Genomic DNA, 45,271 nt, shown 5'->3' on the forward strand with positions numbered 1-45,271 from the left:
CTGAGTCAGCTGCCGGTAATGCGTAGTCATCTGCGCTTGAATCCTTCGGTGTGAGAGCCTGGATTCTACCGGTGGCTGACTCTCTGCCTATCGTTTCAAACGTTGCACTTATTCTATGAATTCAGGGGTTCATATTATTTCGTGTTCTTCATATTATGTACTTCCTGCTCAACGTTAGCTTGTGAGCGAGACTTGGGTTGTTCGTTGTACTGTGTATTAGAGGAGTGCTTGAAATGGCAGATATCAAAGGCATGTACGGCCGTATGGGCCAGGAAATGTACTTGGATCTATCGAATCCAATTTTAGGGGAAGTTCATGGTTGGGTGATGACACGCACCAGCCAAGTGGGGTTGCAGTTCAAACCAACGGCAAATCCCATTACGCATGGCTGGGGTATGAAATTTACGACGGTGGAAGGCGATAGAACTTATTCATGGAGCCTCAGTTTAAGTGAGGTGAGGTTGGCAGGGACGCGGAGTTTTACTTACCCTGATGGACTCGTCGAAGTTGAAAATATCGACTTTGTCAGGATTAATAAATTGCCGTGGACTTAAGTGTGGTTTTGCCATGTCATGTTTGACAAAGGGGATGGGTAGGTTTTTTTTAATATATCCATCCCTTTTTTGCATCGACTCGCTTGTTTCATTATCAAGTACCCAGCGTTGCCCCCCCCTCCACACACCCCCAGCGCTTTTGTCGCACGCCAACCCCGCGCCCCATTGACTCAAATCACCCACTCCGGCCCTTGGCTGACCCATGGTTGAAGCAGACCAAAAACAGCAAAGGGAGCAGTACCGTGTTTAGACCGATGATTTTCATGTTGGGCATGGGGTTGGTGGCGAGTGCCTCGGGGATGGTGGCGAGCAACGAGCCCATTGTGCCGGTGCAACCGGTGAAGGTGGCGGATGCGGGCAAGGTGGAGTTGGGCAAGCAATTGTTCTTTGACCCGCGCCTGTCCAAGTCCGGGTTTATTTCCTGCAACTCGTGCCACAACCTGAGCATGGGCGGCAGCGACAACCTGCCGACGTCGATCGGGCATAACTGGCACCAGGGGCCGATCAACTCGCCCACGGTGCTCAACTCGGGGATGAGCATCGCGCAGTTCTGGGACGGGCGCGCCAAGACCCTGGCCGAGCAGGCCGGCGGGCCGATTGCCAACCCGGGGGAGATGGGCTTTACCCACAACCTGGCGGTGGACGTGGTGGCGTCTATCCCGCAATACCGCGAAGCGTTCAAGAAGGTCTACGGTAAGAACGCGGTCGATATCGAGCAGGTGACCGACGCCATTGGCGAGTTCGAGAAAACCCTGGTCACCCCCAACGCACCATTCGACCGCTGGTTGAAGGGTGATAGCAAAGCCATCAGCGCCACGGCGCAAACCGGTTATCAACTGTTCAAATCCATCGGTTGCGTGGCCTGCCACAACGGCGAAGCCGTGGGCGGCGGTTCGTTCCAGAAGATGGGCGTGGTCGAACCCTACGCCACCAAGAACCCCGCCGAAGGCGTAGCCGGCCTGACCGGCAAGGACGCCGACCGCATGCGTTTCAAAGTGCCGACGCTGCGTAACGTCGAGCTGACCTACCCCTACTTCCACGACGGCGCGTACTGGAAACTCGAAGAAGCGGTGGACGTGATGGCCCGCCTGCAACTGGGGCGCAAGCTGAGCACCGATGAAGTGGGCTAGATCGTGGCCTTCCTCAAGACCCTGACCGGCGATCAACCGGACTTCAAACTGCCGATCTTGCCGCCCTCTTCGGCGCAGACGCCGCTGCCGGTGCCGTTCAACTAAAGGCCGCAGCCCAGGCAGTAAGCCAGGTAAAGGCCCGGGTGGCGACGCTCGGGCTTTTTTGTACCTGGCCATTGGCGTAGATCGCACATCTGGAAACGACAATTCCTGTCCTACAAGATGGCCATTTCCTACCGTTAGTCGGCTGCCCACGGGTTTGGGCCCTTGAGGGCCGGGGCTTTCCTATTGCTTTCCCATAACCGGGTCTAGAGTGAAGGCTCAGTATTTGCCCGGTTTTCCGTTCGATCGCCGGCAGGACGCTCCGACAAGAGAAGCAGCATGGAATGCGCGCAGCCCAAGCCTGGTGACAGCAGTTCGGTCCTTTTGATAGTCGATGACTATCCCGAGAATTTGGTCAGTATGCGCGCGCTGTTGCAGCGCCAGGACTGGCAGGTAATGACTGCGGCCTCCGGGGTTGAAGCCTTGGGACTGCTGCTCGAGCACGAAGTCGACTTGGTGCTGCTGGATGTGCAGATGCCCGGCATGGACGGCTTTGAAGTTGCCCGTTTGATGCGCGGCAGCCAGCGCACGCGGTTGACCCCGATCATTTTCCTCACCGCCAACGAGCAGTCCCAGGATGCCGTCATCAAGGGCTATGCCAGCGGCGCGGTGGATTACCTGTTCAAACCCTTCGACCCGCAGATCCTCAAGCCCAAGGTGCAGGCGTTGCTGGAACATCAGCGCAACCGCCGTGCCTTGCAGCGCCTGAGCCATGACCTGGAGGTGGCGCGGGCGTTCAACGCCTCGGTGCTGGACAACGCCGCCGAGGGCATCCTGGTAGTGGACGAGGACGGTGTGATCCGCTTCGCCAACCCGGCGATCTGCCGTTTGCTCAACGCCACTGTTGGCGAGTTGCAGGGCACGGAGTTCATCGCCTTCCTGCAAAACCCCCACGTGCCGAATTGGGCGGATTCCCTGCTCTACGAAACCTACCGCCGAGGCGAAACCTGGCGCCTGCACGATGCCTTACTGCGTACCGCGCCAGGGCAGTTGCTGCCGGTGGCGCTGTCGTGTGCGCCGCTGCCGGCCGAGCAGAAGGCCATGGTGGTGACGGTGCTGGACATGTCGGTGGTGCGCCACCTGCACCAGCAACTGGAGTATCAAGCCGTCACCGACCCGCTGACCGGGTTGTTCAACCGCCGCGGTTTTTATCAGGCCGCAGAAAACCAATTGCTGCGCAACGAGCGCACCAGCACCACCTCGGTGCTGCTCTACCTGGACTTGGACGGTTTCAAGCGGGTCAACGATTGCCTGGGCCACGACGCCGGCGACCGGGTGCTGCGCTGGGTGTCGGAGCAGTTGAAAGGCAGCCTGCGCTCATTCGACATTTTGGCGCGCATGGGCGGCGATGAGTTCACCGCGTTGCTGGATCTGGAGTTCCCGGAGCAAGCGGCGAAAATCGCTGAAAAGCTCATCGAACGCCTGTCCATCTGCCAGCAAATCGAAGGCCTGGACATGACCCTGGGGGCGAGCATCGGCATCGCCACCTACCCCGATTGCGGCGCCAACCTCGATGGCCTTTTGCGCGCGGCGGATATCGCCATGTACGAGGCCAAGCGCGCCGGGCGCCAGCAATACCGCTTCTACGATCACGAAATGAACGGCCGCGCCCGCTCGCGCTTGATGCTCGAAGAAAGCGTGCGCACGGCCATCGAAAGCAAGGATTTCAACCTCGTCTACCAGCCCCAGGTGTCCATCACCGATGGCCGTTTGCGTGGTTTTGAGGCTTTGTTGCGCTGGCAGCACCCCAGCGTTGGCGATGTGCCGCCGGGGCTGTTTTTGCCGTTGCTGGAAGAGGCACGCCTCATCAGCCGCCTGGGCAGTTGGATCTACCAGCAAAGTACTGCCCAGCGCCGCGCGTGGAGCACCGTGTTCAACGATGACCTGGTGCTGGCCGTGAGCCTGAGCAGCACACAGTTCGGCATGCCCAACCTGGTCACTGAGCTGCGCCAGGTGTTGGAGCGCCACGGCCTGCGCCCCGGGCAACTGGAGGTGGAGGTGACCGAGGACACCCTGGTGCGCAACCTGGACGAAACGCGCAAGCAACTGCGCCTGTTGCGCAACCTGGGGGTGCGGGTGGCGCTGGATGATTTCGGCTCGGGAGATTGCTCCCTGGCCCATCTGCGCGACCTGGACCTGGACACCCTCAAACTCGATCGGCACTTGGTGGCGCGGCTACTGGAATCGCCCCGCGACGCAGCCATGGCCCGCGGTGTCATTGAGTTGTGCAAGCAGTTCGGCCTGCTGGTGGTGGCCGAAGGGGTGGAAACCCTGGCGCAGTACGAGTGGCTGCACGCCCACGGCTGCGAGTACGTGCAGGGCTACTTGGTGGCGCGGCCGCTGCTCGCCGGGGACGCCAGCCAATTTCCCCTGGCCTTTGACTGGAGCGCAGTACGCGACTGAATTGGGTACACTGGCGACCTTTTACGCCCCGTTGCCGCCCCATGACTGCCCTTAAATACCTCCAGGCCTACCCTTTTGCGTTGCAGGAACAAGTGCGCCAGATGATCGCGCAGGATCGTCTTGGCGATTACCTGCACCAGCGCTACCCCGACAAGCATGCGGTGCAGAGCGACAAAGCGTTGTACAACTTCGCCCTGGCCCTCAAACAGGAGCATCTGCGCAACGCACCGGCCATCGACAAAGTGCTGTTCGACAATCGCCTGGACCTGACCCACCGCGCGTTGGGCCTGCATACGGCCATTTCCCGGGTGCAAGGCGGCAAGCTCAAGGCCAAGAAAGAGATCCGCATCGCCTCGTTGTTCAAAGACGCGGCGCCGCAGTTTTTGAGCATGATCGTGGTGCATGAGCTGGCGCACTTCAAAGAGTCGGACCATAACAAGGCGTTCTACCAACTCTGCGAGCACATGCTCCCCGGCTACCACCAACTGGAGTTCGACCTGCGGGTGTACTTGACGTACCGGGATCTGCCGCCAAAAACCATTCAGGAATAAGCCGATGGACGTGAGCAAGACCAAAAGCAGCTTTTACCGACGCCTCTACGTGGCGTACCTGATCGACAGCCAACTGGCCAGTAGCGTGCCAGCCCTCACCGAAGCCACCGGCATGCCCCGGCGCACCGCCCAGGACACCATCGCCGCCCTGGCAGACCTGGACATCGTCTGCGAGTTCGAGCAACAGGACGGTGCCCGCAACCACGCCGGGCGCTACCGCATCCGCGACTGGGGCGCCATCGACAAAGGCTGGATCACCCTGCACCTGGGGCGGATCAAGGCTGTGTTGGGCTACCCCTGAGCCCTACCGCTTGCTACAACGACGACACCCTGCGCATGCCGATATGGGGAATGCCGTCTTCGACATACGGCTCGCCTGCTACTTCAAAGCCGTAGTTGGCGTAGTAACCCTGCAAATGGGCCTGGGCCGAGAGGTAGATCGGCACTTCGGGCCAGTATTTTTCGGCCTGTTTGAGGCCCTGTTTCATCAGCTCATGGCCAAGGCCCTTGCCGCGGGTCGATTCGGCGGTCACCACCCGGCCAATCACCACGTCGCCGCCCTGGGACGTGGGGTCGAGCAGGCGCAGGTACGCCACCAACTCATCACCCTCCCAGCCCATCAGGTGGCAGGTGTCGCCGTCCAGGTCCAGGCCATCGAGGTCTTGGTAGGCACACTTCTGTTCCACGACAAATACCTCGTCGCGCAGTTTGAGGAGGGCATAGAGCTGTTCCTTGCCCAAGTCGCTGTGGTGTTTGCACACCCATTCAATGGTCATCGCTTCGTCCTGTAGGAAAACTTCCCTGGATACTAAGCGCCCCGTCGCGCCTTGTCTGCCGCTGCGGGGCGTCTGTTTTTGTGAGAGCAATCAAATTGCCATCATTCATTTTGCGCGGGGCTGACTTCTTTGTGTAATCTGCTGTGCAGCTTGCAAATAGCTGTGATGAGCTAAGGTTAAGGCCGCAGATGGGCCCGGCCACCGACGCATCGGTCTTCGGTTTGAGCTAAAAACACGCAGGGCACCCGCCCGCTAAGGACGTTTTAGCATGTCGCGATTGCATCGAGCCTTTGCTTTGATCGGATTGCTCTTGCTAGGGCAGCACGCGCACGGGGAAAAACTGCGCCTGGTGGCGGATGCCTGGCCCCCCTTTACCGACGCCACGCTGCTCAACGGCGGCTTGGCCACCGACATTGTCAGCACCGCCCTGGCGCGGGCGGGGTATGCCAGCGAGTTCGAGCAAGTGCCCTGGGCCCGGGCGTTGCTGGGCATCGGCGAAGGTCGCTATGACGTGCTGGTCAACGCTTGGTTCAACGAGGCACGCACCCATCTGGGGCAGTTCTCCGGCGAGTACCTGCTCAACCGCGTGCGCTTTCTCAAGCGCAAGGACGCGCCCATCGAATACAAGAACCTGCAGCAACTGCACGAGTACCCGGTGGCGGTGGTGCGCGGCTACGCCTATTCCCAGGCATTCGACGAAGACCCGGGGTTGCAGAAGGTGCCGGTACACAACTTTTCCATGGCGGTGCGCATGCTCGCCGCCGACCGGGTCAAGCTGACCCTGGAAGACGAGTTCGTGGCGCGCTATCACCTGTCCCGCGAATCCCCTCGGGTGCGCAATGCGGTGGAGTTTTTGCCCAAGTCCTTGAGCGAAAACAGCCTGCACATTCTGGTCAGCCTGAAAAACCCCGAGCACCAGCAGATCGTCGCCGGTTTCGACCGCGAGATCGCGGCCATGAAGGCCGATGGCAGTTATCAGCGCCTCTTGCGCCAGCATGGGATGGCGCACTGAACCATCTCCTTGCAGGCGAGCCTGTGGGCGCTAAACCTCGCTCGTATCCTTGATGAGATGCGCCGCCAAGGTGCGCAGCGGCCCCAGTTGCCGGCAGATCAGCGCCAACTGGCTTTGCACCAGGCGCTGGCTTTCGTCGATGTCGTCGCTCATCTGCTCCAGCTCATTGGCCAGGGCTTCTTCGGCGTCGCTCTGGATGGCGATCGGTTGTTTGCTGGCCAGGCCCTGGGCGATTTCGTCGATGCTGGCCGCCAGGCGCACGCCCGCGCCTTCGATCAGGTGTTCGCGCACCTCGCCGGGCAGTTGGGTGTCGCGGTGCGCGCCCAGGCCCGAGAGGTAGCTGAGCAGGGTGTGGGACAGCACCAAAAAGCGAAAACCGACGTCCGCTTCCTTACGAAAATGCCCCGGCTCCATCAGCATGTTGGCCAGGGTGGTGGACAGTGCCGCGTCGGCGTTGTGGGCATTGCGCCGGGCGAGGCGGTAGGCCAGGTCGTCGCTTTTGCCGTTGGCGTACTGCTGCATGATCTGGCGCAGGTAGATGCTGTTGCAGGTCAGGGTGTTGGCCAGCACCTTGTTCAGGCGCCGGCCCTGCCAGTCCGGCAGGAACAGGAACACCGCCAGCCCGGCGATCAGGCTGCCCAACAGGGTGTCGAACAGGCGCGGCAGGAACAGCCCATAACCGTCGCCCACCTGGTTGAAGCAGAACAGCACCATCAGGGTGATCGCGGCCGTGGCCAGGGTGTAGCGCGAGGTGCGGTAGATAAAGAACACCACCCCGGCGGCGATGGCGAAGCACGACTGCACCAGCGGGTTGGGGAACAGGTCGAACAGCGCCCAGGCCACGGTCAGGCCGATGGCGGTGCCGATGATCCGCTGCCCGAGTTTTCGCCGCGTGGCGCCGTAGTTCGGCTGGCAGACGAAGAGCGTGGTGAGGATGATCCAGTAGCCCTGGGACGGGTGGATCAAATGCACCATGCCGTAGCCGATGCTTAGCGCCAGCGGCAGGCGCAGGGCATGGCGGAACAGCAGCGAGGTGGGCGTCAACTGAGTGCGCAGGCGCGTCCACACGTCCTTGAGGTTGCGCGGCGAGCGGTCCAGCAGGCTGCTGTCGGTGGCGTCCGCCAGGCTGTCGGGGTTGCTGGCGTCGCTGAGCAAACGGTCGAGGGTGGCCAGGTTGGCCGCCAGGGCGCGCAGCGAGCGCAGCAGGCCGCGCCAGGCCGGGTTGCTCTGTATGCGCAGGTGTTCCAGGGACGCATCCAGGTCGCCCAGGGCCTGGGCGAAACTGGCGTCGTAGACGAACGGCTGGCGCAACTGGATCGACTCGGCCAGGGCCTGGCAGGCCTTGCCCTGCTGGCGCAACAGGCGCTGGCAGCGGAACAGCACGTCACTGTGGAAGAACGCCTCGGCCAGGGCGTTGTACGGGTAATGGGAAGAGCTGGCGCGTTCGTGGATGTCCTGGGCCAGGAAGTACAGCTTGAGGTAGCGGCTGACCTTCGACCCCGGCCGGCCATTGCCTACACGGTGCAGGATGATTTCCTTGGCGGCATTGAGCGCCGCCACCACTTTGCCGTTTTGCTGCGCCAGCTCCAGGCGCCGCGCCTCCACGTCCATCTGCCGGATCGGCTCGAACAGCGACGACTTGAGCTTGAGGTAGTAACCCAGTTCGCGAAACAAGCGCGCCAGGCTCTGCTGCACCGGTTGGTTGGAAAACAGCGCCTGCCACAGCACCGACAGCAACCCGTACCACGCCGCGCCCGCCACCAGCAGCACCGGCTCGTGCCAGAAATCGGTGACCGCGCCGCCGCGCTGATCGACGCCGATCATGGTGTACACCGACAAAATCAGCGTGGCCGAGGCAATCGCCCCATAGCGCTCGCCCAGGGCGCCGAGCATGGTCAGGGCGAAACTGGCCAGGGCCAGGGCGATCACGAAAACCCACGGGTAGGGGAACAACCACTCGACGGCGAATGCGGCGATGCTAAAGCACACCAGGGTCACGGCCAGGGCATTGAGGCGGCCCTGCCAACTGTCGTCGGTTTCGGCCAGGGCGCTGGCGATAATCCCCAAAAACAGCGGGATCAGCAGGCCCATTTCATCCTGATACCAGCACAGCGCCATGCTGCCGGTCAGGGCAATGAACACCCGCACGCTGTAGCTGAACTTATCCAGGGCCCAGAGGCGCCGCAGGGAGTGACGGAACGAGGTCGATGACATGAAGGGCAAAAGGCCTTGGCGGGCGGTGGGCTAAATTGGGCCAGTATGGACGCTGGCGCAATACTGGCAATCACATCCAACAAGCAAAATGTGTTCCTGGGGTGGTTTTCTAGGGGAGGGTGTGTGGGAGCAACTGTCTTACCCCTACTCTTCGGCCATCGCGAGCAGGCTCGCGCCCATAGAAAAAAATGAAAACCCCACCCACACCACCGTTCAACTGTGGGAGCGGGCCCTGCCCGCGATGAGGCCATTACAGCCAACACCTGTCTACCCAGCAGTCATGCCGTTATCGCGGGCGAGCGCAGCGCCGCCCGGCTCGCGCCCACAGGGTTGGTGCTGCGCTTGCACCGGTGTCAGGCGTACTGCGCCGCCGCATACCCCGAGGCCCACGCCCACTGGAAGTTGAAACCGCCCAGGTGGCCGGTGACGTCCAGCACTTCGCCGATAAAGTACAGGCCGGGGCTTTTCAGCGATTCCATGGTCTTGGACGACACTTCGCGGGTGTCCACGCCGCCCAGGGTCACTTCCGCCGTGCGGTAGCCCTCGGTGCCGGCCGGCACCAGGCGCCAGTTCGCCAGTTTCTCGGCGATGGCCGCCAGTTCGCCGTGGGTGTACTGCTTCATCGGTTTGGAGACGAACCAGTGGTCGGCCAGCAGGTTGGCCATTTTCTTGGTGAAGAGCTCCCCCAGCAGGGTCTTGAGTTCGCTGTTGGGGCGTTCGGCCTGTTGCTCGTTGAGCCACTGCGCCGCGTCGTGGTCGGGCAGCAGGTTGATTTCCACGCTGTCGCCCGGTTGCCAGAACGAGGAAATCTGCAAGATCGCCGGGCCGCTGAGGCCGCGGTGGGTGAACAGGATATTTTCGCGAAAGCTCTGCTCGTTGCAGCTGACCAGGCAATCGACTGAAGTGCCCGACAGCTCGGCGCACAGGTCTTTGAGCTGGTCGGTGATGGTGAACGGCACCAGGCCGGCGCGGGTCGGCAGCAGTTCGTGGCCGAACTGGCGCGCCACTTGGTAGCCGAAACCGGTGGCGCCCAGGGTGGGGATCGACAGCCCGCCCGTGGCGATCACTAGGGATTGGCAGCGCACCTCGCCCAGGGTGGTGGCGAGTTGATAGCCGCCATCGAGTTTTGCGATCTGCTCGATGCTCGTGTCCAGATGCAGCTTGACGCCCGCCTGTTCGCATTCGTCCAGGAGCATGGTGAGGATGTCGCTGGCCTTGTTGTCGCAGAACAGTTGGCCGAGTTTTTTCTCGTGGTACGGCACGCCGTGCTTGGCCACCAGGGCGATGAAATCCCATTGGGTGTAGCGCGCCAGGGCGGATTTGCAGAAGTGCGCGTTGTGGGACAGGAAATTGCCCGGCTCGGTGTACATATTGGTGAAATTGCAACGCCCGCCGCCGGACATGAGGATCTTCTTGCCGGCCTTGTTGGCGTGGTCCAGCAACAGCACCTCGCGCCCGCGCCCGGCGGCGGTCAGCGCGCACATCAGGCCTGCGGCGCCAGCGCCGATGATGACGACTTGGGTAGAGCGCAAAGCGGTGTCCTCTTGGTGTCTGACTACAAACCTGACTGTGGGAGCGGGCGTGCTCCCACAGGGAAGGGGTTTTGCTATTACAAGATGCGCACGCGCAACGAGCGGCCCTTGATCTTGCCGTCGTTGAGGCGTTGCAGGGCCTGTTTGGCGATGCCGCGTTCCACGGCGACGAAGGCCTGGAAGTCGAAGATCGCGATTTTGCCGACCTGGGCGCCGGGGATGCCCGCGTCGCCGGTCAGGGCGCCGAGGATGTCGCCGGGGCGGACTTTGTCCTTGCGCCCGGCGCCAATGCACAGGGTGCTCATCTGCGGCAGCAGCGGTGCGCCGCCCTGGGACGGCAGGTTGTCCAGTTGGTCCCAGCTCAGGGGGGCTTTTTGCAACTGCTCGATGGCCTGGGCGCGGTGCGCTTCGGACGGTGCCACCAGGCTGATGGCGATGCCTTTTTCGCCGGCGCGGCCGGTACGGCCAACGCGGTGGATGTGGATTTCCGAGTCGCGGGCCAGCTCAACGTTGATGACCATGTCCAGGGCATCGATGTCCAGGCCGCGGGCCGCGACGTCGGTGGCCACCAGCACCGAGGTGCTGCGGTTGGCGAACATCGCCAGGACCTGGTCGCGGTCACGCTGCTCCAGGTCGCCGTGCAGCCCGACGGCGCTGATGCCCTTGGCGCTCAGGTGGTCGACGGTTTCCTGCACTTGCTGCTTGGTGAAGCAGAACGCCACGGTGGACGCCGGGCGGAAATGCGCCAGTACCCGCACCACCGCGTCCATGCGCTCCTCGGGGGAGATTTCGTAGAAGCGCTGCTCGATCTGGCTGTCGTCGTGGAAGGCTTCGGCCTTCACCTGCTGCGGGTTGCGCATGAACTTGGAGGCCAACTGCTTGATGCCCACCGGGTAAGTGGCGGAGAACAGCAGGGTCTGCCGGCGTTCCGGGCTCTGGGCGATGATTTCTTCGATGGAGTCGTAGAAACCCATGTCGAGCATGCGGTCGGCTTCATCGAGGATCAGCGTATTGAGGCCGTGGAGCACCAGCGAACCCTTGCGCAGGTGCTGCTGGATGCGCCCCGGCGTGCCGACGATGATGTGCGCGCCGTGCTCCAGCGAAGCGATCTGCGGGCCGAACGACACGCCGCCACACAGGGTCAGAACCTTGATGTTGTCTTCGGCGCGGGCCAAACGGCGAATTTCCTTGGCCACCTGGTCGGCCAACTCGCGGGTCGGGCAGATCACCAGGGCCTGGCAGCCGAAAAAGCGCGGGTTGATCGGGTTTAGCAGGCCGATGCCAAAAGCAGCGGTTTTGCCGCTGCCGGTCTTGGCCTGGGCAATCAGGTCCATCCCTTTGAGGATCACCGGCAAGCTCTGCGCCTGGATCGGCGTCATCTGGGCATAACCGAGGGAGTCGAGGTTAGCCAGCATGGCGGCGGACAGCGGCAAAGTATTAAAAGCGGTGGCGATGGTGGTCACGGGACGGGCCTGCAAAACAAAATGTCGCGCAGTGTAACAGCCCCCCCGCGAACTTCTCGCATATTCCTGACGAGGGGAGAGGGGGCAGCCGCAAGCACTGAGCGACAAGCTCGCAGCTTAAAGCTCACCCCTTGCCGCTGCCGCTAATGCTCTATGTGCTCCTGAGCCGGCCGGGCGCGTTTTCCGTCCGTGGGCGAGAGTTGCAGGAAGATCGCCGCCGCGAGCATGGCCATCACGCCGACGGTGAGGAAGGTCAACTGGAACGCGCCGAGCACGGTGCTGACTTCACCGCTGCCGCTTTGCCCGGTAAAGCCGCCCAGCAGCGCCCCGGCGCAAGCCACGCCCAGGCTCAGGGCCAATTGCGCCACTACCGACAACAGGCTGTTGCCGCTGCTGGCGCTGGCGTCGTCGAGGTCGATCAGGGTCACGGTGTTCATCGCGGTGAATTGCAGCGAGTTGATCGCCCCCAGCACCGCCAGTTGCAGGAGCAACAGCCAATAAGGCGTCTGCTCGCTGACCAGGCCCATGCTCGCCAGCATCAGGCCCAGGGCCAGGGTGTTGCCGGTGAGCACCACGCGGTAACCCAGGCGCTCGATCAACGGCCGTGCCACGGACTTGGCCAGCATCGCGGCGGCGGCCAGGGGCAGCATGCTCATCCCCGCCTGGGACGGCGAGTAGCCCAGGGCTATTTGCAGCAACAGCGGCACCAAAAACGGCAGTGCGCCGCTGCCCAGGCGTGCGAACAGGTTGCCCAGGATGCCCACGGCGAAGGTGCGGGTTTTGAACAGCGCCGGGGCGAACAGCGGCGTGTCCACGTGCCCGGCCCGCAGCCAGTACGCCGCCAGGCACGCCAGGCCGGCGAACAGCAACAGCATCACCCGCAGGTGGGGCAGGTGCAGTTCCCCCAGGCCTTCCATGGCGATGGTGATAAGCACCATGGCAGCACCAAACAGCAAAAAGCCGAAGCCGTCGAAGCGGGTGCGTTCGCTGCCGCGCAGGTCCGGGATAAAGCGCCACACCGCGTAGCAACCGATCAGCCCCACGGGCAGGTTGATAAGGAAAATCCAGTGCCAGGACAGGTACTGCACCATCCAGCCGCCCGTGGTGGGCCCCAGCAACGGCCCGAGCAAACCGGGGATGGTGATGAAGCCCATGATGCGCACCAACTCTGAGCGCGGGTAGGCGCGCAGCACCACCAGCCTGCCGACCGGCAGCATCAGCGCCCCGCCCAGGCCCTGCACCACCCGCGCGCCGATCAGCATGCCGAGGCTATTGGACAGCGCGCACAGCAACGAGCCGAGGCTGAACAGCAAGATGGCGCCGAAGAAAATCTTTTTGGTGCCAAAGCGGTCGGCGATCCAGCCCGAGGCCGGGATCAACAGGGCCACGGTGAGCATGTAGGCGATGATGACGCCCTGCATGCGCAACGGGTCTTCGGCCAAGTCCCGGGCCATGGCCGGCAGCGCGGTGTTGAGGATGGTGCCGTCCAGGGACTGCATGAAAAACGCAATGGCCACCACCCACGGGATCCAGCGGGCGGTGGTGGCATCAAGGGCTGGGCGGTTGGGCATGGGGCCTCGCTGTTATCGGGAGTGTGATGCGCCGCCAATCTCCTGTGGGAGCGAGCCTGCTCGCGATAGTGGAGTGTCAGCCACCTAAGCGATCGACTAGCAGGCTGCTATCGCGAGCTGGCTCGCGCCCACCGTGCGGATCTTTCATGGAAATAGTGGTTTACAGCGTCAACGTCAACCGGCTCACCAGTGCCCCCGGCAGCAGCGCCGAGTCGGTGTGGCGCTGGCTGTAGGTGCTGGCCGACAGCAGCAGTTCGCGCTCGCGGGTCAGCGCCAGCAGGTGCGAGCCGAGCAGGCTGTAGGCGCTGTCGTCAAAACGCATGGTGCTGACCGGCGCCTGGATCTGGCCGTTTTCCACCCAGAACGTGGCGAAGCGGGTCATGCCGGTCATGCGTGCGGCCGGTTGGTCCGAGTAATTCAAATACCACAGGTTGCTGATGTACAGGCCGGTGCCCAATTGCTCCAGGATATCGGCCTGGGCCAGGGTGCCGGGGGCCATGCTCAGGGCACCGGGGCTTTCACCGCCGCCCGCGCCGTTGGCGCTCAAGCCGTACTCGGCGGCGCTGCGCGAGCTGACCAGTTGCGCTTCGGCCAGGCCTGCGCGGATCAGGGTCAGGTCGCTGCGCGGGTAGCCTTCGCCGGAAAATGCCGGGCTGAGGGAACCGCTGACCTTCTCTTCCAGGCTCAGCAGCGGGCTGAACGCCTGCTCACCGCCATACAGGCGCTGCAACGGACTGCTTTTGCTGGCGATGGCCTGGGCGGAAAAACCGCCCCAGGCCAGCAGGCCGATGATTTCTTCCATGGCCGCCGGCGCCAGGTAAGCGCGGTATTGGCCCGGCGCCACGGCGTGCAAGGGCCGGCCCAGGTAATCCAGTTGCTGGCGCGCCAGGGCAAAGCGCTGGGCGAAGGCCTCGTCGCTCCAGGCGTGGCCGGCGTAACTGGCCTTTACCGCTTCGCCATTGGCGTGAAACAGGCTGAAGTCGAGGTTGAAGCTATTGGCCTCGTGCCAGCCAAAGGCCCCCGCCGAACTGGCGAAGCCACGGCTGATGGGGCCTGCGGCATAGATGCCGACCAAATCCAGGCCAGCGGCGGCGCGGCTGATCTGCTCGACCACATGGCCGACGTCCGGCAGCGGCTGCGCCTGCACAGCTTGGCTGTGCCAGCCGTCGTGGTTGAGCAGCAGGTACGGGTCCGGCGCCAGCAGCGGCAAGGTTTCGCGCAGTTGCTGCAAGCCCTCGGCGAGGCGCTGGCGGTCCACGGCGGGGTCACCGGCCAGGGTGATCTCCAGGTCGGCGTGGCGCCCGCCATCAATCAGTTTCAGCCCTACGCTGGCCTGCTGCACCTGCCCGGCCTGGCGCACCTTGGCGTGGTTGAACCGCACGAAGGCCGAGGTTTCGGCGCTGTAGCTCAAGGTGAACTGCTCGGGTTCGCGCAGGGCGCCGCGCAGCCAGGTCACCAGGTGGTTGAATTGTTCGGCCATCAGGCATCTCCTCCAAATACATCCACCTGGCTGAACACGCAGGCCGGCGAAGCATGGCCCACGCGGATCACCTGGTTCGGCTCGCCTTTGCCGCAATTGGGCGTGCCCAACACCTTGAGGGTGCTGGCATCGCCCACGGCGCTGAGGTTGCGCCAGAACTGCGCGGAAACGCCCCGGTAGTTGGGGTTTTTCACCACGCCCTTGAGTTCGCCGTTTTCGATCAATTGGCCCCATTCGCAACCGAACTGGAATTTATTGCGCGCATCGTCGATGGACCAGGAGCGGTTGGTCGACATCAAAATGCCGCGCTCGATGCCCGCCACCAGTTGCGCCATGGAGTGCTCGCCCGGCTCGATATTGAGGTTGGCCATGCGGTCGATGGGTGCGCGGTTCCAGCTACAGGCGCGGCTGTTGGCCACCCCGTCGAGGCCAGCGCGAAACTGCGACAGCGCCCCGCCCATGGGCCGCAGCAGGCGCCCTGCGCGGATCAGGAATTCCTTGCGCGCCGGGGTGCCATCGTCGTCATGGCGGTAGCTTGCCAGTTGCTCGGGGATCAGCGGGTCGAAGGTCACATTGAGCAACGCGGAGCCATATTGCAGGGTGCCGAAGTCATCGGCTTTGACGAAACTGGTGCCGGCGTAGTTGCGCTCGTCGCCCAGGATGCGGTCCAGCTCCAGCGGGTGGCCGATGGACTCGTGGATTTGCAGGATCATCTGGTCGGGGGTCAGCAGCAGGTCGCGCGGGCCGTGTGGGGTGTTGGGCGCGAGCAGCAGTTGCAGGGCCTGGTCGGCGATCCGCGGCGCGGCGCCGATCAGGCCGGCGCGGCCGAGCACTTCGGCGCCGCCCTGCTGGCCGAAGTTCTCGCGGCCCAGGGTGCGGGTCTGGCTGTCGCTGCCGTCATAGGCGGTGACTTCCAGGCCCGGGAAGATAAAACGCTGTGCCTGGCGCAACTCGGCGCCGGCGCTGTTGAGGTAGATCTGCTCGACGTGGCGGATACCCAGGCTCGCCTCCCAACTCACCAGGCGCTCGTCGCGGGGCACGGCGGCGGATTCGTCGGCCAGCACCTGGTAGCAGTCCTTGAGGGATGGAAAGGCCTGGTCGAGGTTGGGCGACAGGTAGTCGGCGCGCTCACTGGATACCGCCTGCTGGCGCAAATCGAGCAAGGCATGGGCGGCGATGGCGCGGGCCTGGTGCTCGGCACGGTCAAGGGCGGCTTGCAGCCCGGCCAGGGATAGGTCGTTGGTGGCGGCATAGGCTTCGACGCCGTTGACCCGGGCGGTGAGCATGGCGCCTTCATCGCGGCTCAGGCTCGGCGGTGCGGCGACGTTCTTGCGCACCGCCAGGTACTGGCCGGCCTCGCACACATGGCGCAGGGAAAAGAACTCGGCACCGGTGCGCAGGGCGGCGAAGTGCTTTTTGAGAGTAGGGTGGGCGGTGAACATGGGGCCTCCTTGGGGCTTTGGCGGCCTTGGGGGCCTTATCGCGGGCCAGCGGCGCTGCGCTGCGCTGGCCCGCGATGCTTTTTAGCATCAGACCGGGCAACCCTTGGCGCGCAGGATGGCGTCGAAGCGGTCCGGGTCCAGGGTGCCAGCCTCGATAGCGGCAAGCGTAGCCTGTTCGCGGGCCAGCAGGTCGTGGCAGCGCACCAGCAGCTCCGGCAACTCGGCGCGGGCGGCGGCGACTACGCCATCGCCGTCACCGATCATCAAGTCGCCCGGTGCTACCAGCATGCCGGCGCAAGAGATCGGTACGTTGATTTCGCCGCCGCCATCGGTGCTCGGGCCACGGTGTACGCCGCCGATGGCGTAGGCCGGTAGTTCGCCGGTCTGCCATTCGTCGAGGTCGCGCAGGGCGCCGTTGATGACCACGCCGACGATCCCTGCCTTGAGGGCCATGGCACGCATGATGCCGCCGAACACGGCGCGGGTCAGGTCGGCGCTGCCGTCGATCACCAGCACGTCACCGGGGCGGGCCATCTGCATGGCCTTGAGGATCATCAGGTTGTCGCCGGGGCGCACGCGCACGGTCAGGGCGCTGCCGAGCATCGGCGCATTGCCGTGGAAGGCTTTGAGGCCCAGGCCACCGACATTGCGGCCAAGGCAGTCACTGACGGCCGCGGCGGGGATCTTGCTGAATTCTTTCAACCACTTCGGGTCCAGGGGCTCGACATTGGGGTTGATGAGATAGCCGGTGGGCCATTTGCTCGAAGAGACGACATCAAACATGAGAAAGCCTCGTGGCGGGGGTATTGGATGGGGCGGGGGTGAAGCGTGTGTGCGGCCTAGAGTAGGCCGGGGGAGGTTGTGGGATCAAGGGTGGTGGGGTGTGGGAATTAGGCGAGTGCTTGAGTGGGCCTTATCGCGAGCGGGCTCGCTCCCACTAGGAAATGGAGATTCCTGTGGGGCGAGCCCGCTCGCGATAGCCGCAACGCAATTACTGCGCGGTACGGCTCACTTCCCGCAACGGCTTGCCGCGCACCGGCGCGTCGCCTGCCACGTAATAGGCGGCGGTGCTGCGTGGCAGGGGCTGGCGGCCGCGGATTTTGTCGGCGATTTTCTCGGCGATCATGATCGTCGGCGCGTTCAGGTTACCAGTGGTAATCAGCGGCATGATCGAGGCATCCACCACGCGCAGGGCCTGCAAACCGTGCACACGGCCTTCGCCATCGACCACGGCCATCTCGTCGGTGCCCATCTTGCACGAGCAGGAAGGGTGGAACGCGGTTTCGGCGTGTTCGCGGATGAAGGTGTCCAGTTGCTCGTCGGTCTGCACGTCGATGCCGGGGCTGATTTCGCGGCCACGGAAGGCGTCCAGCGCGGGCTGTTGCATGATTTCGCGGGTCAGGCGGATGCCATCGCGAAACTCTTGCCAGTCCTGCTCGCTGGCCATGTAGTTGAATAGGATGCTCGGGTAGTCGCGTGGGTTCTTGGACGTGAGCTGGATGCGCCCGCGGCTGGGCGAACGCATGGAGCCCATGTGCGCCTGGAAGCCGTGTTCCTTCACGCCGTTGCTGCCGTTGTAGTTAATCGCCACCGGCAGGAAGTGGTACTGGATGTTCGGCCACTCGAAGTCCGGGCGGGTGCGGATGAACCCGCCGGCCTCGAACTGGTTGCTGGCGCCGATGCCGGTGCCGTTGAACAGCCATTCGGCGCCGATGGCCGGTTGGTTGTACCAGAGCAGCGAAGGGTACAGCGACACCGGTTGGGTGCAGGCGTATTGCAGGTACAGCTCCAGGTGGTCCTGCAGGTTTTCGCCGACGCCTGGCAGGTCGTGGACCAGCGGGATGTCGAGGCTTTGCAGCAGTTGCGCCGGGCCGACACCGGAGCGCTGGAGGATCTGCGGCGAGGCGATGGCGCCGGAGCACAGCAGCACTTCCTTGCGGGCGCGGGCTTCGACGCGCTCCTCGGCCGAACCCACCAGGTAGCGCACGCCGGTGGCGCGCTTGCCGTCAAACAGGATCTTGTCGGTCAGGGCGTGGGTGACGATGGTCAGGGTGTCGCGTTTCTTGGCGGTGTCCAGGTAGCCGCGGGCGGTGCTGGCGCGCCGGCCGTTGGGCGTGACGGTGCGGTCCATCGGGCCGAAGCCTTCCTGCTGGTAGCCGTTGAGGTCTTCGGTGCGCGGGTAACCGGCCTGCACGCCGGCCTCGACCATGGCGTGGAACAGCGGGTTGTTACCCGGTTTAGGCGTGGTCACGCTGACCGGGCCTTCGCCGCCGTGGTAGTCGTTGGGGCCGATGTCGCGGGTTTCCGCTTTGCGGAAATACGGCAGGCAATCCAGGTAGCTCCAGTCTTCCAGGCCCGGGTTTTTCGCCCAGCCGTCGTAGTCCAGGGCGTTGCCGCGGATGTAGCACATACCGTTGATGAGCGACGAGCCGCCCAGGCCCTTGCCACGGCCACATTCCATGCGGCGCCCGTTCATGTGCGGCTCGGGGTCGGTCTCGTAGGCCCAGTTGTAGCGCCGGCCTTGCAGCGGGAACGCCAGGGCCGCCGGCATCTGGGTGCGGAAGTCGAAGCGATAGTCGGGGCCACCGGCCTCCAGCAGCAGGACGGTGACGCCTTCGTCTTCCGTCAGGCGCGTGGCCAGGGTGTTACCGGCCGAGCCGGCACCGATGATGATGTAGTCGAATTCTTGGGACATGGGAACTCCGGGGGAGCTTTAAGCGGCAAGCTCCAAGCTTCAAGCTGCAAGAAAGAGCAGCGCGCTGTGCGTCAGGGATTACGGCAAGCCAAGCTGCGGTTACTGGCAGCTTGAAGCTTGCCGCTCAAGGCTGTTTAAAACACCGACGCGTAATCGCCCAGCTCGACCTGTACCGATTTGATGCGGGTGAAGTTGTTCAGCGAGCTGATCCCGTTTTCACGGCCCACGCCCGACTGCTTGTAGCCGCCGACCGGCATCTTGGCGTCGGATTCGCCCCAGGCGTTGATCCAGCAGATGCCTGCTTCCAACTGGTGAATCACGCGGTGGGCGCGGTTCAGGTCCTTGGTCACCAGGCCCGCGGCCAGGCCGAAGTCGGTGTCGTTGGCGCGGCGGATCACTTCTTCTTCGGTGTCGTAGGTGAGGATGCTCATCACCGGGCCAAAGATTTCCTCGCGCACGATAGTCATCTCATCGGTGCAGTCGGTGAACACGGTCGGGGCGACGAACGCACCCTTGGCCAGTTCGCCTGTGCTCAGGCGTTCGCCGCCGCACAGCACGCGGGCGCCTTCGGCCTTACCCTTGGCAATGTAGCCAAGCACGCTTTCCATGTGGGCGAAGCTGACCAGCGGGCCGAAGTTGGTGTTTTCGTCTTCCGGGTTGCCGATGCGGATGCGCGCCACGCGCTCGACGATCTTGGCCTCGAACGCGGCTTTGAGGTGGGTCGGCACGAACACGCGGGTGCCGTTGGTGCACACCTGGCCCGAGCTGTAGAAGTTGGCCATCATCGCGGTGTCGGCGGCGCGATCCAGGTCGGCGTCGTCGAAGATAATCAGCGGCGACTTGCCGCCCAGTTCCATGGTTACGTCCTTGAGCGAGGAGCTCGAAGCGCTGGCCATGACCTTCTTGCCGGTGTCGGTGCCGCCGGTGAAGGAGATTTTTTCGATGCGCGGGTGCTCGGTCAGCCAGGTGCCGACTTCCCGGCCGCTGCCGGTCAGTACGTTGAACACGCCGTCGGGCAGGCCGGCTTCGGTGTAGATCTCGGCCAGCTTCAGGGTGGTCAGGGAGGTCACTTCGCTGGGCTTGAAGATCATCGCGTTGCCCGCGGCCAGGGCCGGTGCGGATTTCCACAAGGCGATCTGGATCGGGTAGTTCCACGCGCCGATACCGGCCACCACGCCCAGGGGTTCGCGGCGGGTGTAGACGAACGAGGTGGTGCGCAGCGGGATCTGCTCGCCTTCGATGGCGGGCACCAGGCCGGCGTAGTATTCCAGCACGTCGGCGCCGGTGACGATGTCGACGTATTTGGTTTCGGAGAAGGATTTGCCGGTGTCCAGGGTTTCCAGGGCAGCCAGTTCATCGTTGCGCTCGCGCAGGATGTCCACGGCGCGGCGCAGGATGCGCGAGCGCTCCATGGCGGTCATGGCGGCCCAGATTTTCTGGCCTTTCTCGGCCGAAACCACGGCGCGTTCGACGTCGTCGAAGGTTGCGCGTTGCACTTGGGCAAGGACTTCACCGTTGGCCGGGTTGATGGCGTCGAAGGTGGCATCGCTGCCAGCGTCGGTGTAGCCGCCGTCGATGTAGAGTTTTTGCAGTCCGAAACGGGCCATTTTTAAGTCCTCGCAAGTGCATAAAGTGGTTGGCGTTGACCGCACCGCGTGGGGCCACAAGGTTTTGGCAACAACGCGGCGCGGCAGTTCAGGGGTTGAGCGTTTTGTGTGGGCTCTAACTCACCTGCTTGGCCAATTGGAAATCCATGTATTCGTAAGCGATCCGCTGCGCCTGCACGGTGTCGAAAGCGTCTCCCGACAGCGCGCCGCGCAACCACAAACCGTCGATCAAGGCAGCCAGGCCCCGGGCGGCGCTGCGTGCCTCGGGCAACGGCAGGACGCGGCGGAACTGGCAGCACAGGTTGGAATACAAGCGGTGATCGTTGATCCGCTGCAACCGGTGCAATGACGGTTGGTGCATGCTGCTGGCCCAGAAGGCGAGCCAGGTTTTCATGGCCGGGCCATTGACCTGGCTGGCGTCGAAGTTGCCTTCGATAATCACCTGCAGATGGGCCCGCGGGCTGTCATCTGTCAGCGCCTGTCGGCGCTCGGCGACGTTCTCGATCAGGACATTCATCAGGTACCGCATGGTGGCGGCGATCAGGCCATTCTTGTCCTGAAAGTAGTGGCTGATGATGCCATTGGAGACACCGGCCAAACGGGCGATCAGCGCAATGCTGGCGTCCCCCATGCCGACTTGATCGACCGCCGTCAGCGTGGCTTCGATCAACTGCTGGCGGCGAATGGGTTGCATACCGACCTTGGGCATCTTGCACATCTCCTTAGGCCTTCCGGTGGGCGACAAGCGGCAACCGGAGTGAAGGCCAGTCTATTTTGTTTTGATTGAACGTTCAATCAACAAAGAATAAGCTCTGCGACAATTCGTCGCTGCCTACGGGTATTTCCTACTCGTGAGCGATGAAAAAAACGGCACCCTCAAACGCTCGAAACCCCGCCAGGGCAGGCGCGCACCGTTGCAACCCCGCTGCTTAGCGCTGCGCGGCCTCAAAGGCCCGGCAGTGGTGAGGCGGGCTTTCAACGTCGCGGGTCTGTGCCTATCGCATGGGTTCGGGCTTTTTTTCGGGGTGCCTTTATATCACCTGCCCGCCGGCTGCCAACTGACCGGTGGCGCAGGAAAAGCAATGCCTTGCGTCTTTCTCTCGCACTGCCTGGAGCATCTGTGCAATGAGTTCTGCCTCTCTTATAAAGACCCCGCCCCAGAAGGTGACGGTCAACGGTTGGGTGTTCTACACCTCCACCGCGCTGATTCTGCTGCTGACCGCCATTCTCATTGCCGCGCCGCAAGAAGCCGGGAGAGTGCTGGGGCTTGCCCAGGACTGGTTGTCGCGCAGCTTCGGCTGGTACTACATGCTGGTGATCGCCGCCTACTTGGTGTTCGTGGTGGGCCTGGCGTTTTCCTCCTACGGCAAGCTCAAGCTGGGGAGTAAGGACGACACGCCGGACTTCAGCTACGGCGCCTGGGCCGGCATGTTGTTTTCCTCGGGGATCGGCATTTCGCTGCTGTACTTCGGCGCGTCCGAGCCCCTGGACCACTTCTTCAACCCGCCCGAAGGCGTGGCCGGCAGCAACTTGGCGGCACGCCAAGCGGTGCAATTGACGTTCCTGCACTGGGGCCTGCATGGCTGGGCGATCTACGCCCTGGTCGGGCTGGCCGTGGCCTATTTCGCCTATCGCCATAACCAGCCGCTGGCCTTGCGTTCGGCGCTGTACCCGCTGGTGGGCGAGCGCTGGGTCAAGGGCGCGGCCGGGCACGCGGTGGACGGTTTCGGCATGTTCGTGACCCTGCTGGGCCTGGTGACCAACCTGGGCATCGGGGCGATGCAGGTGTCTTCGGGGTTGGAAAACCTGTTCGGCATGGAACACAGCAACACCAACCTGCTGATCGTCATCATTGTCATGAGCACCGTGGCCACCATCGCCGCCGTATCGGGTGTGGAAAACGGCATCCGCCGCCTGTCCAACCTGAACATCGTACTGTTCAGCGGCTTGCTGATCTTCGTCTTGCTGTTTGGCCCCACCCTGCACTTGCTCAATGGTTTCGTGCAGAACGTGGGGGACTACCTCAACGGCGTGGTGCTGAAAACCTTCGACCTCTATGTGTACGAGGGCGACAGCGACAAGTCCGACCGCTGGCTGGGCCTGTGGACCCTGTTCTATTGGGCGTGGTGGATTTCCTGGGCGCCATTTGTCGGCATGTTCATTGCGCGTATCTCCCGTGGCCGCACGGTGCGTGAACTGGTGGCGGGGGTGCTGCTGATTCCCCTGGGCTTCACCCTGGCGTGGCTGTCGATCTTCGGTAACTCGGCCCTGGACCTGGTGATGAACCACGGGGCGGTGGAGTTGGGCAAGACGGCGCTGGAGCAGCCGTCCATGGCCATTTACCAATTGCTTGAGCATTACCCGGCGTCGAAAGTGGTGATCGGCGTATCGATCTTCGTCGGCTTCGTGCTGTTCCTCACCCCGGCCGACTCCGGCGCGGTGATGATGGCCAACCTGTCGTGCAAGGGCGGCAACGTGGACGAGGACGCGCCCCATTGGCTGCGCATCTTCTGGTCGGCGGTGATTACCCTGGTGACCATCGGGCTGTTGTTCGCCGGTAACTTCCAGGCCATGCAGACCATGGTGGTGCTGGCGGGGCTGCCGTTCTCGGTGGTGCTGGTGTGCTTTATGTTCGGCTTGCACAAGGCCATGCGCCAGGACGTGCAGATCGAACAGGAGCAGGCGCAACTGGCTGAACGTGGGCGCCGTGGTTTCAGCGAGCGCCTCAGCGCCCTGGACCTGCACCCCACGCAAGCGGTGGTGCAGCGCTTTATGGACCGCAAAGTGACCCCGGCGCTGGAAGAGGCCGCGACCCTGCTGCGCGCCCAGGGCCTGGATGTGCAGACGTTGTTGGGCAAGTCCAAGCGCTGCATGGGCTTGCGCCTGGAGATGGAAGAGGGCAATCCGTTTGTTTATGAAGTGAGCCTGGACGGCTACCTGGCGGCGCCGAGCGATTCGGCTGATGTCGCAGAAGACCGCGCCCGCTACTACCGCGCCGAGGTGTACCTGCACAACGGCAGCCAGGAGTACGACTTGATGGGCTTCACGGCCGAGCAGATCACCCGCGATGTGCTCGACCAGTTCGAAAGCCATCGCCAGCTCCTTGGGCGGGTTTACAGCTAAGGCCAACGCTGTGGGGCTTGCCCGCGATGGGGGGCGTCAGTCGGTACGCCAGTGACTGATCGACGGCTATCGCGAGCGGGCTCGCTCCCACACAAGCAGCTCCCACACGGCTGCACATGGATTTTTGGGCGGGTTGTCAGCCCAGGTTCTTGCCCAGCAGCGCGTGGTACAGCTCGCTGTCGCCGAGTATCCCGACCACATGGTGGTTGTCGTGCAGCACCAGTTTGTTGCCGGTCTGGTAGCGGATCTGCAGGGCATCGCGCATGCCGATGTTCGAATCCACCAGGGTCGGGCGCCGGTCCAGGGCTTCGACCGCTTGGCCCGGGGCCCAGTTTTGCAGGTCCAGGCTCGCACCGTTCTGGCGCGCGCCCTTGATGGTGTTGCCTTCGGCCAGGTCGAGCCAGGAGTCGCCGCCCGGGTCCAGGCACACTGAACCGTTGATGCGTTTGCAGTTGTCCAGCGTGCGCATCAGGCTGCGCCCGCACAGCACGTTGAGCGGGTTGGTGTGGGCGACGAAGGTGCGTACGTAGTCGTCGGCGGGGTTGAGCACGATCTGCTCGGGCTTGCTGTACTGGATGATCCGCCCGTCCTTCATGATGGCGATGCGGCTGCCCAGTTTCAGGGCTTCGTCCAGGTCATGGCTGACGAACACGATGGTCTTGGCCAGCTTGCGTTGCAGCTCCAGCAACTCGTCCTGCAAACCCTGGCGAATCAACGGGTCGAGGGCTGAGAAGGGTTCGTCCATCAGCAGGATATCGGCGTCCATCGCCAGGGCGCGGGCCAGGCCGACACGCTGTTGCATGCCACCGGACAGTTCATCGGGCTTCTTGTTGCGCCATTGGGTCAGGCCCACCAGTTCGAGTTTTTCATCCACCAGTTTCTTGCGTTCCTTTTCCGGGCGGCCCTGCATTTCCAGGCCGAAGCTGATGTTCTCGCGCACCGTCAGCCAGGGCATCAGGGCGAACTTCTGGAACACCATGGCGATGCGTTGGGTGCGCATCATTTTCAGCTCGGCGGGGGTGCAGGAGGCGATATCGATCTGGCGGCCTTCATGCTCGACGAACAGGTGCCCGCGGCTGACGGTGTTCAAGCCGTTGATGCAGCGCAGCAGGCTCGACTTGCCGGAGCCGGAGAGGCCCATCAGCACGCAGATCTCGCCTTTGTCGATATCCAGGCTGGCTTTTTCGACGCCGACAATCTGCCCGGTCTTTTTCAGGATTTCGTTGCGCGTCATGCCCTGGTCCAGCAGTTTCAGGGCCTCGCGCGGGTCTTTGGAGAAGATAACGTCTACGTTATCGAAGCGGATGATGCTCATGCGTCAGCCCCTACTTTGGCGTCGGGTTGTTTGCAGATACGGTCGAGCATGATGGCCAGCAGCACGATCGCCAGGCCCGCCTCGAAGCCCAGGGCGATATCGGCTGTGTTCAGTGCGTTGACCACGGGTTTGCCCAGGCCATCGGCCCCCACCAGCGCGGCGATCACCACCATCGACAGCGACAGCATGATGCACTGGGTGATGCCGGCGGCGATGCTCGGCATGGCGTGGGGCAGTTCGATGCGCGACAGCAGTTGGCGGCGCGAACAGCCAAAGGCCTTGCCCGCGTCGAGCAGTTCCTGGGGCACGTCGCGGATGCCCAGGTAGGTCAGGCGGATGGGCGCGGCAATCGCGAACACCACCGTGGAAATCAGCCCCGGCACCACGCCCAGGCCGAACAGGGTCAGGGTGGGGATCAGGTAAACGAAGGTCGGTACGGTCTGCATCAGGTCCAGCACCGGGCGCATCGCGGTGTAGAACATCGGTTTGTGGGCGGCGAGGATGCCCAGCGGCACGCCGATCACCACGCACACCAGGGTGGCGAACAGCACCTGGGCCAGGGTTTCCATGGTTTCCTGCCAGTAACCCAGGTTGAGGATCAGCAGGAACGAGGCGATGACGAACACCGTCAGGCCCCACTTGCGTTGGATGAAATGAGCCAGTAGCGCGACCAGACCGATCAGCGCCAGCGGGTTGAACCAGGTCAGCGCAAACGTCACGCCGTGGATCATCGTTTCCAGTGTCACGGCGATTGCGTCGAATACGTTGGCGCCGTGTTGCGTCAACCATTCGACGAATGCCGCGATGTGCTGGCCTAGGGGGATTTTCTGATCGATCAGCATGGTAGTGAACGTCCGCATGCAAGGAAAAAACAGCCCGGGCGGGCAAGCCCACCCGGCATAAGCGTTTTATTGTTTGGCCAGGTCGGCTTTTACCGCGTCCAGGCCTGGTTTTCCGTCAAGGGTGGTGACGCCAGCCAGCCAGGTGTCGAGCACCTGCGGGTTGTTTTTCAGCCACGCGCGGGCGGCGGCCTCGGGTTTCATTTTGTCGTCCAGGACATTGCCCATCAGGGTGCTTTCCATGTTCAGGGTGAACGACAGGTTTTTCAGCAACTGGCCCACGTTGCTGCATTCCTGGGCATAGCCCTTGCGGGTGTTGGTGTAGATGGTGGCCTGGCCGTAGTTGGGGCCGAAGAACGCGTCGCCGCCGCTCAGGTACTGCATCTTGAAACGGGTGTTCATCGGGTGCGGTTCCCAGCCCAGGAACACCACGTCCGTGCTGCGTCGCTGGGCGCGTTCGACCTGGGACAGCATCCCCGCCTCGCTGGATTCGACCACCTTGAAGCCGGCGTCCTTAAGGCCGAAGGCGTTTTTGTCGATCATGCTCTGGATCACGCGGTTGCCGTCGTTGCCCGGCTCGATCCCGTAGATCTTGCCGTCCAGCTCCTTCTTGAACTTGACGATATCGGCGAAGTCCTTGAGGCCCTTGTCGTACAGCGCCTGGGGCACCGCCAGGGTGTACTTGGCGTTCTCCAGGTTGGCGCGCACGGTTTCCACGGTGCCGGCCTCGCGGTAGGGCTTGATGTCGTTCTCCATGGTCGGCATCCAGTTGCCCAGGAACACGTCCATGTTCTTGCCGTCGGCCAAGGACTTGTAGGTCACGGGCACGGAAATCATGGTGGTCTTGGTCTTGTAGCCGAGGGCGTCGAGGATGACGCTGGCGGTGGCCGTGGTGACGGTGATGTCGGTCCAGCCGACATCGGAGAAGTTGACGGTACTGCATTGCTGCGGTTCGGCAGCCTGGGCCAGCGCGGGCAGACTCAGCATGGCGGCCAGCAACAACGACGGGGAACCTTTCATGGGTGGACTCCTGGGTGTTTTGTGGCGGTTGTCCGACGGGATCACCGCGCTTGTTCTGTTGCGGTTGGCGGGCGTTCTGGAACGGCTTTGCCACGGCGCCTTGCAATCGAGTCGAGACCGATCATGTAACAGTGAAAATCAAACGCCTACAGGGTGCGTCGTATCCAGTACAGGCAGGGTCGTATCCAGTGTCGGTGAGGTCGCTTACAGAATTTTTCCCCCCTGCAACAGGGCTTTTACCCGATCTGCGCCGCAAATAACGGCCGCAGATCACTGCTTTGGCCTGGCGGCGCTGGTGAGCATGGGTGCGTCGGTGTCAGACGTCGCGCTGGCGCCTGAAAACCGGATGATGCGGCCATTGCGGCTTGAGCGTAGCAGTTGCGCCGACAGGCGTTTTTGCGCGCGATAGCACGTCCATCAGGAGGTTCGCGGTAATGGCTATCAGCGTGTTTGACCTGTTCAAGATCGGTATCGGCCCGTCCAGCTCCCACACCGTCGGGCCGATGCGCGCCGCCGCGTTGTTCGTCCAGGTGCTGGGGGAGCGGGGCCTGCTGGAGCAGGTGCGGCGCGTCGAGGTGCAGCTCTACGGCTCGCTCTCGGCCACCGGCATCGGCCACGGCAGCGACAACGCGGTCATCATGGGCCTGATGGGCGAATGGCCCGACGCAATCGACCCGGCGCAGATCGGCGTGCGCATCCAGGCCCTGCGCGAAACCCAGACCCTGCTGCTGAATAACCGCTGGCCGCTGCCGTTTGTCTGGGCGCGGGACATGCGCCTGATCGACGAGAACCTGCCGTTCCACCCCAACGCCATGACCCTGGTGGCCGAGGGCGAGCAGGGCGAGTTGCACCGCGACACCTACTATTCCATCGGTGGCGGTTTTGTCGTCGACGAGCAACAGGCCCGCAGCGGCGTCGCGGACTTGGACCGCACCGTGCTGCCCTACGATTTCTCCAGCGCCGAAGAGCTGCTGCAACTGTGCGAAAAGCACAACTTGCGGGTGGCGCAACTGATGCTTGCCAACGAAAAAACCTGGCGTTCGGAAGAACAAATCCGCAGCGGCCTGATGACTCTCTGGCGCGCCATGCAGGACTGCGTGGAGCAGGGCCTCAAGCACGAAGGCATCCTGCCCGGCGGGCTCAATGTGCGCCGCCGCGCCGCCCGCCTGCACCGCAGCCTGCAAGAACTGAACAAGCCCAACGTGATCGGCTCGACCCTGAGCGCCATGGAGTGGGTCAACCTGTTTGCTCTGGCGGTCAACGAAGAAAACGCCGCGGGCGGGCGCATGGTCACGGCACCGACCAACGGCGCGGCGGGGATCATCCCGGCGGTGCTGCACTACTTTATGAAATTCAGCGAAGTGGTCACCGAGGCCAATGTGGTCGACTATTTTCTCGGCGCCGCGGCGGTGGGCATTTTGTGCAAGAAGAACGCCTCTATCTCCGGCGCCGAAGTGGGTTGCCAGGGCGAGGTCGGTTCGGCCTGCGCCATGGCGGCGGCGGGGCTGGCGGAGATCCTCGGTGCCACCCCGGAGCAGGTGTGCAATGCAGCGGAAATCGGCCTGGAACACAACCTCGGCCTGACCTGCGACCCGGTGGGCGGCCTGGTGCAAGTGCCCTGCATCGAGCGCAACGCGATTGCCGCGGTCAAGGCCATCAACGCCGCGCAAATGGCCTTGCGCGGCGACGGCCAGCACTTTATTTCCCTCGACCGGGTGATCCGCACCATGCGCGACACCGGCGCCGACATGCACGACAAATACAAAGAAACCTCCCGCGGCGGGTTGGCGGTGAGTGCGGTGGAGTGTTGAGCCGCATTTGCTGCGGCGCAGGGCTCGCCACCTTTTAGCGCGTCGCAATCAGATAACTCCTCAATAAGGCGCACTCGCCACTGATCCCGTGCCAGGGGTGACACCGTGGTTCAAGGGGCGTGGAGGCGCTTCCCACAAGTGCTACCGAACTGCTCAAACGCAGCGGGGCAGGGCCTTTGCGGGCCATGCTGGCACTTTATTCCGCACGGGCCGTGGGGGCTTGTGTAGACGCATCGCGACGTCGCTTTTAGGAGTTATTGAATACCCATTCAACTTTAGGCATGGCAATTGCTCTGTCCTCACAAAGCCCGTTTGCGCAAGCCAACGCCGGCAATAACAAGAGCCTCCGCCTGAGGCCATCACCTGCTTTGTGTGAGGAGATACCGCGATGACGTCGTTCAACTCCGGGGCCCAACCCCAGAACCGTGCGCCTCAATCCATCGGCTTTTTGCTGCTGGACAATTTCACGCTGATTTCCCTGGCCTCCGCCGTAGAACCCCTGCGCATGGCCAACCAATTGTCCGGTCGCGAGTTGTATCGCTGGACCACCCTCACCGCCGACGGCAACCAGGTCTGGGCCAGCGACGGCCTGCAAATCACCCCCGACGCCTCCATGCACAAGGCCCCCGCCCTGGACACCGTGATCGTCTGCGGCGGCGTCGGCATCCAGCGCACCGTCACCCGCGAACACGTGTCGTGGCTGCAAAGCCAGGCGCGCCAGTCGCGCCGCCTCGGCGCGGTGTGCACCGGCAGTTGGGCGCTGGCGTGCGCGGGCCTGCTGGACGGTTTCGATTGCAGCGTGCACTGGGAATGCCTGGCCTCGATGCAGGAAGCCTTCCCGCGCGTGTCCATGAGCACTCGCCTGTTCACCCTCGACCGCAACCGCTTCACCAGCTCCGGCGGCACCGCGCCCCTGGACATGATGCTGCACCTGATTAGCCGCGATCACGGCCGCGAGTTGTCGGCGGCGATTTCCGAGATGTTCGTTTACGAGCGCATCCGCAACGAACAAGACCACCAGCGCGTGCCGCTCAAGCACATGCTGGGCACCAACCAGCCGAAGCTGCAGGAAATCGTCGCGCTGATGGAAGCCAACCTGGAAGAACCCATCGACCTCGACGAACTGGCGGTGTACGTCGCGGTGTCGCGGCGCCAGCTCGAACGCCTGTTCCAGAAGTACCTGCACTGCTCGCCGTCGCGTTACTACCTCAAGTTGCGCCTGATCCGCGCACGGCAACTGCTCAAGCAAACGCCGATGTCGATCATCGAAGTGGCGTCGGTTTGCGGCTTCGTGTCCACACCGCATTTCTCCAAGTGCTACCGCGAATACTTCGGCATTCCGCCGCGTGACGAGCGCGTAGGCTCCAACACCGCCCAGCAGGTGGCCATGCTGCCGCTGCCCCAGGCCCTGGGTTTGGCGCCGTTGTCCGGGCCGCTGTCGGCGTTGAGCCAGGCGCGCAATGAGTCGACCTTTGCCAGTGTGAGGCTCTAGACCGAGTTGGCTTTGATTGCGGGCAGCGTTGTGCTCGCCCGCGATAGCTATTTATCCAGCGCTACAGCTCTTGAACTCAAGCGCTACGACTCTGCTGATAAGCCGCCAACGCCGGCAGTAACTGCTTATCGATCGCCTGGCGCACTGCCGGCAAAAGCGTTGCGCTGCCGGTGTACAGCTTCTCCACCATGCCCTTGAGGGCCTTGGCCCGTTCGTCGCTCAAGCCGCGTACGGCGCACTCGCAGGCTTGTTCGGCGCTGGCGCCGCTGGCCACTTCAAACCCCAGGGCGCGCAACTGGCCCAGCAGGTCATCCAGATCAATCAAATCGGCGTGCATCATGGGGCTCTTCCTTATTCGAGGGCGCGTGGTGGGCTTGATTCTGGGAGGGGTGTCGAAGCAGGGCAAGGCTGACTTACCGCAATGGCCGCCATACCTATGAACAGGTCGTTTTCGGCTAACTCGCTGGCTCCCGGGCTGGGCACACTGGCTTTACGCTTGAACCGCGAAGGTTTGGTCACCCTCGCTTCGGCTCCTCGCAAAACCCTCTGCGCCCCGATCCTGTCACGGCTTGATCGGGGCTTTTTTGTGTCGGTTTCAGGGCTTGCGCGGCACCAGGGCGATGACCCGGCCCAGGTTGGCGGGCGCGGGCAAGTCGCGTTGCTCGGCCATCAGCTTGTGCAACGCGGCCAACGCTTGCTCGCTGAACGGTGCCGCGTGGGGCCCGGCCAGGTCAACGTGCAGGAGCATTTGCTCATTGCCCGCCAGGGCTTGCTCGGCGCCCGCCAGGTGCAGGCTGTGATACAGGTGCAGGCGTTTGGCATCGTGGCCGATGAGTTGCGTGCGTACCTCGACCTGGGCACCGAGCTTGACCTCATGCAGGTAGTTCAGATGCAGCTCCAGGGTGAACAGTGAATGGCCGCTGGCGCCCCGCTGGGCGCTGTTCATGCCCAGGCGATCCATCAGGGCATCGGTGGCGTAGCTAAAAATCAGCAGGTAAAAGGCATCGCGCAGGTGGCCGTTGTAGTCGACCCAGTCGGGTTGGATGCGGGTTTGGTAAGTGGTGAGGGTGGGCATGGCATCGACTCTCGGAATGTACTCGGTCAAAGGTGGGAGCTGGCCTGCCTGCGATGACGGTGGTGCATCTTGCATCGCTATCGCAGGCAAACCAGTGCCCACAGCGGTTACTCGGCAAAGCCCATCCCATGCCGGGCCTTGGTGGCTGTTACCGCGTCCAGCACCGCCAGCAGGCAGTCATCACGATAGCGCTCCAGGGCCGCAATGCTGCGCTGGCCCAGTTGTTCGGCGGTGCCTTGGACCACGTCGTCGATCAGTTTGTCCGTCAGTGGCGGCGCGGGCAGGTGGGTCCAGGGCAGTTGCAGTGCCGGGCCGAACTGGGCCATGAAGTGGCGCATGCCGGCGTCACCGCCGGCCAGGGTGTAGGTCAGGAACGTGCCCATGAACGACCAGCGCAACCCGGCGCCAAAGCGGATGGCGTCGTCAATCTCGCCGGTGCTCGCCACCCCGTCGTTGACCAGGTGCAACGCCTCGCGCCACAGCGCTTCGAGTAGGCGATCGGCGATGAACCCAGGCACTTCCTTGCGCACATGCAAGGGGCGCATGCCCAGGCGTGTGTAAACCTGGATCGCCGCTTGCACGGCCTCGGGCGCGGTGTGGCGGCCGCCCACCACTTCCACCAGCGGCAGCAGGTAAACCGGGTTGAACGGGTGGCCGACCACGCAGCGCTGCGGGTGGGTGGCGCCCTCGTAGAACTCGCTGGGCAGCAACCCCGAGGTGCTGGAGGCGATCAAGGCCTCGGGCTTGGCTGCTGCGCTGATTTTGCTGTGCAGGTCGAGCTTCAGTTGCAGGCGTTCGGGGGCGCTTTCCTGAATAAAGTCGGCGTCTTTCACGCAATCTTCGATCGTGGCGACAAAGCGCAGGCGCGCCTGCGATGCATCGGGGGCCAGGCCCTGCCTCTGCAGGGCGCCCCAGGCGTTGGCGACCCGTTGGCGCAGGGCCGCTTCGGCGCCGGGCGCCGGGTCCCAGGCGACGACGTCCAGGCCATGGGCGAGGGCGCGCGCCACCCAGCCACTGCCGATGACGCCACTGCCCAGGGCAGCGAAGGTGTTGATATGGGTGATAAAGGGCATGGGCAACTCCTGAAAACAGTGATGAACCCCTATGGGGGTGAGCTTGCTCGCGAGGCGGGTGGTCGAGCCGGCATTTTTTTGTGCCTGGAGCACCGCCATCGCGAGCGGGCTCGCTCCCACAAGGGAGGTAGGTTAGTGGCGCTGGGCCAAGCCCATTTTCTTGCGCCCCTCGGCCGGGCTGAGGACGCGGGCGCCGAGGCGGCTGAGGATTTCGCAGGCCCGTTCCACCAGTTGGCCGTTGGTTGCCAGCACACCCTTGTCCAGCCATAGGTTGTCTTCCAGCCCGACCCGCACATTGCCGCCCAGCAGCACCGCTTGCGCGGCCATGGGCATTTGCATGCGGCCGATGCCGAACCCGGCCCACACGGCGCCTGCGGGCAGGTTATCGACCATGGCTTTCATGGTGGTGGTGTCGGCCGGGGCGCCCCAAGGAATGCCCAGGCACAGTTGGAACAGCGGGTCGTCGAGCAGGCCTTCGCTCATCATCTGCTTGGCGAACCACAGGTGGCCGGTGTCGAAAATTTCCAGCTCGGCCTTCACCCCCAGTTCCTGGATGCGCTTGGCGCCGGCGCGCAACTGGGCCGGGGTGGAAACGTAGACGGTGTCGCCATCGCCGAAATTCAGGGTGCCGCAATCGAGGGTGCAGATCTCCGGCAGCAGTTCCTCAACGTGGGCCAGGCGCGTCAGCGGGCCCACCAGGTCGGTGTTCGGGCCGAACGCCATGGGCCGCTCGCCGGCGCCGATCTCCAGGTCGCCGCCCATGCCGGCAGTGAGGTTGACGATGATGTCAACGTCCGCCTCGCGGATGCGCTCCATCAGCTCGCGGTACAGCGCCACATCGCGGCTGAACCGGCCGGTGGCGGGGTCGCGCACGTGGCAATGCACCACGGTGGCGCCGGCCTTGGCCGCTTCCACGGCGGCGGCGGCGATTTGTTTGGGGGTGACCGGCACGTGGGGGCTGCGGCCGCTCGTGTCGCCAGCACCGGTGAGTGCGCAGGTGATGATGACGTCGTGGTTCATGGTGCGGGTTCCTTCAGGCGTGAGGGTTCGCTGCGCAGCCGTGTGGCGCTGCGCAGGTGGGCTTTGTGGCTCAGTTGCCGGTCAGTTGCAGGTGTTGGGCGGCGGGTTTGCCATCGAAGGTCGTCACCCCCTCGAGCCAGCGCTGGCGGTCTTGCGGATGGTCCTTGAGCCACTGGCGGGCGGACTCGAAAGCGTCCTTGTGGTCGAGCAGCGGTTGCATCATATGGCTCTCGTCCTCGGCGGTGAACGTCAGGTTGCTCAGCAAGCGGCCGACGTTCGGGCACTTTTGCCCGTAGTCGGGGGCGGTGACGGTCCAGACCGTGGCCTGGCCTTCGTTCGGCCCTAGCGCGCCCTCGCTGCCGGACAGGTACGTCATCTTCTGGTTGACGTTCATCGGGTGCGGTGTCCAGCCGAAAAACACGATGGCTTCGTTGCGCTTCACCGCCCGGGACACTGCCGAGAGCATGCCCGCTTCGCTGGATTCCACCAGTTGGAATTTGCCCAGGCCGAACTGGTTCTTGGCGATCATCGCCTTGATTTGGGTGTTGGCGCCCGAACCCGGTTCGATGCCGTAGATCTTGCCGTCCAGTTCTTTCTCGAACCTGGCGATGTCGGCAAAGGTTTTCAGGCCCTTGTCCGCCAGGTACGTGGGCACGGCCAGGGTGGCGCGGGCGTCCTTGAGGCTGGGCGTGTCGAGGACCTGAACCTGCCCGGCATCGATGAACGGGGTGATGGTCTGGGTCATAATCGGGTTCCAGTAGCCCAGGAACAGGTCCAGGCGCTGGTCGCGGATGCCGGCGAAGATGATTTGCTGGGAGGCGCTGGTTTGTTTGGTCTTGTAGCCGAGGCCGTCGAGCAGTACCTGGGTCATGGCGCTGGTGGCGATCACGTCGGTCCAGTTGACCACGCCCATGCGCACGTTCTGGCACGCGGCAGGCTCGCCCGCCTGGGCGGTGGCGAGGAAAACCGTGCCGCTCAGGGCAAGTACGCAACTACCAATCAATCGTTTCATGGAGGGTTCCTCGGCAGGTCGTTATTGTCGGTTCCGGCGTCTCGCGCACCGGTATGGCCACGTTACGCAGCCTGCCCGCGGGCAAAGCGCACAGGGGCGACCGGCTCTTGCACTGGAGCGACCTGGCGGTTGTCACTGCGGCGCAACTGGCGTATCAACCTGCACAGGCTAGCCGCGACCCGAGCAGGTGCCATGACCCAGGATTTCCACTTCTTGCTGATGCCGGGGTTCTCGGCCCTGGGCTTTATCTCGGCCCTCGAACCGTTGCGGGTGGCCAACCGCTTTCGCGGCGAGTTGTACCGCTGGCAGGTGTTGAGCAGCGATGGCGGCCCGGTATTGGCCAGCAACGGCATGTCGGTCAATGCCGACGCGGGGCTTGAGGTTTTGGGCAAAGGCGCAACGCTGCTGGTGGTGGCCGGTTTCGAGCCCCTCGCCCACGCCACGCCAGCCCTGGGCCACTGGCTGCGCCGCCTCGACCTGGAGGGCGTGACCCTGGGCGGCATCGACACCGGCAGCGTGATCCTGGCCGACGCTGGCCTGCTCGACGGCCACCGCGTGACCCTGCACTGGGAAGCCATCGAGGCGTTCAAGGAGACTTATCCACAGCTGCGGGTGACCCAGGAGCTGTTCGAGATCGACCGGCGCCGCATCACCTCGGCCGGCGGCACGGCCTCCATCGATTTGATGCTCGACCTGATCGCCCAGGCCCATGGGGCGGAGCTGGCGGTGCAGGTCAGCGAGCAGTTTGTGCTGGGCCGCATCCGCCCGCGCCAGGACCACCAGCGCATGCAGGTCGCCGCGCGCTACGGGATCAATAACACAAAGCTGGCCCAAGTGATCGGCGAGATGGAGCGCCACAGCGAACCGCCGCTGACCACCCTGCAATTGGCCGACGCCATCAAGGTCACCCGGCGCCAACTCGAACGCCTGTTTCGCCTGCACCTGGGCGACACGCCAAGCCATTTCTATCTGGGCCTGCGCCTGGACAAGGCCCGGCAACTGCTGCGCCAGACCGGCCTGAGCGTGCTGCAAGTGAGCATTGCCTGCGGCTTCGAGTCACCGTCGTACTTCACCCGCAGCTACCGGGCACGCTTCGCCAAATGCCCGCGGGAAGATCGGCGCGGCGTGGAGGAGGGGCGGGAGAAGAGCTGACCTGTAGGCGCCAGCCTGCTTGCGATAGCGGCAGTAGAGCCACTGCCCATGGTGACTGTGGTGCTGCTACCGCGAGCAGGCTCGCTCCCACCGTGAGGGTGGCGGGTGATTATTTTTTCAGCAGCGCCGCACAGGCTGCCTTGTACGCCTCGTGCTGATACTTGTTCAGCGTCGCCGGCAGCTCGACGTTGTGTTTTTTGCTTTGTGCGCTGAGGGTCTGGGGCGAGAGCAGGGTCACCTCGCAGCCGTCGAGCAACTGGAACACGCCCTCGATCTTGAAAGTGGTCGGCCCGCCCGCGAACTCACCCTTCTTACTGCGCTTCTTGATGGCGATGCGTTCGATGGCGTTGTCGCGTACAAACGCGGCCACCTCACGGGCGAAGGCCTTGACGTTGGCCGCGTCGTCATCGTCTTGCAGGGCGATTTTCTTGGTGGCCAAGGCCACGTGCCCCAACGCCTGGCCGTCTTGGCGGGCAATGGCGAAGATCGCTTCGCTGCCTTTGATTTCGATACCGCAGATATTCATGGCGATCCTGGAAAGAAGAGAGGGCGTGCAGCTTACAGCTCCAACTGCACGGCGTTGATGCCGAACGCAGCGGCAATTTTCTCGCGGGTGGCGCGCCGGGGCTTGGCAACCGCTTCCTGCTGGGCAAAGGCCGGTTGGGAAATCCCCAGGCGCTGGGCCACTTCGTCCTGGGTCAGGTTCAAATGCTCGCGCCAGGCACGGATCGGCGTGGCGCCATCGACGATGCGGCTGACCACTTCGTGGGGGATCAGATCTGGCTCTCTGTTTTGGGCAATGTATTGGGCATAAGGAATCACCACGAACGCGGGTTTTCCCTCGGTGTCATTGATGATTTGAATTTCAGTAGGTGCGCTCATCGCGTTTTTTGACCTCTTGAATGCTGACCACTTTGATCGCGCCGTCCCAGTCGAACATGACCCGGTAATTGCCGATACGTAATCGGTAGCTGTAGGCATGGCCCACCAGCGCCTTGACGTTGGCTACGTCAGGCATGTCGGCCAGCGCGGTTACAGCATCACGCACCTGGGCCTGATGAGCAGTGTGCAATTTGAGAAGTTGCTTAACGGCCTTTCGGGTCCAAAGGATGCTGTTCATAGAAGAATATAAGTCTTTTATAAGATTTGTGAATCTTTACTTATGTCTCTTTGCTCCACAATCGATGAAGTTTGTCGGCATATTGCATGCCTTTAGGCCCCTTTGAAGCGGCTACTGCTGCCCAATCGACTCCAAAAACTCTGACCGCTCGTCGCTCATGCGCGCCAGGCAGTCGTTGTGGGCGATGGTGTAGGCCTTGCTGCCGGGTTTGGCGGGGAAGGTTTCGACGGCGCAGTCGGCGTCGCGCTGTTTTTGCCACAGGGTCTGGGCGGCCTGGAGTTTGCCGGTGATGTCCATCAGTTGCGCGCTGTTGTTGCCGTAGAGGGCGCCCAGGCGTTCGGTCAGGCCTTGCAGGTTTTCGCTGAGCAATTGCTCGGCGGTGGTTTTGTTGAAGGTTGCGCATTCGAGGGTCTGCTGGTCGTTTTCGACCGCGTCGCACGGGGTGTCGCCGCCTTCTTCGGCCGCGTGCACGGTGCCGGCAACCAGTGCCAAAGCCAGGAGAATCATTTTCATTGCGCTGCCCCAGATCCAGTGATGGCGCGAATTCTGGCGCAAGCGCCGGGGCTTGGATAGATGGGGGCTCGCAGGCGGTGGTCGAGCATTGCCGGCGATTGACGCTTTCGGCAATTGCGCTGTCGTTTTTGCACCCGGCCATCACGGCCCTCAGGCATATGCTGGCCCCAAAGCGCCGGCAGACGATTCGGCGCATGGATCGCCAAAAGGGGACAGCCTGATGAGCCCAGCCGAACTGCACGCCGACAGCATCGTTATCGACGGGCTGATTATTGCCAAGTGGAACCGTGAGCTGTTTGAAGACATGCGCAAGGGCGGCCTGACCGCCGCCAACTGCACGGTGTCGGTCTGGGAGGGCTTCCAGGCCACGGCCAATAACATTGCCGCCAGCCAGAAGCTGATCCGCGAGAACAGCGACCTGGTGCTCCAGGTCAAAACCACCGCCGACATCCGCCGCGCCAAGGAGCAGGGCAAAACCGGGATCTTCTTCGGCTTCCAGAATGCCCATGCCTACGAGGACCAGATCGGCTACGTCGAGCTGTTCAAGCAGTTGGGCGTGGGCATTGTGCAGATGTGCTACAACACCCAGAACCTGGTGGGCACCGGTTGCTACGAGCGCGATGGCGGGCTGTCGGGCTTTGGCCGCGAGATCGTCGCCGAGATGAACCGCGTGGGGGTGATGTGCGACCTGTCCCACGTCGGCTCCAAGACCAGCGAAGAGGTCATCCTCGAATCGAAGAAACCGGTCTGCTATTCCCACTGCCTGCCCTCGGGGCTCAAGGCGCACCCGCGCAACAAGTCCGATGAAGAACTGAGGTTCATCGCCGACCACGGCGGTTTTGTCGGCGTGACCATGTTCGCGCCCTTCCTGGCCAAGGGCATCGATTCGACCATCGACGACTACGCCGAAGCGATCGAATACACCATGAACATCGTCGGCGAGGATTCCATCGGCATCGGCACCGACTTCACCCAGGGTCACGGCCAGGACTTCTTCGAGTACCTGACCCACGACAAGGGCTACGCCCGGCGCCTGACCAGTTTCGGCAAGATCATCAACCCCCTGGGCATCCGCACCGTGGGCGAGTTCCCCAACCTCACCGAAACCCTGCTCAAGCGCGGCCACCCCGAGCGTGTGGTGCGCAAGATCATGGGCGAGAACTGGGTCAATGTCCTGAAGGACATCTGGGGCGAATAGGCCACCGATCCGCTGAGTCTTTTCCCGCCGCAACCCGCGCGGTGGGTCATCTACAGAATTTTTTGGAGTTAAGTTTCCATGGCCAAGATCGCCCCGCAACTGCCCATCGAAGTCGACAGTGAAACCGGTGTCTGGACCTCCGACGCCCTGCCGATGCTTTACGTACCACGGCACTTTTTCGTCAATAACCACATGGGCATCGAAGAAGTCCTGGGTGCCGAGGCCTACGCCGAAATCCTCTATAAGGCCGGCTACAAATCCGCCTGGCATTGGTGCGAGAAAGAGGCCCAGTGCCATGGCCTGGAAGGGGTGGCGGTGTTCGAGCACTACATGAAGCGCCTGTCGCAGCGCGGCTGGGGCCTGTTCAAGATCCAGGCCATCGACCTCGATAAAGGCACCGCCAGCGTCAAGCTCGAACACTCGGCGTTCGTCTATGTGTACGGCAAGGTCGGGCGCAAGGTGGACTACATGTTCACCGGTTGGTTTGCCGGGGCCATGGACCAGATTCTGGCCGCGCGCGGCAGCCCCCTGCGCACCGTCGCCGAACAAGTTTACGGAGGCTCCGAAGAGGGCCACGAAGACGGCTTGTTCACCGTCAAGCCGTTGTAATCCGAGGACCCTGCCATGGCTTTTGAAGCAATGTTCGCGCCGATCCAGATCGGCAAGTTGACCATCCGCAACCGCGTACTCAGCACTGCCCACGCCGAGGTGTACGCCACCGACGGCGGCATGACCACCGACCGCTACGTCAAGTACTACGAAGAAAAGGCCAAGGGCGGCATCGGCCTGGCGATTTGCGGTGGCTCTTCGGTGGTGGCCATCGACAGCCCGCAGGAATGGTGGAGTTCGGTCAACCTGGCCACCGACCGCATCATCCCGCACTTCCAGAACCTGGCCGACGCCATGCACAAGCATGGCGCCAAGATCATGATCCAGATAACCCACATGGGCCGTCGCTCGCGCTGGGACGGCTTCAACTGGCCGACCCTGATGTCGCCCTCCGGCGTGCGTGAGCCGGTGCACCGCGCCACCTGCAAGACCATCGAACCGGAAGAAATCTGGCGGGTGATCGGCAACTACGCCCAAGCCGCGCGCCGGGCCAAGGCCGGGGGCCTGGACGGCGTCGAACTGTCGGCGGTGCACCAGCACATGATCGACCAGTTCTGGAGCCCACGGGTCAACAAGCGCACCGACGAATGGGGCGGCAGCTTCGAGGGCCGGATGAAGTTCGGCGTGGAAGTGCTCAAGGCCGTGCGCGCCGAAGTCGGCCCGGACTTTTGCGTGGGCATCCGCCTGTGCGGCGACGAGTTCCACCCCGATGGCCTGAGCCACGAGGACATGAAGCAGATCGCCAAGTATTACGACGACACCGGCATGCTCGACTTCATCGGCGTCGTCGGCTCGGGCTGCGACACCCACAACACCCTGGCCAACGTCATCCCCAACATGAGCTACCCGCCGGAGCCGTTCCTGCACCTGGCCGCCGGCATCAAGGAAGTGGTCAAGGTGCCGGTGCTGCACGCGCAGAACATCAAAGACCCGAACCAGGCCACGCGCATCCTCGAAGGTGGCTATGTGGACATGGTCGGCATGACCCGCGCCCACATCGCCGACCCGCACCTGATCGCCAAGATCAAGATGGGCCAGATCGACCAGATCAAGCAGTGCGTGGGCGCCAACTACTGCATCGACCGCCAGTACCAGGGCCTGGACGTGCTGTGCATCCAGAACGCCGCCACCTCGCGCGAATACATGGGCGTGCCCCACATCATCGAAAAAACCACCGGGGTGAAACGCACCGTGGTGGTGGTCGGTGCCGGCCCGGCCGGGATGGAAGCCGCCCGCGTGGCCGCCGAACGGGGCCATCAGGTGACCTTACTGGAGAAGAAGGAATTTATCGGCGGGCAGATCACCACGGCGTCCAAGGCGCCGCAGCGCGACCAGATCGCTGGCATCACCCGTTGGTACCAACTGGAGCTGGCGCGGCTGAAAGTTGACCTGCGCCTGGGCGTGGCCGCCGACACGGCGACCATCCTCGACCTGCGCCCCGACATCATCGTGCTCGCCGTGGGCGGGCACCCCAACCTTGAGCAGAACGAACATTGGGGCGCGGCCGAAGGCCTGGTGGTCAGCAGTTGGGACGTGCTCGACGGCAAGGTCGCGCCAGGCAAGAACGTGCTGGTCTACGACACCATTTGCGAGTTCACCGGTATGTCGGTGGCCGACTTTCTCGCCGACAAGGGCAGCCAGGTGGAAATCGTCACCGACGACATCAAGCCCGGCGTGGCGATTGGCGGCACGTCCTTCCCCACCTACTACCGCAGCATGTACCCCAAGGAGGTGGTCATGACCGGCGACATGATGCTGGAGAAGGTCTACCGCGAAGGCGACAAGTTGATCGCCGTGCTGGAGAACGAATACACCGGCGCCAAGGAGGAGCGGGTGGTGGACCAAGTGGTGGTGGAAAACGGCGTGCGCCCCGACGAGGCCCTGTACTACGGCCTCAAGCAAGGCTCGCGCAACAAGGGCCAGATCGACGTCGAAGCCCTGTTCGCCATCAAGCCGCAGCCGTGCCTGAGCGAGGCGGGTGATGGGTACTTGTTGTTCCGCATTGGCGACTGTGTCGCCCAGCGCAACACCCATGCCGCCATCTACGACGCCTTGCGCCTGTGCAAAGACTTTTAAGAGCGGTTGTTAGCGACAAGCGACAAGCGGCAAGCAAGAGCACCGAATGACCGGCTCTGGCTTGTCGCTTGCAGCTTGAAGCTTGCCACTCAGAGGCTACCCCCATGCTGAACACCCTTCTTCCCCTCCTGCTGTTCACTGCCTTGGGCCTCACGGTCCTCGGCGCTTTGCGGCGGATGAACCTGTGGCGCCGGGGCCGGGCCTCGAAGGTCGACCTGCTTGGCGGCCTGCTGGCCATGCCCAAGCGCTACATGGTCGATTTGCACCATGTGGTGGCCCGCGACAAGTACATCGCCAACACCCACGTCGCCACCGCACTGGGCTTTGTGCTGTCGGCGTTGCTGGCGATTGTGGTGCACGGTTTCGGCCTGCACAGCCGCGTGCTCGGCTACGCCTTGCTGGCGGCCTGCGGGCTGATGTTCGTGGGCGCGATCTTCGTTTACCTGCGCCGGCGCAACCCGCCCGCGCGGCTGTCCAAAGGCCCGTGGATGCGCTTGCCGAAAAGCCTGATGGCGTTTGCCGTGAGTTTCTTTTTACTGACCCTGCCGGTGGCCGGCGTGTTGTCGGCGAACTTCGGCGGCTGGGTGCTGGTGGTGTTGCTGGGCCTGGGCGTGCTGTGGGGCGTAGCGGAGATGTTCTTTGGCATGACCTGGGGCGGGCCGATGAAACACGCCTTCGCCGGCGCCCTGCACCTGGCCTGGCACCGACGCGCCGAGCGTTTCGGCGGCGGGCGCTCCACGGGCCTCAAACCCCTGGACTTGAACGACCTGGCGGCGCCCCTGGGGGTGGAAAAACCCAAGGATTTCACCTGGAACCAACTGCTGGGTTTTGACGCCTGCGTGCAGTGCGGCCGCTGCGAAGCGGCGTGCCCGGCGTTTGCCGCGGGCCAGCCGCTGAACCCGAAAAAACTCATCCAGGACATGGTGGTTGGCCTGGCCGGCGGCACCGATGCCAAGTTCGCCGGCAGCCCCTACCCGGGCAAAGCTATTGGTGAACACGGTGGCAACCCGCACCAGCCTATCGTCAACGGCCTGGTGGACGCCGAAACGCTATGGTCATGCACCACGTGCCGCGCCTGCGTGGAAGAGTGCCCGATGATGATCGAGCACGTAGACGCCATCGTCGATATGCGCCGCCACCTGACCCTGGAAAAGGGCGCTACGCCGAACAAGGGCGCCGAAGTGCTGGAAAACCTGATCGCTACCGACAACCCCGGCGGCTTCGCCCCCGGCGGGCGGATGAACTGGGCGGCGGACCTGAACCTCAACCTGCTCAACGACAAGCAGGCCTGCGACGTGTTGTTCTGGGTTGGCGACGGCGCCTTCGACATGCGCAACCAGCGCACCCTGCGCGCCTTCGTCAAAGTGCTCAAGGCTGCCGGCGTGGACTTCGCCGTGCTCGGCCTGGAGGAGCGCGACAGCGGCGACGTGGCCCGGCGCCTGGGCGATGAGGCGACCTTCCAACGGCTGGCCCGGCGCAATATCCAGACCCTGGCCCAATACCGCTTCAACCGTATCGTCACCTGCGACCCCCACAGCTTCCACGTGCTGAAAAACGAGTACGGCGCCTTCGACGGCAACTACCGGGTGCAGCACCACAGCACCTACATGGCCGAGTTGATCGCGGCGGGCAGCCTCAACCTGGGCCGGCACAAAGGCGCCAGCGTGACCTACCACGACCCGTGCTACCTGGGCCGCTACAACGGCGAATACGAAGCACCGCGCCAAGTGCTGCGCGCCCTGGGCATCGAGGTCCAGGAGATGCAGCGCGCGGGGTTTCGCTCGCGCTGCTGCGGCGGCGGTGGCGGCGCGCCGATCACCGATATCCCAGGCAAGCAGCGCATCCCCGACATGCGCATGGACGACATCCGCGAAACCGGCGCCGAGCTGGTGGCAGTGGGCTGCCCGCAATGCACGGCGATGCTTGAAGGGGTGGTCGAACCGCGCCCAGCCATCAAGGACATCGCCGAGCTGGTGGCCGAGGCCCTGCTCGAAGACGCCGCGCCGAACCCGGCTGCGGCCCGCCGCGAACCCATGGAGGTGCACTGATGAGCGACATCATCCGCCGCGACCCTCACGCCGAGTGGATTGCCCGCAACCGCTTGCACCCGCTGCACGCGGCCCTGCAACCGGCGCAACACAGCTGGATGGGGCCCAACGGCGTGCTGCGCAAGAACCCCCACGGCATCGGTTTTATCGGCCCCAACGGCGTCAAGCGCATCGACCGCAGCGGCGCCCAGCAGGGCGGTACGGCCAAGCGCACGGCGGCGGTGCAGGTGCAATTGCCGCTGCACCGGGTGGCGCAACCGGCGTTTTACATCGCCGTGGTGCCGGACATGGTCGGCGGCCGCTTGAGCAGCCACGACCGCGACCTGCTGGGCCTGGCCCGGCAACTGGCCGGCACGGACGGCGCGGTGCTGGCGCTGGTGTTTGGCGAGCACAAGGAAAACACCTTCGCCACGGCGGGAGTGGATCGCCTGTTGCCGCTCGACGGCGAGCAGTTCAGCGGTTATGCACCGGAGCAACGGGTGCAGGGTCTGCGGGCTGTGGATAACCAATTCGCGCCACGCCATTGGCTGCTGCCCGACAGCCGCAGCGGTGGCGGCGAACTGGGCCGGCGCTTTGCCGCTGCCCTGGGCGAACGCCCGGCCACACGGGTGTGGCAGGTTAAGGACGAGGCCTGTATCGGCCGCGCCGGCGCGGGTTTGCAAGACCTCGCCCGGCCGCTGGCGCGGGTGATTTTGGCCGGCGCCGAATGCGCCGAACCGGTCAGTGAAAGCCGCCACGAAGCGTTGCCCGTGGAGTTATCCACAGCCGTGGCGCGCAGCCTCTCGCGCATCGAAGACCTGGGCGCGGTGGCCGTGGACCCGGCGGCGATTCCCATGGCCGAGGCCGAGTTCATTTTTTCCGGCGGCAACGGGGTCAAGGACTGGGCGCTGTTCCATCAGGCTGCCGCCGCGCTGGGGGCCACCGAAGGCGCTTCGCGGGTGGCGGTGGACGATGGCTTCATGGCCCGCGATCGCCAGGTCGGCGCGTCCGGCACCTGGGTCACTGCACGGGTGTATGTGGCGGTGGGGATCAGCGGCGCGATCCAGCACCTGCAAGGCATCGCTGCCTGCGACAAGGTGGTGGCGATCAACCTCGACCCCGGCTGCGACATGATTAAACGCGCCGACCTGTCGGTGATTGGCGAGAGCGCAGCGCTGCTCACCGCCCTGATTGAAGCGGTCGCCGCTTACCGCAATGAAACCCGGCGCGATGCGGCCTAACCCGAGGACGAAGGCAATGAGTACACACGTGATTAGCCTGGTGTCCATCGGCGCCCACCCGACCTCCGGCCGGCCCCGGCGCGCCGAGCAGGATGCACGGGCCGTGGAGCTGGGCCTGCAACTGGCTGGGGATAACTTGCAGGTGTTGCACGCCGGCGACGCCGCCGAACCGGCCCTGCGCGCCTACCTGGGCATGGGCCTGGCGCAACTGCATGTGCTGGAACAAACCCCGGGCAGCGACGCCTTGCCGGCCCTGGCCGACTACCTGCGCGGCGCCGGCGCCCAAGTGGTGCTCACCGGCAGCCAGGCCGAAACCGGCGAGGGCTCGGGCATGCTGCCCTTTTTGCTCGCCGAAAGCCTGGGCTGGCCGCTGGTGGTGGGGCTGGCCGAGGTCGAATCCATCGAAGGCGGCGCAGCCCTGGTGCTGCAAGCCTTGCCCCGGGGCCAGCGGCGGCGCTTGAAGGTCAAGCTGCCGTTCCTCGCCACCGTTGATAACGCCGCGCCCAAACCCCGGCAAAGCGCCTACGGCCCGGCGCGCCGGGGCCTGCTAGCCACCGAGGCAGTGCCGTTGACGGCCGACGCACTGCTCGCCAGCGCCACCCTGCAACCGGCCAAACCGCGGCCCAAGCGCCTGAAAGTCATCAAAGCCAAAAGCGGCGCCGACCGCATGAAGGCCGCCACCGCCAAAGCCAGCGGCGGCGGTGGCCAACTCCTGAAAAACCTCAGCCCTCAGGAAGGCGCACAGGCCATCCTCAAACTGCTGATCGAAGAGGGCGTAGTGCGCTGAAACCCCCTAGCTTAGCCAGGTGTGAGCGGCCTCTGTGGGAGCGGGCTCTGCCCGCGATGGGTGCCCCCATGCGGCCTCGCCTGCCGCTATCCCCTCAAGGGTCTTTATCGTCGTAGGCCGATTCCCACTTATCGCGTCCGTTTAGTCTGATTTCTAGCCGGAATCGGCGTCGTTACCATCGCGCCTTGCTTGTTTGCGAGGTTGAAATGATGGAGACACTCCTATGGCGTGAGCTG

39 protein-coding genes are annotated in these 45,271 nt (G+C 63.8%); 16 read left to right on the forward strand and 23 right to left on the reverse strand.

All coding sequences use genetic code 11. From position 1 onward, the window contains the following. The first annotated feature begins 233 nt into the window (after nt 1–233). The 5 genes from AC19YR_RS21275 (at nt 234) to AC19YR_RS21295 (ending at nt 5,041) form a co-directional block, all read left to right on the forward strand. Nucleotides 234–554 carry a hypothetical protein gene (locus AC19YR_RS21275; RefSeq protein WP_095109044.1) on the forward strand — a complete coding sequence of 107 codons (321 nt, stop codon included), beginning with the start codon at nt 234–236 and terminating at the stop codon, nt 552–554. 242 nt (nt 555–796) lie between these two features. Beyond that, a complete protein-coding gene (locus tag AC19YR_RS21280) occupies nt 797–1,684 on the forward strand; it encodes a cytochrome-c peroxidase (RefSeq protein WP_500600035.1) in 888 nt (295 codons plus the stop codon). 381 nt (nt 1,685–2,065) lie between these two features. Then, nucleotides 2,066–4,189: a putative bifunctional diguanylate cyclase/phosphodiesterase gene (locus tag AC19YR_RS21285; protein WP_095109042.1), complete on the forward strand. Its 2,124-nt coding sequence runs from the start codon at nt 2,066–2,068 to the stop codon at nt 4,187–4,189. A gap of 41 nt (nt 4,190–4,230) precedes the next feature. Continuing rightward, nucleotides 4,231–4,740: a M48 metallopeptidase family protein gene (locus AC19YR_RS21290; RefSeq protein WP_095109041.1), complete on the forward strand. Its 510-nt coding sequence runs from the start codon at nt 4,231–4,233 to the stop codon at nt 4,738–4,740. Nucleotides 4,741–4,744: 4 nt separating this feature from the next. Next, complete coding sequence (locus AC19YR_RS21295; protein WP_095109040.1) at nt 4,745–5,041, forward strand: winged helix-turn-helix domain-containing protein; 297 nt, start codon at nt 4,745–4,747, stop codon at nt 5,039–5,041. 13 nt (nt 5,042–5,054) lie between these two features. Here the strand turns inward: AC19YR_RS21295 and AC19YR_RS21300 are convergent, their stop codons facing one another. Next, the gene (locus tag AC19YR_RS21300; protein ID WP_095109039.1) at nt 5,055–5,516 is read right to left on the reverse strand and encodes a GNAT family N-acetyltransferase; all 462 of its coding nucleotides are present in this window, start codon (nt 5,514–5,516) and stop codon (nt 5,055–5,057) included. 268 nt (nt 5,517–5,784) lie between these two features. On the opposite strand from AC19YR_RS21300, the gene AC19YR_RS21305 reads away from it, so the two are divergent. Further along, nucleotides 5,785–6,528 (forward strand): substrate-binding periplasmic protein, encoded by a 744-nt coding sequence (locus AC19YR_RS21305; RefSeq protein WP_095109038.1) that lies wholly within the window; start codon nt 5,785–5,787, stop codon nt 6,526–6,528. Nucleotides 6,529–6,558: 30 nt separating this feature from the next. Here AC19YR_RS21305 and yccS read toward each other — a convergent pair whose 3' ends face one another. The 10 genes from yccS to betI all read right to left on the reverse strand — a co-directional run bounded on the left by yccS (nt 6,559) and on the right by betI (nt 21,241). Next, the gene (yccS, locus tag AC19YR_RS21310) at nt 6,559–8,742 is read right to left on the reverse strand and encodes a YccS family putative transporter (protein ID WP_095109037.1); all 2,184 of its coding nucleotides are present in this window, start codon (nt 8,740–8,742) and stop codon (nt 6,559–6,561) included. Nucleotides 8,743–9,095: 353 nt separating this feature from the next. Next, the gene (locus AC19YR_RS21315; protein WP_500600037.1) at nt 9,096–10,274 is read right to left on the reverse strand and encodes a BaiN/RdsA family NAD(P)/FAD-dependent oxidoreductase; all 1,179 of its coding nucleotides are present in this window, start codon (nt 10,272–10,274) and stop codon (nt 9,096–9,098) included. A 77-nt stretch (nt 10,275–10,351) separates the two neighbouring features. Further along, nucleotides 10,352–11,737 carry an ATP-dependent RNA helicase DbpA gene (dbpA, locus tag AC19YR_RS21320; RefSeq protein ID WP_500600039.1) on the reverse strand — a complete coding sequence of 462 codons (1,386 nt, stop codon included), beginning with the start codon at nt 11,735–11,737 and terminating at the stop codon, nt 10,352–10,354. 143 nt (nt 11,738–11,880) lie between these two features. Beyond that, nucleotides 11,881–13,308, reverse strand: a complete 1,428-nt coding sequence (gene mdtD, locus AC19YR_RS21325; protein WP_095109034.1) for a multidrug transporter subunit MdtD — start codon at nt 13,306–13,308, stop codon at nt 11,881–11,883. A 160-nt stretch (nt 13,309–13,468) separates the two neighbouring features. Beyond that, complete coding sequence (locus AC19YR_RS21330) at nt 13,469–14,788, reverse strand: TldD/PmbA family protein (RefSeq protein ID WP_500600040.1); 1,320 nt, start codon at nt 14,786–14,788, stop codon at nt 13,469–13,471. Further along, nucleotides 14,788–16,230 carry a TldD/PmbA family protein gene (locus tag AC19YR_RS21335; protein ID WP_095109032.1) on the reverse strand — a complete coding sequence of 481 codons (1,443 nt, stop codon included), beginning with the start codon at nt 16,228–16,230 and terminating at the stop codon, nt 14,788–14,790. The genes AC19YR_RS21330 and AC19YR_RS21335 overlap by 1 nt, the downstream gene beginning before the upstream one ends. Before the next feature lie 87 nt (nt 16,231–16,317). Beyond that, on the reverse strand, nt 16,318–17,013 hold the full coding sequence (locus AC19YR_RS21340) for an RraA family protein (protein WP_095109031.1): 696 nt from the start codon (nt 17,011–17,013) through the stop codon (nt 16,318–16,320). Nucleotides 17,014–17,221: 208 nt separating this feature from the next. Then, entirely contained in the window at nt 17,222–18,925 is a 1,704-nt protein-coding gene (betA, locus tag AC19YR_RS21345) for a choline dehydrogenase (protein WP_095109030.1), read from the reverse strand. A 134-nt stretch (nt 18,926–19,059) separates the two neighbouring features. Next, nucleotides 19,060–20,532, reverse strand: a complete 1,473-nt coding sequence (gene betB / locus AC19YR_RS21350) for a betaine-aldehyde dehydrogenase (RefSeq protein WP_095109029.1) — start codon at nt 20,530–20,532, stop codon at nt 19,060–19,062. A 115-nt stretch (nt 20,533–20,647) separates the two neighbouring features. Then, complete coding sequence (betI, locus tag AC19YR_RS21355; RefSeq protein WP_095109028.1) at nt 20,648–21,241, reverse strand: transcriptional regulator BetI; 594 nt, start codon at nt 21,239–21,241, stop codon at nt 20,648–20,650. A 473-nt stretch (nt 21,242–21,714) separates the two neighbouring features. Here betI and AC19YR_RS21360 point away from each other — a divergent pair, with 473 nt between their 5' ends. Continuing rightward, entirely contained in the window at nt 21,715–23,655 is a 1,941-nt protein-coding gene (locus AC19YR_RS21360; protein ID WP_256576590.1) for a BCCT family transporter, read from the forward strand. A gap of 136 nt (nt 23,656–23,791) precedes the next feature. On the opposite strand, the gene choV is transcribed toward AC19YR_RS21360, so the two are convergent. The 3 genes from choV to AC19YR_RS21375 all read right to left on the reverse strand — a co-directional run bounded on the left by choV (nt 23,792) and on the right by AC19YR_RS21375 (nt 26,829). Continuing rightward, on the reverse strand, nt 23,792–24,970 hold the full coding sequence (choV, locus tag AC19YR_RS21365) for a choline ABC transporter ATP-binding protein (RefSeq protein ID WP_095109026.1): 1,179 nt from the start codon (nt 24,968–24,970) through the stop codon (nt 23,792–23,794). Next, nucleotides 24,967–25,812 (reverse strand): choline ABC transporter permease subunit, encoded by an 846-nt coding sequence (gene choW, locus AC19YR_RS21370; RefSeq protein ID WP_095109025.1) that lies wholly within the window; start codon nt 25,810–25,812, stop codon nt 24,967–24,969. Before choW ends, choV begins: the two co-directional genes overlap by 4 nt. 66 nt (nt 25,813–25,878) lie before the next feature. Further along, nucleotides 25,879–26,829, reverse strand: coding sequence for a choline ABC transporter substrate-binding protein (locus AC19YR_RS21375; protein ID WP_095109024.1), 951 nt, complete (start codon nt 26,827–26,829; stop codon nt 25,879–25,881). Between the two features lie 434 nt (nt 26,830–27,263). Between AC19YR_RS21375 and AC19YR_RS21380 the strand changes: the two genes are divergently transcribed. Together AC19YR_RS21380 and gbdR are read left to right on the forward strand one after the other, a co-directional pair. Continuing rightward, nucleotides 27,264–28,640: an L-serine ammonia-lyase gene (locus AC19YR_RS21380; RefSeq protein WP_095109023.1), complete on the forward strand. Its 1,377-nt coding sequence runs from the start codon at nt 27,264–27,266 to the stop codon at nt 28,638–28,640. 388 nt (nt 28,641–29,028) lie between these two features. Beyond that, nucleotides 29,029–30,132: a choline metabolism transcriptional regulator GbdR gene (gbdR, locus tag AC19YR_RS21385; protein WP_095109022.1), complete on the forward strand. Its 1,104-nt coding sequence runs from the start codon at nt 29,029–29,031 to the stop codon at nt 30,130–30,132. A gap of 76 nt (nt 30,133–30,208) precedes the next feature. Here the strand turns inward: gbdR and AC19YR_RS21390 are convergent, their stop codons facing one another. From AC19YR_RS21390 to choX, 5 genes are all read right to left on the reverse strand, one after another. After that, a complete protein-coding gene (locus AC19YR_RS21390; RefSeq protein ID WP_095109021.1) occupies nt 30,209–30,472 on the reverse strand; it encodes a hypothetical protein in 264 nt (87 codons plus the stop codon). A gap of 255 nt (nt 30,473–30,727) precedes the next feature. After that, entirely contained in the window at nt 30,728–31,207 is a 480-nt protein-coding gene (locus AC19YR_RS21395; RefSeq protein WP_500600043.1) for a thioesterase family protein, read from the reverse strand. A 107-nt stretch (nt 31,208–31,314) separates the two neighbouring features. Further along, entirely contained in the window at nt 31,315–32,280 is a 966-nt protein-coding gene (locus AC19YR_RS21400; protein ID WP_095109019.1) for an L-carnitine dehydrogenase, read from the reverse strand. A gap of 132 nt (nt 32,281–32,412) precedes the next feature. Beyond that, a complete protein-coding gene (cdhC, locus tag AC19YR_RS21405) occupies nt 32,413–33,300 on the reverse strand; it encodes a 3-dehydrocarnitine:acetyl-CoA trimethylamine transferase CdhC (protein ID WP_500600045.1) in 888 nt (295 codons plus the stop codon). 70 nt (nt 33,301–33,370) lie between these two features. Next, complete coding sequence (gene choX / locus AC19YR_RS21410; RefSeq protein WP_500600046.1) at nt 33,371–34,312, reverse strand: choline ABC transporter substrate-binding protein; 942 nt, start codon at nt 34,310–34,312, stop codon at nt 33,371–33,373. Nucleotides 34,313–34,504: 192 nt separating this feature from the next. Here choX and AC19YR_RS21415 point away from each other — a divergent pair, with 192 nt between their 5' ends. Beyond that, nucleotides 34,505–35,464, forward strand: coding sequence for a GlxA family transcriptional regulator (locus AC19YR_RS21415; protein ID WP_095109016.1), 960 nt, complete (start codon nt 34,505–34,507; stop codon nt 35,462–35,464). 109 nt (nt 35,465–35,573) lie between these two features. Here the strand turns inward: AC19YR_RS21415 and AC19YR_RS21420 are convergent, their stop codons facing one another. The 4 genes from AC19YR_RS21420 to AC19YR_RS21435 form a co-directional block, all read right to left on the reverse strand. After that, on the reverse strand, nt 35,574–35,990 hold the full coding sequence (locus AC19YR_RS21420) for a DUF3010 family protein (RefSeq protein WP_500600048.1): 417 nt from the start codon (nt 35,988–35,990) through the stop codon (nt 35,574–35,576). 32 nt (nt 35,991–36,022) lie between these two features. Then, the gene (locus AC19YR_RS21425) at nt 36,023–36,346 is read right to left on the reverse strand and encodes a helix-turn-helix domain-containing protein (protein WP_500600049.1); all 324 of its coding nucleotides are present in this window, start codon (nt 36,344–36,346) and stop codon (nt 36,023–36,025) included. Further along, nucleotides 36,330–36,584 carry a type II toxin-antitoxin system RelE family toxin gene (locus tag AC19YR_RS21430; RefSeq protein WP_500600051.1) on the reverse strand — a complete coding sequence of 85 codons (255 nt, stop codon included), beginning with the start codon at nt 36,582–36,584 and terminating at the stop codon, nt 36,330–36,332. Before AC19YR_RS21430 ends, AC19YR_RS21425 begins: the two co-directional genes overlap by 17 nt. 111 nt (nt 36,585–36,695) lie before the next feature. Then, nucleotides 36,696–37,097 carry a lysozyme inhibitor LprI family protein gene (locus AC19YR_RS21435; RefSeq protein ID WP_500600053.1) on the reverse strand — a complete coding sequence of 134 codons (402 nt, stop codon included), beginning with the start codon at nt 37,095–37,097 and terminating at the stop codon, nt 36,696–36,698. A 220-nt stretch (nt 37,098–37,317) separates the two neighbouring features. Here AC19YR_RS21435 and AC19YR_RS21440 point away from each other — a divergent pair, with 220 nt between their 5' ends. The 6 genes from AC19YR_RS21440 (at nt 37,318) to etfB (ending at nt 45,035) form a co-directional block, all read left to right on the forward strand. After that, complete coding sequence (locus tag AC19YR_RS21440; protein ID WP_095109013.1) at nt 37,318–38,295, forward strand: dipeptidase; 978 nt, start codon at nt 37,318–37,320, stop codon at nt 38,293–38,295. A 78-nt stretch (nt 38,296–38,373) separates the two neighbouring features. Beyond that, the gene (locus AC19YR_RS21445) at nt 38,374–38,904 is read left to right on the forward strand and encodes a DUF5943 domain-containing protein (protein ID WP_095109012.1); all 531 of its coding nucleotides are present in this window, start codon (nt 38,374–38,376) and stop codon (nt 38,902–38,904) included. Nucleotides 38,905–38,919: 15 nt separating this feature from the next. Next, on the forward strand, nt 38,920–40,980 hold the full coding sequence (gene dgcA / locus AC19YR_RS21450; RefSeq protein WP_500600055.1) for a dimethylglycine demethylation protein DgcA: 2,061 nt from the start codon (nt 38,920–38,922) through the stop codon (nt 40,978–40,980). Between the two features lie 104 nt (nt 40,981–41,084). Beyond that, nucleotides 41,085–43,028, forward strand: coding sequence for a dimethylglycine demethylation protein DgcB (gene dgcB, locus AC19YR_RS21455; protein ID WP_500600056.1), 1,944 nt, complete (start codon nt 41,085–41,087; stop codon nt 43,026–43,028). Continuing rightward, complete coding sequence (gene etfA, locus AC19YR_RS21460; RefSeq protein WP_500600057.1) at nt 43,028–44,248, forward strand: electron transfer flavoprotein subunit alpha; 1,221 nt, start codon at nt 43,028–43,030, stop codon at nt 44,246–44,248. Before dgcB ends, etfA begins: the two co-directional genes overlap by 1 nt. A gap of 16 nt (nt 44,249–44,264) precedes the next feature. Then, entirely contained in the window at nt 44,265–45,035 is a 771-nt protein-coding gene (etfB, locus tag AC19YR_RS21465) for an electron transfer flavoprotein subunit beta (RefSeq protein WP_500600058.1), read from the forward strand. Nucleotides 45,036–45,271: the final 236 nt, after the last annotated feature.

It is taken from the genome of Pseudomonas sp. MF08817 (genome assembly GCF_059862705.1).

Coding starts and splice junctions, on each gene's coding strand:
- AC19YR_RS21275 (WP_095109044.1), top strand. CDS start 234: ATGGCAGATATCAAAGGCATGTACGGCCGTATGGGCCAGGAAATGTAC.
- AC19YR_RS21285 (WP_095109042.1), top strand. CDS start 2,066: ATGGAATGCGCGCAGCCCAAGCCTGGTGACAGCAGTTCGGTCCTTTTG.
- AC19YR_RS21290 (WP_095109041.1), top strand. CDS start 4,231: ATGACTGCCCTTAAATACCTCCAGGCCTACCCTTTTGCGTTGCAGGAA.
- AC19YR_RS21295 (WP_095109040.1), top strand. CDS start 4,745: ATGGACGTGAGCAAGACCAAAAGCAGCTTTTACCGACGCCTCTACGTG.
- AC19YR_RS21300 (WP_095109039.1), bottom strand. CDS start 5,516: ATGACCATTGAATGGGTGTGCAAACACCACAGCGACTTGGGCAAGGAA.
- AC19YR_RS21305 (WP_095109038.1), top strand. CDS start 5,785: ATGTCGCGATTGCATCGAGCCTTTGCTTTGATCGGATTGCTCTTGCTA.
- yccS (WP_095109037.1), bottom strand. CDS start 8,742: ATGTCATCGACCTCGTTCCGTCACTCCCTGCGGCGCCTCTGGGCCCTG.
- mdtD (WP_095109034.1), bottom strand. CDS start 13,308: ATGCCCAACCGCCCAGCCCTTGATGCCACCACCGCCCGCTGGATCCCG.
- AC19YR_RS21330 (WP_500600040.1), bottom strand. CDS start 14,788: ATGGCCGAACAATTCAACCACCTGGTGACCTGGCTGCGCGGCGCCCTG.
- AC19YR_RS21335 (WP_095109032.1), bottom strand. CDS start 16,230: ATGTTCACCGCCCACCCTACTCTCAAAAAGCACTTCGCCGCCCTGCGC.
- AC19YR_RS21340 (WP_095109031.1), bottom strand. CDS start 17,013: ATGTTTGATGTCGTCTCTTCGAGCAAATGGCCCACCGGCTATCTCATC.
- betA (WP_095109030.1), bottom strand. CDS start 18,925: ATGTCCCAAGAATTCGACTACATCATCATCGGTGCCGGCTCGGCCGGT.
- betB (WP_095109029.1), bottom strand. CDS start 20,532: ATGGCCCGTTTCGGACTGCAAAAACTCTACATCGACGGCGGCTACACC.
- betI (WP_095109028.1), bottom strand. CDS start 21,241: ATGCCCAAGGTCGGTATGCAACCCATTCGCCGCCAGCAGTTGATCGAA.
- choV (WP_095109026.1), bottom strand. CDS start 24,970: ATGAGCATCATCCGCTTCGATAACGTAGACGTTATCTTCTCCAAAGAC.
- choW (WP_095109025.1), bottom strand. CDS start 25,812: ATGCTGATCGATCAGAAAATCCCCCTAGGCCAGCACATCGCGGCATTC.
- AC19YR_RS21375 (WP_095109024.1), bottom strand. CDS start 26,829: ATGAAAGGTTCCCCGTCGTTGTTGCTGGCCGCCATGCTGAGTCTGCCC.
- AC19YR_RS21380 (WP_095109023.1), top strand. CDS start 27,264: ATGGCTATCAGCGTGTTTGACCTGTTCAAGATCGGTATCGGCCCGTCC.
- gbdR (WP_095109022.1), top strand. CDS start 29,029: ATGACGTCGTTCAACTCCGGGGCCCAACCCCAGAACCGTGCGCCTCAA.
- AC19YR_RS21390 (WP_095109021.1), bottom strand. CDS start 30,472: ATGATGCACGCCGATTTGATTGATCTGGATGACCTGCTGGGCCAGTTG.
- AC19YR_RS21395 (WP_500600043.1), bottom strand. CDS start 31,207: ATGCCCACCCTCACCACTTACCAAACCCGCATCCAACCCGACTGGGTC.
- AC19YR_RS21400 (WP_095109019.1), bottom strand. CDS start 32,280: ATGCCCTTTATCACCCATATCAACACCTTCGCTGCCCTGGGCAGTGGC.
- cdhC (WP_500600045.1), bottom strand. CDS start 33,300: ATGAACCACGACGTCATCATCACCTGCGCACTCACCGGTGCTGGCGAC.
- choX (WP_500600046.1), bottom strand. CDS start 34,312: ATGAAACGATTGATTGGTAGTTGCGTACTTGCCCTGAGCGGCACGGTT.
- AC19YR_RS21415 (WP_095109016.1), top strand. CDS start 34,505: ATGACCCAGGATTTCCACTTCTTGCTGATGCCGGGGTTCTCGGCCCTG.
- AC19YR_RS21420 (WP_500600048.1), bottom strand. CDS start 35,990: ATGAATATCTGCGGTATCGAAATCAAAGGCAGCGAAGCGATCTTCGCC.
- AC19YR_RS21425 (WP_500600049.1), bottom strand. CDS start 36,346: ATGAGCGCACCTACTGAAATTCAAATCATCAATGACACCGAGGGAAAA.
- AC19YR_RS21430 (WP_500600051.1), bottom strand. CDS start 36,584: ATGAACAGCATCCTTTGGACCCGAAAGGCCGTTAAGCAACTTCTCAAA.
- AC19YR_RS21435 (WP_500600053.1), bottom strand. CDS start 37,097: ATGAAAATGATTCTCCTGGCTTTGGCACTGGTTGCCGGCACCGTGCAC.
- AC19YR_RS21440 (WP_095109013.1), top strand. CDS start 37,318: ATGAGCCCAGCCGAACTGCACGCCGACAGCATCGTTATCGACGGGCTG.
- AC19YR_RS21445 (WP_095109012.1), top strand. CDS start 38,374: ATGGCCAAGATCGCCCCGCAACTGCCCATCGAAGTCGACAGTGAAACC.
- dgcA (WP_500600055.1), top strand. CDS start 38,920: ATGGCTTTTGAAGCAATGTTCGCGCCGATCCAGATCGGCAAGTTGACC.
- dgcB (WP_500600056.1), top strand. CDS start 41,085: ATGCTGAACACCCTTCTTCCCCTCCTGCTGTTCACTGCCTTGGGCCTC.
- etfA (WP_500600057.1), top strand. CDS start 43,028: ATGAGCGACATCATCCGCCGCGACCCTCACGCCGAGTGGATTGCCCGC.
- etfB (WP_500600058.1), top strand. CDS start 44,265: ATGAGTACACACGTGATTAGCCTGGTGTCCATCGGCGCCCACCCGACC.